This window comes from Arthrobacter sp. 7Tela_A1 (assembly GCF_049311065.1).
GTDB lineage: Bacteria > Actinomycetota > Actinomycetes > Actinomycetales > Micrococcaceae > Arthrobacter_B.
Genome location: NZ_JAXIOO010000023.1, coordinates 1 through 53,992, shown reverse-complemented (window position 1 = coordinate 53,992; position 53,992 = coordinate 1). Strand labels below are relative to the sequence as shown.

Here is a 53,992-nt window from a genome sequence, read left to right as displayed (position 1 = left end):
GCCCATGACCCCGCGGCGACCCGCACCGTGACCAGACTCAGTAGCACCAGCACCAGCACCAACAGGCCGGGAAGCATGCCGCGGCGCCGCTCAGCCGCCGCCTGCAGAGCCGGCCGGGCCTGCTGCAAACCCGCAAGCAGCACGGCACAAACCGCACCCGCCCCAAACGTCGCAGCCGCCAGGACCTGTCCCCGAACACTGGTCTCCAGGTCCATCACAAACCCGAACGGCAGATACAGCAGGGACGTGCCCGCCCACACCTGCAGCAGGCGCCGGACCAGCCGTCCCGCCACCATCGGCCGCCGCTCCAGCGGCAGCCCCAGCCACCAGTACCCTTCGGGTCCGCTGACCGCCGCGGGGCCCAGCTTCCGGGCGATCACCATCACCGCAGCCAGGGCCGCGAACACCAGCACAGCCGCTGCCGCGCCGTCGGGCAGGGAGAACGACGGCGGCGCCACCAGGGTGCGCCCGGAACCGACGTTCCATGCCTGGGCGACCTGCTCGCGCAGGGCCAGGACGAGCCCCACAGCCAGGGCTGCGATAGTTCCGAGCGCCAGCACGGCGGTGTAGACGTCGACGAAAGCATCCCGGAACCGGGTCCGGCCGCGGGAAAACGCCCGCGAGGCCTGCCGGGTGTAGCGGATCGGGTCGAACGGGGGAGGTGCCTGGACGGTGTCGGTGGTCATGGGTCAGCGTCCGGCGATTTCCGCGGCGGCGCGTTCGGGCGCGATCTCCCGGACGTCGTCGTCAATCAGCAGGCACCGCTGCGCGGTGGCCAGCAGCAGCGCCGGATCGTGCGTGACCAGCAGGACCGTCCCGCCGTCGTCGGCATAGGACTGGATGCGTTCTCCCACAAGTTCGCTCATGGCGGGGTCCAGGCGCTGCTCCGGTTCGTCGAGGATCAGCAGCGACGACGGGCGGATCAGGGCCGAGGCGAGCAGCAGCCGGCGGCGCTGGCCGGAGGAGACGGAGGCGGGAACGGCGTCGGCCCTCTCCTGCAGGGCGAAGAAGTCCAGTTCGGCGTCGACGGCGGCGTCCGGGTCCGGGACCGAATGGCCGCGGGCGACCAGCTGCAGGTGCTCGCGCAGGGAGAGGGAGGGGAAGAATGCGTCCTCGTCGAACAGCGCGGCGACCTGCCGGCGGAACGGAATCGCGTCCTCGTTGACCGGCAGCCCGTGGACCCGGACCTCGCCGTCGAGCATCTGCTGCTTCCCGGCGATGGTGCGCGCGGCCGTGGACTTCCCGGCGCCGTTGAAGCCAACGACGCCGAGGATCTCGCCTGAGTCGGCGCGTGCCGTGATCGGACCGCAGACCGGCATGCCGCCGTAGCCTACGGACAGGTTGGAAATATCGAGCACGGCCCCCGGGAAAGTCATGGGTTCAATTTAGCGGAGCTGTTGACTGCCTCCAGCAAGCTGGATGAGTACGCCTACGGTTCGAGACGCGGTCAGAGACCCTGCGGCAGATGGGCGGCATCAACCGGAAATGGCCACCGCCCGGTGGCCCGTTGGTAATCGATGGCCCGCAGCGTAGGGGCGGAGGTGTTCCGAGCTGCCAAGACCCTGCGGACGGCACCTCATTACTGGCGCGGTGCCGCACAGGCGTTCCGGTAAATCAGGAGGCGCAATCTCCCCTGCTGGGTTACCTGCGAACCCCCACCATCAACGGCAAGCAGAGCCGCGTCAGCCACTCATCGTCGCTCGGCAGTTCGAATGCCCGCCCATAGGCCGGTTCGACCGCGAAATCATCCTCCCGCAAGCGGTCGCCGAAAGACACATAGGACTTCTCTACGTCGCGCTGGCTGCTCATCCAGGCAATACTTCGAAGCCCGAAGTGTGGGCGGCTTTGGCCCACATGTTTGTCTTGCCATAGCTGCTGGCCGGAGTCCGGGCATGTCCTCGCCGGAAACTTCGATCGTCCTGAATCCTGTCCCCATGAACGATGCCCCGCGCAGTAGCTGCTGCGCCGTCAACCGGCCCGCCACCTTGTTCTGGTAGTCACTGCGCAGCAGTGTCCGCCACCAGCAGGAATGTCATGCAGCCGGGTCTCCGAAGAACGCACAGCGGGTTGGTGACCCGAAGCGTCCCCCAGTAGGTCTGCTGGGGCTGTTGGTGAACAGGTGCTGCACGTGCGCACCTTCGTCCAGTTTGTGTGTGGCTGGAGGACTGGTGTCCGGCGCGCGTGGGATGGAGGGACAGGGGGCTCGCTTGCGCAGTTGCCGAGATTTCCTATGTTACGGTGTGACGTCGGAAATGTTTGAGGGGCGGGCTGCTCGCTGACCAATCCGAGGTATTGCTCCTAGAACTCCCGTGGTGAGCCGACAATGTCATTCATTCGTGCCACAGTCCTCCGAATGGCTTACTTTTTGACGGTCCAGGCACCAGACTAAGTCGCGCCGGTTGCTAGGCTCAGCACCTATATAAACGCAAATAGGGAACGGAAGCCGCGTGGCTGACAACGAAGTGCAGTACGAGTTCAAGACGGTGCGGGCAATCCGAGGCGCTGAAGCCAGGACAACGGCGAAATGGGAGAAGGAAGGCTGGGAACCCGTCTCTCAAGACAAGGGGACATTGCGGTCCGAGATCACATTCCGGCGCCCAGTGCGAAAGCTGCCGCTGAGCTTTAAGGCTATGGCAGATGGTGCCGTTGTCCTCCTGCGAAAGCTGCCACTGCGCGTTCAAGTTGTGGCAGGTGGTTTCGTTGTCCTCCTAATCGCCCTCGCTATCACAGTCGGTGTGATCCAAGAGGGAGACGGCGATGCTGTCGCGAGTCCGGCCCAGTCACCAAGCAGTTCAAGCGAACCGGCGCCCGAGCCTTCCATGCCGGCGCAAGTGGCGCCAAGCGAGCAAGCATCCGAAAAACCTGAGGCCGTTGAACCAGAGGATGAAATACTCACCGTTGAAAACAGCAGTGAGCTAGCGGCTCTGCTAGCTGAAGGCGACTACTGCAGCGATTCAATTGCTGGCTTTGCCGCCCAATATCAGGGGAAGACCATCGCGTTCGACGGAAGTATCGGCGCGATGAACCCTCATGGCGGCTACAAGACGCGGTATGACATCTTGATTGGTGCCGGAGACTTTAGCGAGACAAGCGCATCTGGGCCGAACTTCCAGTTCAGGGATGTCAACACCACCTCCGACCTGCACTTCCCGGACAGCGACCTTCCCGACACCATCGGCGTGCGCGACAACCTCCGGATTACGGCGCAAGTTGGAAAATACGAAGACAATTCCTGCCTGTTTCTTCTGGAGCCCGTCGAGACCGAGTTCCGGTAGAGGAAGGCAGATCATGCGCGGTTGACTGCTCAGAACTCCTTATGGGAGGACCCGTGCGCAGGTGGAACTCGCCATCTTCGATCTGACTCGCGACCGTCCGGCAGACTAATCCCTCCGCTGGTGACCGTTTTCGAGGTTCAGTCCACGGGCGGAAGATGGATGGCATCAATTGGCATGGGCCAGCGGCCCGTAGCCCGGTGGAAATCAATGGCCTGCATCATGGGCGCCACATTGAAGGCATTAACGTTCAGGCTGTATTTGACGCCATTGGCGAATCTGACCCACAGAAACGGCTGTCCTTTCATCCGCTGCATCCGGTAGTCGACAATGTCGCTGTAGGGGAGCACCTGCTCCGGCCCAAAGATCTTCCGGAAAGCCAGCTCATATTGGCGCGGTGCCACATAGACCTTCCGGTAGATCCAGAGGAACATCAACCCGCCAGCAAAGATGGCCACGGAACTGATGACCATCCCAATCTCCGGGTCTTCAATGGAAAGGGCCGCCAGACCCATCAGGAGCCCGACGGCGATGAAGAGCCATCCGACTCCCGGCACCACCTTGGGCGGGCGGATCCGTTCCGGATGGTCCTTGGAGCGGTTGGGGTGTTTACGCGCCCACCACGAAATAAGGGCGATAAACACGGTCACGCCGGTCGTGATCGCGATCTGCAAGATCGTCGCCGTTGACATGCTTCCCCCATGACCTTTGCCCACAGCGTGTTCCCCGCTGATCCTGCTTGGAAATCTACCTCAGCGGGACGCTCCCGGTCCGCGCGACTGCGCCCGGCGAAGTTTGTGCTGGGACGGTTTGACTTTCCCGAACGGGAATACGCTGGATAAACGGCATTGGAACCGGATCAAGCGAGGCAGCCATGGCAGGGAAATTCGAGGTCTATCAGGACAAAGCCGGCGGATTCAGGTTCCGCCTGAAGGCAGGCAACGGAGAGGTCATCGCGTCCTCCGAAAGCTACAAATCGAAGGCGTCGGCGCTCAAGGGAGTAGAGTCCGTCCGCTCCAACGCCAATGCGAAAATCACCGATCTGACCTGACGGCCCGACGCCGCAGCCCAGCGAAGTGATGGATGGTTCCCGCTGCCTGGCCCTCGTCGTCGCGCACCCCGACGACGACGCGTACGGGCTCGCCGGAACCGTGGCCCTGCACGAGCACGATCCCGGCTTCCGGTTCGTCCTGGTCCACGCGACCGACGGCGGCGCCGGACTGATCGATCCCGCCTACCCGCCGGTCAGCCAAGACCTCGGCAGTATCCGCCGCCGGGAGATGGACGCTGCGTGGATCGCGCACGGCCGGCCGCCGGACCGGCACGAATGGCTGGACTACGACGACGGCGGCGTGAACCAAGTGCCGTTTGCCGAGCTGGTGGAACGCATCGGCGGAATCCTGGCGCAGGAACGGCCCGACGTCGTCGCCACCTTTGGTCCGGAAGGACTCACCGCGCATCCCGACCACATTGCGGTGGGAGCCGCCACCGACGCCGCATTTACCCGGCTGCGTGCCGACGGCGGTCCGGGCCTGCAGCGGCTGCTGCACGGCTGTGTCCGCCACTCCACCTGGGAGCGCTGGAACAGCGGCCGGATCCGCCGCGGCCTGAAGCCGTGGGAAGCGGGCCGGATGTATGACGTGAACCCCGTTCCGGACGAAGAGATTGGCATCGAGGTGGATGTCAGGAGCGTCGCGGACCGGATAGTGGCGGGGCTGCTGCAGCACCGGACGCAGCGCCACGTGATCTCGCCGGGCGTGCCGCCGGACGCGGAGGAGGACGCCCGCTGGAACCGCATGGTGGGCGTCGAACCACTGGTGCAGGCCTGGCCGCCCAGGCAGCCGGGAGCTCCCGTGCTGGGCGACGTGTTCGAAGGGCTGGGCTGACTGCGCGGGGCGCTGAAGAACGGCTGCGGGACCGCCTAGTCCTGGGCTGCCCTTTCCCGAAGCAGGGCAATGAGGCTGCTGTCCTCGACGTCATACGGATCTTTCGGCAGGTCCAGATCATGCTGAAGGTTGGCCAGATACTGAAAGAACCTCTGGTCGTTTCCTGACCGCTTCCAATCGGCCGCAACCAGTTCCAGCAATTCATTGATCCGGTCGGCAGGACGGGGAGTCAGAGTCGAGTAATCGTTAAGGCTGTCCTCATGCATCCCCGAAGCCTAAAGGATTCGGGCTGCTACTGGTCTACCGCCCGTGCACCGGCCTCGCGTTAGCCGGCGGTTCGCCGACCTCCTCAATGGAGTGCCCGGTGCACTCCATCGCAGTGACGCTCGCCCGCTCGATGCTGGAGACGGTGAACCACCGGATCCCGTTCCGCAGCCTGCACCATCCCACCAGGAACCACCGGCCGCTGGTGGAGGCAAAGAGGATGGGTTCGACGTCGCGCGTTGTCACCGCGCCGTCCTTTGCGGTGTAGCGGATGCGGACCACCCGCTGGTCCGCCATCGCTTCTTCCAGTGCGGACCGGACCGCGCGGGAGGACGCGGGCGGGGCGTTGACCCACACGCGGGATGCCAGCTCATCGGCCCGGGCACGGGTGCGCGGGTCCAGGACGTCCAGGATTTTGCGGACGCCGGCGGAGGCTAGATCAGCGTAGGGAGCGTCCGACGCCGCGGAGACAGCGGCCATCAGGGCCACCGCCTGCGCGGGGGAGAGGGTGACGGGAGGCAGGGAGCCGCCGCTCGCCAGGCCGTATCCGCCGCCGGGCCCGGGGCGGGACCAGATAGGTGCGCCGCTGTTCTCCAGAGCATCGAGGTCCCGTTTCACGGTCCGCACGGAGACGCTGAACTCCCTGGCTAGGTTCTCGGCCGAGCAGCCCCGGTTACCGCTGCGGCGCAGCATCTCGGACAGGGCCACGAGCCGCTCGGTCCGCCTCACGCGGGCACTCCAAAATTCATGACATAAATAGTGACATACACCTGCCCATGCGAGGGGAGAAGGTTGGAACATGAACACTACGAAGAGCCCCATCGTCCTGATCGCAGGCCACTGGCTGGGAGCCTGGGCCTGGGATGAAGTCCTGGAACACCTTGACCAGACCAACGCCGTCGCGCTCACTCTCCCCGGGCTGGATCCGGAGGATCCCGCCCGCACAACACGGACCCTCGAGGAACAGGCAGCGGCAATTGCCGACGTCGTTACCGGCCTGGACGGGCCGGTCACCCTCGTGGCGCACAGCGGCGCCAACTTCCCCGTCAGCCTGGTCCTGGACCAGCACCCCGAACTCATCCACCGAATGGTGTGGGTCGACTCCGGGCCTGTAGGGCCGGGAAGTGTCTTCCTGCCCGGTTTCCCGGAGGACGCGGCTGAGCTGCCGCTGCCGGCCTTCGATGAGTTGGGACAGCAGGCGAGCCTGGAGGGCCTGAGCGAAGAGATCCTTGAACGGTTCCGTACCCGGGCCGTCCCGGAGCCCGGTTCCGTGCTGCGTGAACCGATCGAACTGACCAACGATGGCCGCCGCAACGTCCCCACCACACTGGTGTGCTGCTCGATTCCGGGTGCGCAGATGCTGGAACTGGCCCAGTCGGGGCATCCGATGTTCGCCGAAACCGCGGAGCTCACGGACGTGGAAGTTCTCGACCTCCCCACCGGCCACTGGCCGATGTGGAGCCGGCCGGGTGACTTGGCGGACGTCATTGCGGCTGCTGCCAGCTGAGGCGGCCCGGGTCAGCTCCCCGGCGCCGCAGGACCGGTGGGCCAGCGGAGCAGGGCAGCAACATCGATGCCGTGGGGGAGGACGCCGTCGGGCACCAGCAGCAGGCTGGCGTCGGTCAGGGCAGCCGCTCGGATCAAACCTGCCGGCGCGGGAACGGCACCCAGGACCTCAGCACCGAGGGACTGCTCAGGGGCGCTGGCCACCCAGGGTTCGGCTCCGAGGGCCAGCACATGGTGGTCCGCCAGCGCTGTGTCATTGAGGATCAGGAGTTCCACCTGGGCCTGCTGCAGGGCAGTCAGCACCCCTCCTAAACCGGTGACGGACTCCGGGTTGGCCTGTCCCTGCTGCTGAGCCAGCCGATCCATGATCTGTTCCTGCTCTGCAGCCCACAGCAGGGCAATGCGCTCCTGGACTTTGTCCTCGAAAGCCCTGCGGCCGGCCCCGGCCACCGGCATATGGGAATCGATCATGCTGACCAGCGGCTTGTGGGCTTCGGTGAGCTGGTCCCGTACCAGTCCACGCGCCCGGACGTCGCCGGCAAGCACGATCAGCCTGGCTCCGCTGCTGTCCACGACCCGGTCGATCTGCTCCGCGACCTGGTCCGCGTTGCGCTTCCAGACCTGCTCGGTCTGCCGCTGGAACTTGTCCTGTGACCAGCCGCCGGCAGGCAACTTGGTGATGTCTTCCTTCTCGCCCTCCACATCCTCGACGGAGGACTCTTCACGGCCGACGAAGAGCAGGCGGATCTCCGCGTCCTCCCGCGAGACTTCCGCAACAATGTAGGGCAGTTCCTCGGGGCGGTGCTTGAGCAGCGGCAGCAGATCGGGAATCGGATCCACCGAGACCCGCTCCGGCAGTACCAGCTCTCCGGGCAGGAGTTCGTTTAACGCCACAGTGCCCTGCTGGACGAGGAGGTAGCGGGAGACGGGGGAAGGAAGCCCCTCAGCAGGAAGCACCGCGGTTTCAGCGGCTTCCTGGTCCTCCGGTGGTGCACCCTGTTGAGCCAGCGCCCTCCTGACGTCGACCGGACGGACCTCTGCGGCTTCCAGGCTGTCCACATTCCCTGCGGAAGCGTCGATGTAGGCGACGCACCAGGGGCCGCTGCGCCGGTACAGGTCAGCAAATTCGTGGAGTTTACGGGTCATGACGATCTCCTTCCGCAAGGCCTGCGGCCTCACAGCGAATCAATCCCTGCTTCACGCTAGCACCGGCGTCGGCGGCATTTATAGGTGTCGCGGAGCTGCAGCCCACCTTGCCGCGGACTCTCTCCGGGCGTGCTTGGCTGCCCCGGATCTGCCTAGGCCCTGATGCTGCCGGAAACGCGGGCCGGCACCCGGGGTCGATCCCCGAACGCCGGCCCGCCGCCGTCGTCGTTCCAGTGAATCTAGACCTTTACCTTTGCCGCGAACTGCCGGCCCGGCGCGGTCCGGGCATGCGTTCCGTAGATCATCAGGCCCACGAAGGTCAGGCCGCCCACCAGGTTGCCGAGCACTGTGGGGATCTCATTCCAGATCAGGTAGTCCATCAGAGTGAATTCGCCGCCGAGCATCAGGCCCACCGGGAACAGGAACATGTTCACCACAGAGTGCTCAAAGCCCATGTAGAAGAAGAGCATGATCGGCATCCACATGGCGATCACCTTGCCGGGCAGGCTGTCGGACATCATTGCGCCGACGACGCCGGTGGACACCATCCAGTTGCACAGCACCCCGCGCACAAACAGGGTGAGCATCCCGGCCGCGCCGTGCTCCGCGTAGCCCACGGTCCGGCCCTCGCCGAGGTGCCCGATTGCCTGGCCCACCTCGCTCACCCCGGAGGAGAAGCCGTAGGTCCACACAATCGCCATCAGCACGGCGGTGGTCAGTGCGCCGGCGAAGTTGCCGAGGAACACCAGCCCCCAGTTCCGCAGCATCGAATTCCAGGTAACGCCCGGCCGCTTGTCCAGCCACGCCAGCGGCACCAGCGTGAACACCCCGGTCAGCAGGTCAAAGCCCATCAGGTAGAGCATGCAGAAACCCACAGGGAACAGAATCGCACCCAGCAACGGCGACCCGGTCTGCGTGCTGACCGTGACGGCGAAAGCCGCGGCCAGGGCCAGGATGGCGCCGGCCATATAGCTGCGGATCAGGGTGTCCCGGGTGGAGAGCATCACCTTGGAGTGTCCGGCGTCGATCATCCGGACCGCGAAATCCTTGGGAATCACATAGCTCATCGCGGGCCCCCTACCACTGGTACTTCAGGAACTTGCCGTCGATGATCACGCGCACGCGGTCACCGTCCGGATCCTCGCGGCGGGTCAGCTCCACGTTGCAGTTGATCGCGCTCATGATGCCGTCGCCGAACTCCTCGTGGATGGCTTCCTTCAGCGCCGGCCCGTAGACCGCGAGCAGCTCGTAGAACCGGTAGATGGTGGGATCGTCCTTCAGCGAGTCCCCGGCAATCCGGTACGGCTGTTCCTGCAGCGCCAGCACCGTCTCCTCATCCAGGTCCAGCAGCTCGCCCGCCTTCTCCGCCAGTTCCGCGGGCACCGGATGCGAGCCCAGGAGCGCTGCGATGGTCCACAGCAGCGGCCGGTCCAACTGCTCTGCAAGCTGCGCCCAGGATGAATCCGAACGGGCGACGGCGGTGCGCACCTTGAGTGTTGCCTGGTCTCGGGTGGTGTTCCAGTTCGTCATTTCTGCCTCCTCGTAAATGGCCTGCAGGCACTTGCCCTGAACTCAAAGTAGGAGTGCCCGGAAGAGGCGCGTCAGGCTTTTTGCGCAGCACATCCAGCAAAAAACGCAGCCAGCACGGCCTTTTACCTGCCTGAAACAACCAGGCAACGGAACTGCCTTTCAGGGTTCCTAGGGTGTTGAACTGGGGGCCGTGTGAGAGCCGAGGGAAAGGGCAGGAAATGGATCTGCTGGCGCAGGTGGTCCGCGAAGCACCCGTACCGCTGTGGGTCATTGATTCACACGGTCTCGTGGCGCTCGCCAACCGTGAAGCGATCCGGTTCCTCGGCTACCGGGGAGACGACGACGTCGTTGGCGGTCCCAGCCATGACCTCCTGCACTGCCGCCGCCCGGACGGAACCCCGTATCCCGAACACGAGTGTCCGATTGTCGGATCCGCAGGATCGGAACCGGCCACCGAATGCTTCATCACCCGGGCAGGGGATACGCGCCCGGTCCGCTGGTCCACGCGCAGCATCTCAGACGGCCACGCCACCCTGCTGAGTTTCAGCCCCGAACCGCGCGCCGAGGCACAAATAGTGCGGGAGCTGCGCCGCCGGGGCTCCGGGGCGCGCACCTCGCCGGCACAGGCCCGCGCAGAACTGCGCGAGTCGCTGTGCCGCACCATCAGCACCCGCTTTACTGACCCGCAGTTCACGACGGCGGAGCTTGCCGCCGCGGCGCATCTCTCGGTGCGCTCCGTCCAGGCGCTGTTCGCTGAAACCGGAACGTCCCCGGCAGCAGAAATCCGGCGGGTCCGGCTCGAGCACGCCCGTGAGCTCCTGGCGCGGGGCCATGCCGTGCAGACAGCGTGCCTTGCTTCCGGGTTCCTGGACCCCGGCACGTTCGCCCGGGCGTTCCGGCAGCGGTTCGGCTGCGCACCGAGCCAGGTGCCGGCGTCGTTGTCCGCATGAACGGCCGGACGCTATTCGAGGCGTTCCCCCGCCATGTGTGATTGGGTAGCCCGATGGATAACTACGTCAGCTCCGGCACCTTCTGGTTCACCCTCGCCCTGATTAACGCAGGCCTGGCGGAACAGAAGAACCGCTCACGCTGGAACTGGTTCCTCATCTCAATCCTGCTGGGCCCGATCGCGACCCTGCTCATCGTCGTCTGGCGGGCACCGGAACCGGTGCCGCCGTCCATGACGCACCGCGGAGGCTGGCAGGAGCCGGCACCTGAACAGCCCCGGTAACACAATCGGTTGACCGTGCCGACTGTCACCGACCGAAGGCAGCGCCAGTGTCAGCGTCGGCGGTGTCTTCAACCGGGCAGGAAATCGTTCCCAGAAGCCTCAGGGCAGTGTCACTTGGAGAGAATGGTTCCGCGCGGTAGACGATCAGCTGCTGGCCCGGGGCGCTCCGGACATCGAAAGAGGTGAATTCGAGCGTGAGTGATCCGACCTCCGGATGCAGGAATGTCTTGGCCTCATGCGTTTTTCCGCGTACGTTGTGGCTGGCCCAGAGTGCGTCAAAATGCACGCTGCCGGCGCTGAGTTCCTCGACGAGCGCGAGGGCGGCATGATCGTTGGCGTCGTAGCCCAGGGCCAGCCGAAGGTTCGCGACGCACGCCTCCGCAGCACGATGCCAATCGGCGAAGAACGACGGCCCGGCTGGATCCAGAAAGGTCATCCGGGCGAGGTTGTCCGCGTTGGTGAACCCGCGGTAGAGAGCGGCAGCCAGCGGGTTCCGCGCCAGAATATCCAAGCGGTGGTTGAACAGGAACGCCGGGGTCTCGGACCATGAGTCCATGAGGGCGAGCAGGGACGGATCGACGTGCTCCCTGACCGCGACGGGAACGGTGCCAGGGGCGACGCCGGCCAGTCGGAACAAATGCTCGCGGGCATCGTGGTTCAGGTTAAGCGCCCGGCAAAGGGCATCAAGAACCGACGCCGAGGGGTGGAGTTCCCGTCCTTGTTCGAGCCGGGCATAGTAATCCACGCTCACTCCGGCCAGCATTGCAACCTCTTCGCGCCGGAGGCCTGGTACCCGGCGAACTCCGCTCCAGCGAATGTTCGCAGCCTCCGGAGAGATGGCAGCCCGGCGGGCAGACAAAAACGGCCCGCGGCCTGTGGAAGTCATGCCCATATTCTGCCCGACACTCCTTGGGCCAGGCAGGCCGTAATGCACCCTGGCTGACGAGCGGCGCCTCTGCAGGCGGTTCGTGACTGGGCGCTTCAGCCGGACGGCCGGTTGAAACAGGTTGAGTTTAGCCGGGGTGCGGCAGGGCCTGTTTGTACCTCAAACCGTCATGAATGATGTTGAAGCGGTTTTATCCATAATCGCCGCCAGATTCCAGACGATATCCCAGGAGATACCCATGACCGAACGATCAATGCACCCCTACGTGGGAATGTGGAAAACAGCGGATTCCCACGTGCGCCATGAGCTGCTGGCCAACGGGCGCTATGTCGAGGCCCGCGGGACACGGGAGGCAGCGTACACCGGAAGCTACACCGTCACCGGAAACCACATCGACTATCTCGATGACACCGGTTTCACCGCTGATGGAGAATTCGTGGACGGCATTTTTTACCACGCCGGCATGACCCTGTACCGGTCCTCGTAGACGATCCGTACAGGTGAACCATGCTCAACTGCCCGTGCTGCTCTGACTGAATGGAAAAAGAAACCTTGCATATTGGAACCGCCTCAGCCACGGACGGGAAGGCCCTCGCCCGGCTGGACGCCTCAGCGTGGGCGCCGGAAGTCCAAGTCTTTCCGCCCAACGATGCTGATGCTCCGTTCTTCGACAACCGCCGCGGTCCCGAGGATGTCATCGTTGCAGTCGACGGTGATTCCATTGCCGGTTACGCGCATCTGGCCCGCCACATTCCCATTCCCAAGAACGATCATGTGCTGCACCTGAACGCCCTGGTGGTTGGCCCCGGCCAACGGGGCCGGGGTATCAGCCACCAACTCCTTGATGCCGCCGTTGATGAAGCGCGACGGCGCGGAGCACGTAAGCTCGGGCTCCGCGCACTGTCAACCAACACGGTTGCCGTTGAGCTTTACCGCCAACACGGCTTCGCTGTGGAAGGGCAGCTCCGGCAGGAGTTCCTTCAGCCGGACGGCAGCTGGGCCGACGACGTTTGGATGGCCCTCTTCCTTGACTAAGCGATGGTCTGCGAACCGCAAGCTTAAGAGCCTGGCCGGCTCCCGCCGTCGTACCGTGCCCGCATTTCCGGACCCGCCGCTGGCCCGGCCGTAAACACAAACCGGGTATCCTCCACACCCAGTCCGCTCCCGGGATCGATGACGGCAGGTTCCACTTCCTGGCCCGTCTCCGAGTCGACCAGGATCATTGCCCGCTGTTCCGGGAGGAGCTGCGCGTTGCGCCATGCTGCCATGGCCACGAGTACGGGGCGCAGCGACCGTCCGAAGTCCGTCAGCACATACTCGTGGCGGATGGGCTTGTCCTGGTACGGGCGTTTGTTGAGGACGCCGTTGTCCACCAGCGTCTTGAGGCGTGCGGTCAGCATGCTTGAGGAGAGCCCGATGTTGGCCTGGAACTCGTCGAACCGGGTGTACCCGTCGAAGCAGTCGTGCAGGATCAGGATGGTCCACCACTCGCCCACGTAGGACATGGCCGTGGACAGTGGGCATTCCCGGTCTTCCATGCGCACGCGTGCCGGCATCGGTTCTCCTTTTCCAGGCGGGCCGCTCGACGTTCGGTCCACTTACTGCTAACTTAGCACCCACTACTTACTTCTAAAGTAGAAGCTACCGAAGATGGACGGAAAAGAGCAGAACCATGAGTCAAACGCCTACGGAGTACGACGCCGCTGCCCTCCCCTCCGCGGTCACCGCATACCTTGATGCGCGTGACGCCAAGCGGCACGCTGATGCCTCCGCACTGTTTACTCCGGATGCGGTGGTGGTCGACGACGGATCCACCTACCAAGGCGCCGACGCGATCAGCAGCTGGATAGCAAACACCTCCACGGAGTTCGAGTACACCGTCACGCGCATTGGTCAGGTCGTGGAAGGTTCACGCGCGGAGGTGCTGGTTCGCCTGGACGGCAACTTCCCCGGAGGCACCGTAGTGCTGTGGAACCGCTTCGACCTCGCCGACGGTGCAATCCGTGCCCTGACCATCGAGCCCTGAGGGCGGGAACAGGCTGGCCTGCGTGGGTCCCGACGGACCGCCCGTGTCTGGCGGCCCCCGCGGCCCGCCTAGGCAACGCCGTCGAAGGCCGGTCCCGTAAGGACCTGCGCCCATTTCGCCGGACCGGAGTTCACTCCTTCCACACAGAACCACAGCGTGCAGCTGCGCTCCTCGTCGGAGAGCACCATGAGGTCCCCGCCGCGGCCGTCCTTGGGCAGCTGGACGACACCTTCCCGCCCGGAGGGGAGGGCAGTGGGTGCCACCGATACCGGGGGCGGATACGTGCCCCGAAAGAACCCGGGGATTAGTTGGATTTGTGCAGCGTCATCGGACTGGAAGGTTCCGCCGCGGTCTCCTGAGGACGTACCTTCCACCCCTGCCCCGGCAAGCCCCCGGCCGTGAACGCCAACCGGTCCGTGGCCCACCACGCCGAATCCCAGGGTCTGGTTGCTGGACGGGATGGGGACGCCGCCGGCGAGCCCGATGACGCCGGAAGCGTTCCGTACCCGGGGATCCGTCGATTCGCTGCCCCTGCCAAGCACGCCGGCGCCTGCTGAACGGGGGCCGCTCGCAACATTCGGTCCGGGAATCGTCCCGGTTTCATCCTGCTGCGGAACCATGGTCAGGGTGAGTTCTGCCCCCTGGCCATAGACGCCGACGCCGCCGGTGTCGGAGAGCGGGTGGGCAGGCAAGAGATCCTTATTCGGACCTGTTCCTCCGCCAAGGCCAATGACGCCTGCCGCGTGGGGAAGCCGCAGCCGGTTGTCGAACTCTGACTGCCGGCCGCCCTGTCCCACCAGGCCGGCGCCGGGCGGGGTGGTGTAATCCGCGAAGAAGTCGGCCTGCGGGCCGCCCAAACCGTGCACCCCGATTCCGCCCGCACCGCCGTTGCCGGGTTCCGGCGTCCCGCCGCCCAGGCCGAACACTCCGGTTCCCTGGTTGCGGCCTCCCCGGCCCACCACTCCAGTTCCTCCGGGCGTTCCGCCGAAGTTACTGGCGCTGCCGCCGCTCCAGCCCTTGCCGACGATCCCGTCGAAAGAGTTGGACGGAATGAACGAGTCGCCGTCCTCATAGTCGTCCGGGTCATCGGCGTCCTTGGCCACCTCGGCGATGAAGATTGCCGGCCCGTTGAAATTGGGTTGCCCGGGCGGCACCTGAGCCCAGAGGATTGTTCGCCCCTCTGCGCGGTTTGTCCGCCCCGTTTCCACTCCTTCGCCGCTTCCGCTTGCGCCTGACATGGGTCGCTCCTTGTAATGTTGTCCCGCGCCATCCCCATGCCCTGCTTCAAGAAGACGCGCCGTGCCGTTTTAGTGTCAAGGACATTCGGAAGGGAGCGTGGGCAGCTGACCTCCGATCATTTCGGACTGTAACCGGAGGCGGGAAACTCGTACGTACCGTCACAATGGAAGGAGCCGGCGCCGGGGAAACCTCCGCCCCGGGGCAAACTTCCAGCACCAACCCCACGGCAGGACCACATGACTTATCACCGGATCAACGGCGTCGACCTGTATTCCGAGGTGGCCGGCGAGGGCCGGCCGATCCTGTTCCTGCACGGCGGGTTCTGCTCGCTGGAGGCGCTGCAGGAACAAGCCGACGCCCTGGCCGCTGAACGGAAGGTGTACGCGTTCGAGCGTCCCGGCCACGGACGGTCGGCGGACATCGACGGCGGCTACAGCTACGAGCGCGGGCTCTCGGACACCCTGGCCTACCTCGATGCCGAAGGCCTGGAATCGGTTGACGTGCTCGGCTTCAGCGACGGTGCTGTCCTCGGGGTGATGCTGGCCCTGCACCACCCTGGTCGGGTCCGCTCCCTGATCGCCATCAGCGGGAACCTTGACCCCTCGGCGTTTCAGAACGACGCCGGTGCGCTGCCGGTGCTCGGCCCGCCCGTCCACGCGGCACCCAAGGACACCAACAAGCCGGACCGGGAACGGCTGGCCTACGAGCGGCTGTCGCCGGACGGCCCGGACCACGCGGACGCCGTCATGGCAAAACTCTTCCGGCTCTGGACCACCGAACCGCACATCAATCCGGCAGACCTGAGCCAGATCACGGCGCCGACGCTGATCATGTCGGGGGACCGGGACAGCATCCGCCCAGACCACAGCCTGCTCATGGCCGCCTCTATCCCGGGAGCGCAGCTGTGCATCGTCCCCGGCGCCGGCCACGGCCTGATCGCCGAGCGCCCGGCGCTGGTCAGCGCCGTCGTCCGCGGGTTTCTGGACCAGCTTCCATAAGGCTAACCACCGCTACCCCCGCGACCGCCGCAGCAGCCAGACAAAATACGGCGCACCAATCAGGGCAATCATCAGGCCGGCCGGGATCTGCGCCGGCGCAATCAGCGTGCGGCCCAGCGTGTCCGCCACGGAGACGAGCAGCGCACCGAGCAGCATGGACAGCAGAATCAACCGCGAATGCCGTGCACCGGCAATAAACCGCGCCAGATGCGGAGCCACCAGGCCCACAAATCCGACGGCGCCAATCGCCACCACGCTCAGCGATGCCAGTACCGCGGCAGCACCGAGCAGCAGCAGGCGGGACCGCTCCAGCCGGACGCCCAGGATGCGGGGAGTGTCGTCGTCGACCGCCAGCAGATCCAGCTGGCGCCGTAGCCCGAACACCAGCGGCACCGCTAGGGCCAGGCCAACCGCCACCGGCACGACGTCGGGCACCGTCCGGCCGTAGGTGGTGCCGGAAAGCCACGTGAGGATGCGCGGCGTGTTCCACGGGTCGGCCCGCAGCAGCAGGAACGTGGTCAGTGAACTCAGCCCGTAGCCGCAGCCAATGCCGACCAGCACAAACCGGTCCGGAAGCAGGCCGCCGCGCCAGGCCAGCAGGGCGATCAGCGCGAACGTGGCCAGGCCCATCAGCACCGCCATGGTGATCAGTACCGGGCGTCCGCCACCAATATTCGAAGTCACCACGGTGACCGCGCCGAGTCCGGCGCCGGCAGTGATGCCGAGGATTCCGGGTTCGGCCAGCGGGTTGCGGACGGTTCCCTGCACCACGCAGCCGGCCAGGCCCAGGGCCGCACCGGCCAGCACCGCGGCGGCAACCCGGGGGAACCGGTCATCCAGTGCCCGGCCAATCAGGTCCGGTGCCGAACCGTTCAGCCACAGGGCCAGGTCCCCGGTGCGCAGCCACAGGCTCCCGGCCAGCAGGCCCAGCAGCACGGCGCCCGCCAGCAGTGCGGCGGAAACGGCGACGGCGGCCAGGAACCGGCGCCGGGTCCGGACACTGAGCCGGCCCTGCGGCGGCATCGAGATGGGGCCGGAATCCCGCATCCGCATCGCCAGGACCACAATCAGGACGGCACCGAGCAGTGCCGTGGGAACACCGGTGGGAATGGAACTGGCGCCTTCTGCGCCGAGGAGTCCGCGCAGACCGGCGTCGGCCAGCAGGATCAGCAGCGCTCCGAGCAGGCCGGAGACGGGCAGCAGGAAAAGGTGCCGGCCGAGCACCGGTGCGCGGCCGGCCAAGAGGCGGGCCAGCACCGGGGCGCCGAGTCCCACGAACGCAATCGGCCCGGCGAGAGTCACGGAAATGCTGGTCAGCAGCACCGCGCAGAGTACGGCCAGGACGCGGGTCGAGGCGACGGGAACGCCCAGGGATGAGGCGGTATCGTCGCCGAGTTTGAGGACATCGAGCCGGCGGCAGAGCAGCAGCGCCACGCACAGCATCGCAATGATCACCGGCGCTGCCCGGACGGAGGCGTCCAGGTTCAGCTGGGCGAGCGATCCGCTGCCCCACGCGAACAGGCCGGTGGTGTTTTCCTTGAAGAGGATGAGCAGCATGGCGGTGCCGGCGTCGAGCGCCATGGCGATCGCGGAACCGGCCAGGATCAGGCGCGTGGTGCCGGAGCCGACGGAGCGGCCGGCCAGGCCCAGCACGACGGCGGCGGCCAGCACCCCGCCGGCGAATGCGACGGTGCCGGAGGCCCAGAGCGGCACGGACAGGCCGAAGGCCGCAACTGCGGTCAGCGCAAAGTAGGAACCCGCAGTGACGGCGAGCGTGTCCGGGGAAGCCAGCGCGTTCCGGGTCACCGACTGCAGCAGCGCGCCGGCCACGCCGAGGGCAAAACCGACGGCAACTCCGGCGAACAGGCGCGGCAGCCGCGACCCCACCAGCACATCGGCAATGGGAACGCCGCCCACGGTTTCCTCGGCTCCGCCCAAGAGCCGCCACAGGTCCGCAAGCCCCGCGCCGGAAGTTCCCTGGGTCAGGTGCCAGGCACCGGTGAAGACGACGGCCAGCAGCAGCACCGCCAGGACGGCCAGGCCGCCGGCAGTGTGCTGGAGGAAGTTATGCAGGGGCAGCCGCAGGCCCGGGCGGGCCGGCGGCTGCGTTACGTCCCGCGTGTGGAGCGGTGCGCTCACTCCGCCAGCATGGCGTCAACGTAGGCGTCGATGGCCTGCTGGTTGGACAGCGGGCCGCCTGCCCCCCATACGCCTGCGGGGAAGGCGAAGGCGCGGCCTTCCTTCACTGCGGGCAGTGAGGTCCAGATGGGGTTCTTCTCGAGTTCGGAGACGTAGCCGCCCACTTCCTCGTCATTGGAGTAGAAGAGGTTTGCGCTGCCAACAGCGGTGAGCCCTTCAATGTCCGTCTGGCCCAGGCCGTAGGCCGGATCCACGCCGCCGTTGCCGTACTTCGAGTCAATGTCGTCGGTCCACGCGGAGGTCAGGCCCAGCTCTTCGCCGAGGGCGGTGAAGAGTGCACCCTGGCCGTAGGGGCGGATGGTGACGTTTCCGCCCTCCACCCAGCCGTCGAAGAAGAGGAAGTCAGTGGTGGCCAGATCAGCATCCGCGACCTTTTCCTTGGCATCGGCCAGGTGCTTGTCGAAGGATTCCAGGACCTGCTCGGCCCGTTCAGTCCGTCCGGTGGCTTCAGCGATCATCGAGAAGACGCTCTTCATGTTCCCGATCGGGTCCGCGCCGTTCGCGCCGAGGGTTGCCAGCACCGGCACGCCGCGCTCTTCGAGCTGGGCGATGATCTCGTCGTCAGCGCTGAACGCCTCCACGATGATCAGGTCCGGATCGGCCGCGTACAGGGTGTCCAGGTCCGGCTCGCCGCGGGTGCCAATGTCTGCGACGCCTTCTTCGGGGAGGGTTTCGGCACTGACGTAGGTGCCGTAGCCTTCGGCGTCGGAGACGGCCACGGGGGTGACGCACAGGGTGAGGGCGTCCTCGATCTGCTGCCATTCCAGCACGGCGATGCGCTCGGCCGGCTTGTCCAGCTCTACCGTGCGCCCGACGCCGTCGGTCAGCGAGACCGGGCCGGTTGACGTGGCGGTGGTGTCTGAGGCGCATGCCTCGGATGTGGCGGCCGTGGCAGCGTTGGCCGGTTCCTCGACGTCGGTGGTGCCGCAGGCGGACAGGGTGAGCGCGGCTGCGGCAAGCATGGAAGCTGCTGCGGCGAGCGGGCGGACTCGGTTCATTCTTGGGGTGCCTCTCGGGTGGGTGTTCAGGGTGAAACGGGAGCTGTGGTCCGGTGCCGGGCGGTGTGCCGGCCGAGCGGGTCGATGCGGATGCGCCGGGTGTCCGGCTCCACGGTGACCTGGACCCGGAGGCCGTAGACCTCCGAGATGTTCTGTTCAGTCAGCACCTGGTGCGGTTCGCCGGCGGCGTGAATCCGTCCGGCGGACATCAGCAGCAGCGAATCGGCTACGCGGGCGGCGTGATCGAGGTCGTGCAGCACAATGCCGACTGCGACTCCGCTGTCCGCGAGGTCCCGCACCAGGTCCAGGATCTCGATCTGGTATCTCAGGTCCAGGTGGTTGGTGGGTTCGTCCAGGAGCACGACGCCGGTGTCCTGGGCCAGGCAGGCAGCAAGCCAGACGCGCTGGACTTCCCCTCCGGAGAGTTCGCTGACGGATCGGGCCGCCATGCCGTCGACGCCGGTGGAGACCATTGCACGGTTGATCACCGCGTGGTCCCGGGCGTCGAGTCCGGCGAAGCGGTGCCGGTAGGGATGCCGGCCGAACGCCACGACCTCCCGGACGCTCAGTCCCTGCGGGGCGGGACGTGACTGGGAAAAGAGCGTCACTTCGCGGGCGAATTCGCGGGAGGTGAGCGCGCCGGCGGCACGTTCGCCTCCGGTGCCGCGGAGCATGATTTCGCCCGAGTCGGGACGATGCAGCCGTGCCATGGAGCGCAGGAGTGTTGATTTGCCGCTGCCGTTGGGGCCCACCAGGGCCGTGACCTGGCCGGGCTGGAAGGTTAGGGAAACCCCGTCCACCACGGTGTCCTTGCCGTAGCGCAGGAGCATCTGCTCTCCGGTGAGCGATGTCGACGGCGTGACCTCCGGCTGCGCTGCCGGTTCCCGGGTACCGGTCCGCTCAGGGCGCGGGGTGTTGCTCCGGGACATGGCAAACCTCAGGGCTGAAGGAAAGAAGGACGGGCGTTGCAGGCGGGCGCGGCCGGGCCGCTGGAACCACTGCGGTGTTGGTTAGGCATGCCTTGCCTAAGCAACAATAGAAGCTGGGCCGGGCGGACGCAATCTGCGTCTGCCGGGACGTCACACAGCGTCCACAATGAGGCCCTGACCTGCCCGTACGGACCAAATCAACAGAGCGAGAACACACCATGAGCACCACCCCGGCACCGGCCGACCGCCCCGAAGCTACTCCCGTCCCAAACCCGGACCGCACAGTCTCCGTCTGGGAGGACGGCGTGCAGATGGACTTCACCTTCACCGACTGCATGCGCTACCACGGCCCGGGCTTCCCCGGAGGTGTGGCCCATGCGTTCGCTGCGCTGGGCCGGGCGCTGCCGGAACTGGCAGCCCGCACCGGCGGCCGGGTCGAACGCCGGCAGATCCGTGTACGCACTGCCTTCCCCGGACCCGGCGGCCGGGATGCCTTCGAGCTGGTCACCCGGGCCGTGACGGGGGAACGGTTCGAAGTGGTGCCGGAGCTGGCCCGGCCAGAACGCGGGAATACCCTGGCCCGCTACGTTTTCGAGATCAGTGCCGGCGACGCAACGGTCACCTGCGTGCTGCGTGACGTCGGCATAGTTGCCGACGAGTTCATTGAGCTGGGCGCAAAGCCGGACAAGACCGAAGCCGAGCTGGCTCATCTGGAGGTACTGAAGGCCGAGATGCGGGACCGGATCCTCGAACGCGATCCCGCCATGGTCTACGACCTGGAGAGCTAGGGCGCTTCCCCGGCCGGGGATTACTGCACCGGAGGCGGCGGCTGGACCGGAGGCGGCGGCTGCACCGGGGGCGGCGGGGGCTGGCCGCCGTCGTACCGGGGACCGCTCTCCGGACCAGCGCCCGGGCCGTAGCCACCCTGCGTCTGTGCGTTTATCCGGTGCCAGGGGCGGCGGTCGTAGATCGACAGGAGCTGGGCGCCGACCCCGAAGAACACCATGGCTAGCCAGACGATGACGTTCAGCCAGGGAATGTGCAGGGCCACAATGAGGATGGCTCCACCGACGAGCGCCTTAACGACCGGGTGCTGGCGGCCGCGGAAGAGCAGTCTTCCAATGTAATAGGCGCTGAACACGAAGCTTGCGAGTGTCAGCGTAATCCAGAGCAGCAGGATCGCCAGGGCGAGGGGCGCGCCGACGAACGTGAACAGCAGAAGCAGGACTGCAAACGGGACGACGATCGATGCCACGAAGCCTACAAGCAGCGCCTTCCAGGGGCGCGGCACAAGGCGGTCAGTGACGTGGTGCAGCAAGCGGGGGAAGAGCCATCCTGCGACCACGGTGATGAGGCTCAACGCGACCAGCGCGTAGAGCAGGCCAAGCAGCCAGCCAACAAACCGTTCGCCGGGGGACGGCTCGTCGGCGGGTTCCGGAATGATCTGCTCAATAGTTCCGCTGACCGCGCCGTCGGCAATGCTGGCCTCGTTAGCGGAGTTGTAGGTGAGGTTGCCGCCAACCGCCCCGTCGATGGTGAGGTCACCAACCCCAACCTGCACATCACGCCCGACTACACCGGCTATGTCGATGTCACCGGCGGCGCCCACCAGATCGTCTCCGAGGACGCCGCTGTCGGTAATGTTCACCGTTGACGCGAAGATGGTGCCGCTGCGCGAGACCTCTCCGCTGATGGTCACATCCTGACCGGCGAGCCGCACGTTACCGTCAACATTTCCGGTGATGTTGATCGTCTGGCCGGCGGCGATGATGTCGCCCGTGACGTCTCCGGAGATGGTGATCCTCTGGCCGGACACGTACACGTCCCCGGACACGTCATCGCGGACATCGACGTTTACTCCGCTGTAGAACTGCGGGCCGGTGCCGTCGTTCTCCCCAGAGGGTGCTGCCGGCAGCGAATGAGGGGCCGTGGCGGGCGAGGAGGCGAATGCGCCCGTCCCCGCGGCCAGGACCAGGAGCATGGCGGCCAGGACTATGGAGAACGCCCTTCGCGGAGCTGGAGGAAGTCTCATTGCGTTGCCTTTCAGGTACCTGCAAATGAACGCATCTACGACGCTTCTGATCCTGACTACGGCGAGGTCCGTTTCTTTATGTCAGGGTTCACGGCCACGGAGTCCCTGCGCCAATGATCGCCCCGGGGAAAGCAGCTGTAAAGGCACCTCCGCCAGCGCGGGTTTTTGGAGCTGCCCGTCTGCAGGCAGGTCCGTGCATTTGCCCAGGGGAATGAGCGCAGCCGGGGACGCGTTGTCCCAGGCATGAGCAGCACGCCGCCCAGCGCCCTCCATGTTTCCGCCTCCGCCGCCGACGCGCTACACGTTGCCGTGATCGGCGCAGGCAAGGCAGGTACCGCCGTCGCCCGTTCACTGCTCGACGCCGGCTGCCGGGTTTCCATCTCCGCTTCCGGCGATCCCGCCCGGCTGGAGCTGATGATCGACTTCGTGACCCCGGGCGCCGTACCGAAATGGACGCACGACGCCGTCGCGGAAGCGGACCTGGTGGTCCTGACCCTGCCGCTGCACCGCCTGCACAGCATTGATCCTGCTCTGCTGGCCGGCCGCGTGGTGGTGGACACCATGAACTACTGGCCGCCGGTCGACGGCGAAATCCAGGCCTTCGCCGCGGGGGACCGGACGTCCTCCGAGGTGGTGCAGGAGATGTTCCCCGGTGCCGCCGTCGTTAAGACCTTCAGCCACACCGGCTACCACCACCTGGAACCGGACCGCCGACCGGGCGGGCACCCGGAACGGCGGGGCCTGGCCGTAGCCGGGAACCAACCTGCCGCCGTTGCTCTGGTCTCCGCGGTGGTGGACCGCATAGGCTACGACCCTGTCCGGGTGGACTCCCTGGCCGGCACCGGGTTCCTGCAGCCGGGCGGACCCGCGTTCGGTGCCCGGCTGACTGCCGCGCAACTGAGCGAACTTGCCGGTGCCGCGGTTACTGCTGCCTAAGACCACACCGCCTAACCACCACCGAAGGGACGCAGACATGGCGACACTGGGAATCATCGGAAGCGGATACATCGGATCTGCCGTAGCACGGCTTGCGGTTGCGGCGGACATGAACGTGGTCATCGCCAACTCGCGCGGACCCGGGACACTCACGGACCTGGTGGCAGAGCTCGGCCCGCTGGCCCGGGCCGGAACGGTGGAGGAGGCAGCCAACGCGGGCGCCGCCGTCGTGCTCGCCATTCCGCTCAAGGCGGTGAAGGACCTTCCGGAGGGACTCCTGAAAGACAAGATTGTCCTGGACAGCAGCAACTACTACCCCTTCCGTGACGGCAGCATCGACGGACTCCTTGACAACTCCATCACCACCAGCGAGCTGATGCAGCGACTCACCGGTGCACGCACAGTGAAGGTTTTCAACAACATCCTGGCCGCGCAGATCCCCGCCCTGGCTCGCCCCAGCGGCGCTGCGGACCGCTCCGCCCTGCCGATCGCCGGTGACGATGAGCAGGCCAAGGCTGAGGCAGCCCGGATCATCGACCAGCTGGGGTTCGATACCTTCGACGCCGGGAGCCTGGCGGACAGCTGGCGGTTCGAGCCCGAGACCCCTGCCTACGGCCGTCTGTATTTCGAGGACCCAAACGTTCCGGACGAAAAGAAGGCGGATGCCGCGCCAGGTGCCACACCGGTGGAACAGCTTAAGGCAGCGCTCGACGCCGCCACCCGGGTCAACGTGGCACAGCGCCGGTTCTAGGCGCGCATCTGCATCAGAGGACGCGGATCAGGCGAAGGGTGAACAGCCCCACGGAGATCACGACGGCAGCGACGGACACCCACAGGGCCGCCCGCTGCAGGGTCCGGTTTCCGGCATACTGGCGCAGCCTCAGGATCGCCCAGGTGAGCATGGCGATGGAGAGCAGCGGGAACACGTAGAACACCAGGCCTGCGACCGAGCCGGCAAGCAGCCAGATGTCCGCCCAGGAACGGGGCGGAGCTGATGTGGGAGCAGCGGGCGCGGATGTGGCCGCGGCGGCGACCTCCTCCACCGGCCCGAAATCGGCGATGACGCGTTCAGCGGTCAGCTCCGAATTTCCATGCACACTGAGCATTTCAGCTGCATGTTCGCGCATCGCCTGAACCGTTTCCGCGTGTTCGCGCGGGTCAGCACCGATCAGTGCCCGGTCAAGGTCGGCGAAGTACGCCTCCAGCAGTTCCGGCATTCTTTCGGTGGTGCTCATGAAGTCTCCTTAATAGCGGCTGTTACATCCGCGGCGAACAGGTTCCAGGTCTGGGTAAAGACCTTCAGTGCGGCCTCGCCCTCGCCGGTGAGGTGGTAATAACGCCGGGGCGGTCCGACAGGCGACGGCTCCAGTGTGGTGGTGACCCATCCCTGCTGCCGCAGCCGTGAGAGCAGCGGATACAGAGTGCCCCCGCTGGCGAACAGGATCTTTCCCTCCCCGAGGCGCTCGGCAATCTCCAGACCATAGGCGGGTCCGGAGCGCAGACAGGCAAGAACGCAGTAGTCCACGGTGCCTTTGCGGAGCTGCGTCAAAACCGACTCACGAGATGGTGTCATGCACTGCACGCTACCGGTAGGTTGCAGTACATGCAACCCCTTCCTCCGCAGCGAAATTTCGCAGGCCATTCCGCTGGCCTGATGCGAGCGGGACCATGGCAGGGGAAGAACGATCCGCCCATCCGGAGGAGTCGGACCATGATCCTGGACGAAACTTTCACCCTGGCCAACGGACACCCGATCCCCAAGCTGGGCTTCGGTACCTGGTTCATCGAGGACAGCGCCGCCGCCCAGGCCGTGGGGGAAGCCATCAGCATCGGCTACCGCAACATCGACACCGCCCAGGCCTACGGCAACGAACGCGGCGTCGGTGAGGGCGTGCGGTCCAGCGGGGTTCCGCGCGGGGGACTGTTCATCTCCAGCAAGCTGGCTGCGGAAATCAAGGACTACGACGGCGCGGTGTCCGCGATCGACGGATCGCTCGCCGCCATGGGCCTGGAGTACCTGGATCTGATGATGATCCACAGCCCGCAGCCCTGGAACGACTGGCGCGGCGGCTCCTACGCGGAAGGCAACCGGGAAGCCTGGCGGGCCTTGGAGGAAGCGCACGACGCCGGCAAGCTCCGGTCCATCGGTGTCTCCAACTTTGAACAGGCGGACCTGGAGAACATCCTGGACGCCTGCACCGTGGCGCCGTCGGTCAACCAGATCCTGCTCCACGTCGGCAATACCCCGACGGACCTGCTGGATTTCTGTACGGAAAACAACATGCTGGTGGAGGCATATTCACCGATCGCCCACGGGGAGATCCTGCAGAATGCGGAAGTGGCTGCCATGGCTGCGCGGTATTCGGTCTCCGTTGCGCAACTGTGCATCCGATACGCCCTGCAACTGGGTACCGTGCCGCTGCCAAAAACCACGAACCCCGAGCACATGCGCACCAACGCGGACGTTGACTTCGTCATCTCCGACGCGGACATGGACACCCTGCACGGGATGACGGTGACGGACTACGGCAAGTCCGGCAAGTTCCCGGTGTTCAGCGGGAAGTAGCTGCCTTTGGCGCCTAGGAAGCTGCCGCTTCTTCGCCGGGCGCGTCTTCCCAGCGGCGCGAGTACTGGCCGATCGGCTGCAGGGCGCGCAGCAGATCAACGCCGCGGCCGGTGAGGTGGTAGCGGATGCTGACCGGCACGGTGGGTTCCACGATGCGCTCCACGAGTCCGTAGCCCTCAAGTTCACGGAGCCGGAGGGTGAGCATCCGTGCGGACAATCCCTGGACCCGGTTCTGGATCTCCGTAAACCGCTCGGCGCCCGTGCCCAGGGCCAGCAGGATGCCGCCCACCCAGCGCCGCCCAACAATCTCCATGACGCTGCTGAGCCGCATGCATTCCTCATCAGCGATGCGGAACGGCGGGGCTGGTCTATTGTTTGAAGTCACTTACGAAAAGTAAGTCGCTTATCCCATGGTTGTCAACGGTTCGGGGCGAGCAGATGCTGAAGGCATGCCTGATTACCTGCATCCGCTGCGTTTTGGCAGCTTCATCACCCCGCTGGCTTCCGCGCCGCAGGTTCCGGTCGAGCTGGCCCTGCTCAGCGAGGAGCTGGGTCTGGATCTGGTGACCTTCCAAGATCACCCGTACCAGCCGAAGTTCCTGGACACCTGGACCCTGCTCTCCTGGGTAGCTGCCAGGACCTCGCGCATCCATGTCTCGGGGAACGTGCTCAACCTGCCGCTGCGGCAGCCCGCGGTACTGGCCCGCTCCCTGGGAAGCCTTGACCGGCTCAGTGGCGGACGGGTGGAACTCGGCATCGGTGCCGGGGGCTACCTCGACGCTATAGCGGCAATGGGAGCACCGAAGCTGACCGTGGGAAATGCAGTCAGCGGATTGGAAGAGGCGCTGGAGATCATCCGCGGAATCTGGGACTCCGAGAACCAGGAGCCCTTACGCGTGGACGGCCAGTTCCACCGGGTGGACGGTGCCGAGCGGGGGCCGGCACCGGCTCATGACATCCCCATCTGGCTGGGGGCGTACAAACCCAGGATGCAGCGAATCATCGGCCGGAAGGGCGACGGCTGGCTGCCCAGCCTGCCGTGGATGAAACCCGGCGACGTCGACCGCGGCAACCAGGTCATCGACGAATCCGCCCGCAAGGCAGGTCGGGACCCGCGGCAGATTACCCGTTTGCTGAACGTGACACCGCAGTCCTCTGTTGAAGACCTGGCAGAACTGGCCACCGGGCACGGCATGAGTGTGTTCATCCTCGCCTCAGATGACCCGGCGGAGCTGCGGCGATTCGCCGAAGTCACCGCGCCCCGGGTCCGTGACCGGGTCGCGCAGGCGCGAACAGCCCGAGCCCGTGTCGGCAGCGCAGTTCCGGCGTCAATCTCGAATCCGTTGCCGGATTCCACCCCTGCTGAACCGGCACCGGCCCGGACGTTCCACGGTGACCCGATCCCGGAAGCACTGGCTGCCCGGACACTGTTCCCGGGCGATCCGGGGTACGCCCGCTACACCTCCAGCTACTTCCGCGGCGCCAGTCCCGGCGTCGTCGTCCGCCCCGAAAATCCAGCCGAAGTGCAGGAAGCGGTGCGATTCGCCGCCCGCCACCGGGATGTTCCGTTCGGAATCTTCAGTGCCGGGCACGGGCTCTCAGGCAGGTCGCTGAACACCGGCGGAATCGTGCTGGCGCTCGATGCGTTGGACTCCATCACGGTCGGCGACGGCAACCGGATTCGGGTGGGGCCGGGCGCTCGCTGGGGCGAAGTGGCGCAGGCACTGGCCCCCCTGGGCCTGGCGGTCACCTCCGGGGACTACGGCGGAGTCGGCGTCGGAGGCCTGGCCACAACGGCCGGGTTCGGCTGGTTCGCCCGCGAACGCGGCCTGACCATCGACTACCTGCGATCCGTGGACGTTGTCACCGCAGACGGGGCCCTGGTGCACGCCAGCGCGGACGAAAACAGTGACCTGTTCTGGGCTGTGCGCGGTGCGGGCGCGAACTTCGGTGCCGTCGTCTCCTTCGAATTCGAAGCGCACCCGGTAGCCGCCCAGGTGGGTTTCGCGATGCTCGTGTTCACTCCCGATGACGTCGCCGCGTTCCTGCAGGCGTGGGGAACCACCGTTGAGGCAGCAGATCCCATGGTCACCGGATCGCTCATGGTGGGGCTCGCCGGGGCCGGCAGGCCGTCCGCGGTCCAGGCGGTGATCGTGGTGGACTCCAGCGATCCGGACGCCGTACTTGAGCAGCTGCAGCCCTTCGCCGGGCTGGCGCCGCTGGCCGATCAGCTGGTTCAGATGATGCCGTACGCGGCCTTGATGGAGGTGCCGCTGACAGGCGAAGGGCAGTCCGGCAGGGGCGAGCCGCACGGCCATTCCGGCTTGGTCCGCCATCTGGACGCCGATGTTGCGCGCGGCCTGGCGGGAATCATGGCCACTGACCGGCACCTCTTCCTCAGTGTCCGTTCGGCTGGGGGAGCCGTGGGCAGTTATCCGGCCGACTCGACGGCGTTCGGCTGGCGGGATGCGAACTTCCTGATCTCCCTTTTGGGCGGCCGGTCCGACGACGTGCAGCAGCGCTGGCGCGACCTGCTTCCGCTGATGGAAGGCATGTACCTCAGCTTCGAAACGGACACCGGGCCCGACGTCGTCGCCCGCGCCTTCCCGCCCGGCCACCTGCTGCGGCTGCAGGCGCTGAAGGCAACCTGGGATCCGTCCGGGTTGTTCCGCGACAATTTCTTTATCGCCACTGAACAGCAGCCTGCGGGCCCAAGTACCGTGACCGGATCGATCACGGCTGGGTGAGCCGCGAGCGTACACCACGCGTTTTTTGCTTTTTGCCCGTTTGCTCCGCTTTGTGCCGAATACGTACCGGCAAAACCGGGGCATTTGGCACAAAGCGGAGCGGAATTCGATACCGGGCAGGACGTGGGGCGCTAGTCCTGCGATGTATCCCAGCCGTAGTCGGGGTAGGCGAAGAAGTCGTCACCGTTGAGGGTGTCCACTTCGCCGGTGGCCATAGAGTCGATCAGGGACTCCAGTCCGGTCTGAACAGACTGGACCAGCATGCCCTTCATCTTCTGGCCGAAGTCATCCGACTGTCCCCGGACCTCGAACAGCACGGTGGCCGAACCGTTGAGGGCGAAAGCAGACCTGCCCTGGCCTGCATATTCGCGGTCCTCCGGATGGAAATAACGTCCGACTGCGGCGAGCGGGGACTGTGATCCGTAGCTGTCCCGGATGCCGTCGGCAACGGCTAGGGCATAACGGCGGGACTTGTCCTGGTCCAGGAGCGGCCACTGCTGCTGGTAGGCGGCGCCGTCGTTGACGCCCAACGGCGGATAGTCCAGCGCCACGGAGATCTGCTTGCCGTCCTGCTCTCCGCCGGTCAGCGCGTTGCACGGACCCATGTGGTGCAGGTCCACCACGGCATCGACTTCGCCGAACTCTTCCCGAAGGTCAACGTAGACGTCCCGGATGCTCTGGGACTCAGGGGAGAGGAAGAAACCCGCGTCCCGGGGGTCCCCCGGAAGGTCCTCCGGCTGGGGGACGTAATCAAGATCGGCGTTGAAGTCCCGGTTCAGGTCGAACCCGGGGAGCTCGATGCCGTCGCCGCGCAGGCTGTGATACCAGGCCCGGGGAGCGCCTTCCAGCTGCGGATGGCGTTCCTCAATGTCATCCCAGGAAATGACGTTTGCGCGGCGGTTCAATTCACCGCCGTCGGGGTTGACCATTGGCATTGCCACCAACGTGACATTCTCCAGTGCCCTGCGGGTTGCGGGATCATTACTGGAACCAAGTTTCTTCAGGATTCCCAGCAGGGCTTCCGTGCCGGTCCGTTCGTTGCCGTGGACTGCGCTTTGGACCAGCAGGACACGGTCTCCCGTGCCGACCCGGGCCGTGTAGATGTCGCGTCCCTGCTGGGTCTGGCCAACGACGTCGACCGCGACTTTTCCTTTGCTGGTTCGCTCGATGCGCTCCAGCGCCGAGCCCAGTTCCGCATAGCTGGTCCAGCCGCTGAAGGAGGGGTTGTCAAACAGCTTGCAGGTACCTTCGCCTGACGCTTTGGCCACCTGAGGGGCGGCCAAAGCCGGGCCGGCGACCAGAAGAGTGCAGAGCAATGCTCCGGCACCAACGGCGCCGAATAATCTGCGAGAAGTGCGAGGATGAAATTTCAAGGTGAGACTCCTGCCTTAAGTGAGTGGGGCAGGCTAATCGTTTCCGGTCTTACGTTCCCCGGATAGTAGGAAATGGATAACTCAAACCATTATTTAATTCAGCTCTGGCTCACTGCCTTTTTGAACAATAGAATTACCCCCTGCGGTTCCCGCTTCCAGTCCTTGGGCCGGTCTTCCCGCGTTCAGTGACGCGTGTTGACTGATGTGACCTCATCCGTCCCGTCTGCCACAGAGTGTGGGAAGCGTGGGCGCGTCCGTGGGGATCTCGGCAGCCGGGCACCGGGTTGCGGCATAACCGGCGCCGGGGGCCCCGCTAAACGGAGCCGGGGACCGGCGCTGAAGCCACTGCAGGGTTTTTCGCCGCCCGCCGGAACAGGGTTTTGCCGTGCAGCGCCCGCAGGGCGTTCAGGATGGTGGCCAGGTCCACCAGTTCCTGGGTCAGGGCGCCGGCAACTGCCGGGATGAACCCGAAAGCAGCCACCAGCATCAGGACCAGGCTCAGGGCAATGCCGAGCCAGATGCTGCCCAGCGCCACCCGCAGGGTCCGCTTGCTGATGTCCATGGCGGTGGCGACCTTGGCGATGTCATCGGCCACGATCACTGCGTCCGCAGACTCACTCGCCGCCGTGGAACCACGCGCACCCATGGCGATTCCGACGTCGGCCGCCGCCAGTACGGGGGCATCGTTGACGCCGTCGCCCACCATGATGACCGGCCGCAGCCCCAGGGCGGCTACAGCGTTGACCTTGTCCTCCGGCAGCAGGTCCGCGTGCACATCGGAGATGCCGACGGCGGCCGCAATGCTGTTGGCAGTCGCCTGTCCGTCTCCGGTCAGCATCACGGTGTCACGGATGCCCAGGCTGCGCAGCCGGTCCAGGGTGGCGGCAGCGTTCGGGCGGGAGGTATCGCTGAGGATCAGGCTGCCGGCAAACCGGCCGTCCACGCTGAGGTAGACCACCATCTGGCCGGGGGAGAGGTCCACGCTTCCGGCAGACGGGTCCACTTCCTCAATAAACCGGCGTTTGCCCACCCGGACGGTTTGGCCGTGAATGAGGGCCTCGACGCCGTTGGTTGCCACTTCCTGCGCGGTGTCTGCCGGGGAAACGGGCAGGCCGCGCTCCTCCGCTGCGGCCAGCACGGAGGCGGCCAGGACGTGGGAGGAATACTGTTCCGCAGACGCAGCGAGCCCCAGAAGCTCATTCTCGTTGAAACCCGGCTGCGGATTCACGGACACCAGTTCCGGGCGGCCGTACGTCAGGGTGCCGGTCTTGTCGAAGGCCGCGGTCCTGGCGGTGGCCAGCTGCTCCAGTGTGGCGCCGCCCTTGACGATGATGCCGTGCCGGGCCGAACGGCTCATGCCGCCCATGAAGGCGACGGGTGCGGCGATCAGCAGCGGACAGGGCGTGGCCAGGACCAGCACTTCAGCGAACCGCACCGGGTTCCCGGAAACCGCCCAGGCAATCCCCGCGATCAGCAGGGAGACAAGGGTGAAGGGAATCGCGAACCGGTCCGCGAGCCGAACCACGGGAGCCTTGGACGCCGCCGCGTCCCGGACCAGGGCGACGATGCGCTGGTACTGGCTGTCCGCCGTCGTCGCGGTGGCCCGGATTCGGACCGCCTGCGTGCCGTTGACCGAACCGCTCATCACCGCCTCTCCCGCGGTGCGGGCAACCGGAATGGACTCACCGGTCAGGGATGATTCGTCGAAGGACGCGGAGGCTGAGAGCAGCACACCGTCAACGGGGACCACTTCGGAGGGCTTGACGAGCAGGATGTCGCCCACCGCCACCTCTGTGGCGGGAAGGTCCTCAGCCAGCTCGGTGCGCCCCGGCTTCGGTGTTCCGCCGGTGTCGGCGTCGTCGGGCAGCCGGTGTGCGATCTGCGGCGCGCGGTCCAGCAGGGCATCGAGTTCTCCCTTGGCCCGCCCGGCAGCGTAGTCCTCCAGCGCCTCTCCGCCGGAGAGCATCAGGACGATGATCAGCGACGCGATGTACTCGCCCACGGCCACGGTGGCGAGCATGGCGATGACGGCCAGGATATCCAGGCCGTAGTGGCCGCGCCTGATGTCGCGGACCATCCCGGCGCCGGTCACCGTCACCATTCCGAGGGTGTAGAGGCTGGCGATCCACCGGGCGGGACCTGCGGCGCCGGTCCCCCACAGCAGCAGGACGACGGCGAGCACCACTACGGTCGCAGCCACCACCGGATAGGTCCGGACTGCCTTCTGAAAGGACACGCGGTTAAGGGCCATATCTTCGTTTTAGGCTCCTTCGGCGCCGGTTGCCAGCAAGAGAAACCTTGCCTAACCGCGCCGGCTCCGGACGTGCCGCCGGAACGCGGGCCCTAGTGCAGCTGCGCTTCGATCTGGCGAACGCTTTCAATGAGCCGCGCGCCGATGCCGGCCTCATCCTTGCCGGGACCGAAATACACCACGGACAGCGACGCCGGCAGCTGGCCGGGCACCTGGACCGGAACCGCGACGGAGCCGACCCCCTCGATGACTTCGCCGTGGCTGGTCGCGTAGCCGCGCTGGCGGGCAAGCCGGGCTTCGTCTCGGTACGGCTGCCCGGGGGCGAGCCGGTTCCAGTGCTCCTCGGACACAGCGGACTGGATGGCAATCCCCGGCGCACCGGCCGTGAACGAATGCCGGGTGCCCGGACGCTGGATCAGGGCGGTGCGGCTGTGCCGGGGTTCAACGGTGACCAGGGTGACGCAGTCGTGCTGGTCCCACACCGCGATGAATGCGGTCATGGACAGTTCGTTCGCCAGGAGGGTCAGCTCAGGCAGCGCGGCGGACTGCAGGTCGCGGGACACACCCCGGGCCAGCGCGGCGAGTCCGGGCGCAGCCGAAACCCGGCCGGCGTCGTCGCGCATCACGAGCGAATGCGCTTCCAGCGTCCGCAGGATCCGGTAGGCGATGGAGCGGTGCACGCCCAGGCCCACCGACAACTCGGCAATGCTCAGCGGAGTTTCGGCTTCAGCCAGCAGTTCCAGCGCCTGGATGCCGCGTGAGAGGGTCTGGGACTGGGATCCGGAACCCGGCGACGCAGCAGAAGTCATGCGCCAATCATAGGCGTTTGCCGTGCGGCGCGGACCTGGCGGCGTGCGGCAAGTCCGCGTCCAAGAACGCCCTGACGTGGGCTGAAAAGGTAGGCCAGGGTAAAGACGGTGCCCTGGGCGAGCACCACCATGGGCCCGGTGGCAGTGTCCAGGTAGTAGCTCGCGTAGACGCCCGAGACAGCACAGCCCGCCGCAAGCGCGGGGGCGATCCAGAGCATGGCGGAAAACCTGTCGGTCAGCAGGTACGCCGCGGCGCCGGGGATGATCAGCATGGCCACCACCAGGATCACACCCACTGCCTGAAGCGCGACGACGGCGGTCAGAGCCAGCAGCCCCAGCAGTGCCGCTCCGAGCAGCCGGGGATTGAGTCCGACGGCGTGGGCATGGGTCCGGTCGAAGGCGTAGAGGGTGAAATCGCGCCGCTTGAAGAGCAGGACGCCCAGGGTCAGCGCGGCGAGGACAGCGACCTGCAGCAGGTCCGCGGAGCTGACGCCGAGCAGGTTGCCGAAGATGATGTGGTTCAGGTCCGTGTGGCTGGGGGTCACGGAGATCAGCACGAGGCCGGCGGCGAACAGAGTGGTGAACACGATTCCGATCGCCGCGTCCTCCTTCACCCGGCTGGTGTCCCGGACCAGACCGATCAGCCCAACAGCCAGGAACCCGAAAACCACCGCCCCCAGGGCGAAGGGCGCTCCCACCAGATACGCGAGGACGACGCCGGGCAGTACGGCATGGGAGACGGCGTCGCCCATCAGCGACCAGCCGATCAGGACGAGCCAGCAGGACAGGACGCCGCAGGCCACCGAGGCAATGACGGCGGTGGCCAGAGCGCGGACCATGAAGTCGTAGGCGAGGGGTTCGGTGAGCAGTTCGATCATGGCCGGGCGCCTTCCGGGAGGCCGGCAGCGTCGGGCACGTCCAGCCCAAAGGCGCGCGCCAGCTGTTCGGGGCGCAGCACTTCCTGCGGGCTGCCGTGCGCCAGGACGCGCCGCATCAGCAGGGCTGCCTCGTCAGCGAGCTGGGGGAGGGCCTGGAGGTCGTGGGTGGAAATGAGGATGGTCCGCCCGTCGGCGGCTTGCTGCCGGAGCAGGGCGGTAATGGTTCCCTCGGAATGCTTGTCGACGCCGGCGAACGGCTCATCGAGCAGCATCACCGACGCGCCCTGGGCGATGCCGCGGGCTACGAAGGCGCGTTTCTTCTGCCCGCCGGAGAGCCTGCCGATCTGCCGGTCCGCCACGTCAGTAAGCTCCACGCGTTCCAGTGCCTGGGAAACTGCGTCACGGTCCGCCGGACGCGGACGGCGGGTGGGGCCCATATGGCCGTAGCGGCCGGTCATCACCACGTCCCGCACGCTGAGCGGAAAGGACCAGTCGACGTCCTCGCTCTGCGGAACGTAGGCCACCAGCCCGGATTTGCGGGCCTGGGCGGGAGACATCCCGCTGATCCGGACCGTTCCGGACACCGGCTTCACAAGGCCCATCAGGGACTTGAAGAGGGTCGACTTGCCGGAACCGTTCATGCCGATCAGACCGCAGACCCGCCCCGGCGCAACCGCGAGGCTGACCTCGTCGAGGGCCGTGACGTCGTCGTACCTGACCGTCACCGAGTCCAGTTCCAGGGCCCAGGTGCTCATTGTGCGTCTGCCCCCGTCAGGCCCGCGAGAATGGTCTCGGCGTCGTGGCGGATCAGGTCGAGGTACGTGGGCACGGGGCCGCCTTGTTCGGAGAGGGAATCGACATAGAGCACGCCGCCGAACTCCGTGTCCGTGGCTTCGACGACCTGCTGCAGGGGAGCGTCGGAGACCGTGGACTCGCAGAAGACTGCCGGGACATTGTTTTCCTTGACGAATTCGATCGTCGCTGTGATCTGCTGCGGGGTGGCCTGCTGTTCGGCATTGACGGCCCAGATGTAGCGCTCGGTGAGTCCGGCGTCGCGCGCCAGATAGGAGAACGCACCCTCGCAGGTGACCAGCGCACGCTGGTTTTCCGGCAGCGCCCCGAGCCCGGCCACCAGCTGGTCGTGGACGTCCTGGAGTTCTTCCTTGTAGGCCGCGGCATTGGCCCGGAAAGCGCCGGCGTTCTCCGGGTCGAGCTCAGCGAAGGCATCGGCCATGTTGTCCACGTAGGCCTGCGCGTTGAGCGGGGACATCCAGGCATGCGGATTCGGCAGCCCTTCGTAGGCGTCCTCGGCGATGTTGATTGGCTCCACGCCCTCGCTGACCATGACGCGGGGAACGTCCAGGTCAGCGGTGAACTGCTCGAACCAGGCTTCCAGGAACATGCCGTTGTCCAGGATGAGGTCGGCGTTGGAGGCACGGCGGATGTCGCCCGGGGTCGGCTCGTAGCCGTGGATTTCTGCGCCCGCCTTCGTGATCGACTCGACGCTCAGGTGTTCCCCTGCCACGTTCGATGCCAGGTCTGCGAGCACGGTGAAAGTGGTCAGGACCACCGGTTTGTCTTCCGTGCCGGCAGCACTGCTGTCGCCGCTGCCATCAGCGTCGGCGGAACCGGAACAGGCTGAGAGGACGATCAGGAGGGCAGCGGCGGTGGCCAGGCGTCGCAGCCGGGGCGGAAACGTCGTCGTCTTCATGCCTGAAAACATAACTTCGGCAGGGCGTGTAAAACAAGTTCGGGACGCCGAACTTTCTGGTTGTGCTGGGTTTAGGGGTACCTGCGCCGGCTCAGCAGCCCGGATCCGAGGAGGAACAGGCCGCCAGCCAGCGGCCACCAGAGATACATGGAGATGGTCCCGCCCAGAAAAGCAGTGACCAGGACGGCGAGCATTACGCCGGAAACCAGCAGCATCCCCGCCACGATCCGGGCCCGGCCCCGATGCGGAGGAGGGATGGGCGGAAGCCAGGCGGGACGTTCATCGATCCACTCCATTCGGCCAGTGTAGGACCGGGGCCATCGCCTGTAACCGGGCACCGGCCTTTTCTTTCGGGCTGCCGCACAGAAGCCGTCGCACCCTTCCCCTTTCGGCAGGCTGCGCCGGGTGGCACGATGGCGGGCAGACCCACCTGCGGCGGCGACGCCGTCGTGATCCGTCAATCACCTGGGAGACCTTATGGAAGCCAGCGACCTGCTAGTTGACGCCTTTGGGCGGCTGCCCCAGACCGTGAGCCGGGTGCTCACCGGGCTGGACGCGGAGCAGCTGAACCACCGGCCGTACCCCGACGGCAACTCGATTGCCTGGCTCATCTGGCACCTGGCCAGGGTTGAGGATGCCCAGGTCGCCGACGTCGCGGGGCACCAGCAGGTGTGGACCGCTGACGGCTGGGCGGATCGTGTGGGCCTTCCGCTCGCGGTCGAGGACACCGGATACGGGCACACCTCCGAGGAAGTTGCCAAGGTCCGGGTGCAGTCCGGCGAGGTGCTCCAGGGATATTACGACGCCGTCAGCGCCCGGACCATCGCGTTTGTCTCGGGGCTTGGCCCGTCCGACCTGGACCGCGTGGTGGATACGTCCTGGGATCCGCCCGTCACCCTGGGTGTCCGGCTGGTCAGCTCGCTGGCGGACTGCCTGGAGCACGCCGGACAAGCTGCGTACATCCGCGGGATGCTGGCTTCGGGCGGCGGTAACTCATGAATGTGGTCGAGAAACTGGCCGAATCCTTCCGTTCGATGTCCGTCCAGCGGGCCTACGGCGAGCCGGTGCAGGTGGGAGGGGAGACGCTGGTGCCGGTGGCGCTGGTACAGGCCGGGTTCGGCGGCGGGGGAGATGCCGACGGCGACGGCGGCGGAGGCGGCGGGGGCCTGGTGCTGCCGCTCGGGGTGTATGCCGGGCGTGACGGCGGTCCAGCGGTGTTCCGGCCAAACCCGATCGCCCTGCTGGCCGTGGCCACGCCGATTGTCTGGATTATCGGGCGGGTGCTGCGCTCGCGGGGTTAGGCGTAGGGTGCGGGTGCGGGTGCGGGTGCGGGTTGGGGTGCGGGTGCGGGTCCCGCTGCGCCGCAGCCCGGGGCGTTCTTGCCTTGCCGGATCCACTCTGCCACCGCCGGGCGGGCCCGTCGGTGGCACCCGGCGCCCGCCGGTCCGGGACCCGGCGCCCGCCGGCGCCCGGGACCTCAACCGGAGGCGTTGTGCCCCCGGACCCCTTGGCATCCCGCTGGTTTTGCTGCGTTCCGGGACTTTTCGGCCGTGTAGGGAAAATGCTGCGTGGCGCAGTACGCGGAAACTCCCTCCGCGACGAGTTTTTCCCAAACTGCAGTAAATCTTGTCCCAGGTCGGTGGTTTTTTCCCACAGTGCAGCGAACCCAGTCCCAAGATGCAGCATTTCCGACAAAATGCAGCGAATCCCGGGTCGGCGCTGCGTGGTTTCCCACACCTCGTTACGGGAGTGGCCAATGGGGTCACACAGGGTTACAGGGGTAACGAGGGCTGGGGAAGCTCACGGAAGAGCTGTTTTGGCATAGGGAGGTCCTCAGGGCAGTACACCTTTCAGGCAAAGAATGAACTCTCGGCCGGTTGGTCCCAGGCCAAGGCCGCCCGCCGTCCTGGCCCCAGCCGCCGTGCCATCCGCCGGAAGGAGCTTCCTGGCGGACCAGCCGGCACCACACCAAACGCCAGCTAGGAGCCAATCGTCAGGAGCAGGGCATCGCAGGCGGCGGCGCAGCGGTGGCAGGCCTCGGCACAGATGCGGCAGTGGTCATGGGCGGACGCATGCTGCTCGCACTCCTCCGCGCAGCGGCGGCAGGCAGCGGCGCAGGCCCGGACGAGGTCCGCAGCCGAGGCATAGCCCATGCCGGCACGGGCCAGGACCCGGCCGGTGGCCGAACAGATTTCTGCACAGTCCAGGTCGGCCCGGATGCAGCTGACCATGTCGCCGAGCATGTCCTCGCTCAGGCAGGCATCGGCACAGGCTGTGCAGGTCTGGACGCAGTCAAAACAGGCTTCGACGCAGGCAGCCAGTGCATCCATGTCTACGTTCGAGTTCCCGGCCGGGTGGGAAGTCAGCATGTCTTTGATCAGGCTCATCTTCTGCTCCTTGGGTGTTCGAGAAAAAGGCAGCCGGGAACGCGGCGGAACCCGGCCGTGCGTTGTGCGAGCCTAGCCACGTGACCGGCGGGACCTCAACCGGACGCCGGCATTTTGCCCGCGGACTGTTCGCGTGCCTAGAATCGGCGTAGCCTGACAAGGCCGGTTATCCGGCACGATGCAGGTCCCGGGGCTTTAGCTCAGTTGGTAGAGCGTTTCGTTCGCAATGAAAAGGTCAGGGGTTCGATTCCCCTAAGCTCCACACACCACAAAAGGTCCGCCCCACAGGCCGGACTAAGCCGACTCCCGCCCCTGCCGGTAACCGCGGCGGACTTCGGCGATCGCCCGGGCAATGTTGGGGTCGCGGCCCGAAGCCGTCATGACGGTATCGAAATCTGCCAGGCCTACATCCCCGTAGCGGCAGGTCACTTCGATCTCGGTGCGCCTGGCGCTGTGCGGCCGCATCGGCTGGCCGGCCATGGCAGCGTGCCCGGCAAGGGCGGCACGGCCGGTCCGGACCATGCGAAGTTCGCCGCCGACGTCGTCCCGGAAGCGGAACGCCTTGCCCTTCCGGGCGGTCATCAGGGCCCGCCACTGCTCGCGCTGCACCTTCGGCGCGTCAGGGAAATACTGTGCGACGGCGTCGTTCAGTGCCGCTGTTTCGGTTTCTTCCCGGCGGGGGCGAAGTATCAGCCGCTCCCGCACGATGAGCAGCGGGTAGACAATCAGCAAGGCGGCGAGCAGGACGGCGATCACGTTGAAGCCGCCAAAAATGACGAAGGCCGCAGCCACAAAAACCATGCGGCTGACGGCCTTTTCGGAATACGAGCGGGGCGGGGTGAATGGAACACCTACACGAACGCTGGACTCTGAACTCATGCCCATCCGCCTTTCAGTTCTGCCAGGGCTTCTGCTTCCCGCGCCAGCCGGGTGGCTTCACGGAGTTCGTCATCGAATGATGTGGAGGGTCCGCGGAGCGCCGCGGGAGGTCCGCCCAATCCGTCCAGCCTTGCCCTGCTCTGTTCAACAGTGACGGCGAGCCGGAGCTGGGCCTGTGCCTTGACCAGATCCGAAATCAGCTCATGGACCCGTTCCCTGCGGGAACGCACGTCGTCCAGATGTGATGCAGCGAGTTCCCGCCTGTCGTGCGCGAGGCTGTGCATCCGGCGGGCCGTTCCGGCGAGGGTGAGGGCGGAGGCAGATGGCTCCGGGGTTCCGGTCATGACTGACTCCACTGCTTCGTGGCGCAGCCGGTAGGCCTCGGCCACGGAGGCGAAGTGCGCTGCTGCCTCGGTGGCTACGCGTTCCTGCTCGTCCAGCATCCGGCCCGTGGCCTGGGCGGAACTCATGGCAGTACTGAGCCGTGCGTGGATTTCTTCATGGTTGCCGCGCGTTGGCGGCGGTGTCCTGAGCCGCCCGCCCGCGGACTTCCGCAGGCGGCGCAGATCGTGGAGTAATCGAGCCATGATTCTCCTCGGCCGGGGTGTTCCGGGCATCCAGTGTGCAGGAGTCTAGCAGTGGCAGACCGCCGCGGGGATGGGGTGCTGAAGATTAGTTCCTAGCAGGGTCCAATGCCTGAAAAAGGGCACTGGAAAACATGAGACCCGTCACGCCTGCCGGTGCCGAATTATCCTCCACAAGCGCTCAAGCGCAACGTTACCGTCCAGTACCCGGGCCGCAATCAGCGAGGTATTCCTAGGATGCTGGGTTATGCTCCCATATCATGGCTGCACGTAAACCTCCCGTGTTCACCACGGCAACCACCTTCGGACGTCTGCTCACCTTTTTGGGAGTCAGCGTGCTCTGCGGTGTGCTGACCGCAGGGCTGTTCGTTCCCATGGCGGCAGGTGCCGGATCCGCTGCTTCGGCCTCGATCACGTTCTTCGACGGACTGCCCGCGGACCTGGAGCGTGCCACGTTGGCCCAGCCCACCCGGATCCTCGCGTCTGACGATTCGCTGATCGCCACCCTGTATGAGGAGAACCGCCAGCCGGTGACCCTCGACCAGATCTCTCCGCACATGGTTGATGCGCTGCTCTCCGTTGAGGACTACCGCTACTACGAGCACGGCGGCGTAGACGTGCAGGGTATTTTTGGCGCCATTGCCAGCAACGTGTCCTCCGGAACGAAACGCGGAGCCTCGACCATCACGCAGCAGTTTGTCACTAACGTGCTGGCCAACGGGGCCAGGGAACGCGGGGAAGAAGCGGTCCTCAACGGCAGCAAGAACGTATCGGACAAGGTCCGCGAAGTGCGCCTGGCCATCGCCGTGGAAAACGAGATGAGCAAGGAAGAGATCCTTGAGGGATATTTGAACATTGTCTCCTTCACCGGTGACACCTACGGCGTTCAAGCCGCAGCCAAGTATCTGTTCAACGTCGATGCCAAGGACCTGAACATCGAGCAGAGCGCCCTGCTCGCAGGCTTGGTCAAGGGTCCGAGCGCCTATGATCCCCTGGTATACCCTGAGGCGGCGCTGGAACGCCGGAATCTCGTGTTGGGCACCATGCTGGAACACGGCAAGATCGACCAGGCACAGTACGATGCCGCGGTCGCCACCGGGATGGACCTCAACATCACCCCGACGCTGAACGGTTGCGTAGCCGCCGAACAGGCGCCGTACTTCTGCTCTTACGTGGAACACCTGGTCCTGAACAGCGAAGAGTTCGGGGACACCCCGGAGGAACGCAGTTCCGTGCTGTACCGTTCCGGCCTGACGATCAAGACCACGCTGGACCCCGCTGTCCAGCAGGCCGCCCAGGATGCCGTCAACGAAACCGCCAACCCGGACACCACGGCCGGCCAGGTGGGGCACTCGATGATCAGCCTGCAGCCCGGTACCGGCAACATCCTCTCCATGGCCCAGAACACCCGCTTCATCCCGGGTGAGAACGCGGGCGACTCGATGCTGAACTTCAACGTCGACCAGTACCAGGACGGCGACCCCTCCAAGAGCCTGGGCGGCATCGGAGGATTCCAGCCCGGGTCAACGTTCAAACCGTTTACCGTGGCCGCCTGGGTGGATGCGGGCAAGTCACTCGGGACGCAGCTGGACGGCCGCAAGAAGACCTACCCGATGGGCGACCGCTGGACGGCCAGCTGCCTCGACGGCGGCGCCTACGTGGAAGGCGCAGCCAACGGCTGGACTCCGCAGAACTACGGCGACACCAACTACGGGGACGCCACCGTGCTCCACGGGCTGGCGCAGTCCCTGAACACCATCACCTTCTCCACCGCCAAGCAGCTGGACCTGTGCCGCATCATGGAGATAGCCGAATCGATGGGCGTCCACAACGGCAAGAGCGCCTCCGGTCAGGAAGAGCCGCTTTCAGTGAAGCCCTCCGCCCTCATCGGCGGTGTCGAGGACGTGTCCCCAATGGCGATGGCCCAGGCCTTCGCCGGCTTCGCGGCAGAGGGCAACGTGTGCGAACCCCGCGCGCTGGTGGAAGTCACCGATGCGCGCGGCAAGACCTATGAAGTCCCCGAACCCGAGTGCGAGCAGGTCATCAGCAAGGAAACCGCACGCGGCGTGAACTATGCGACGCAGGAAGTCATGAAGTCCGGTTCCGGCTCCCTCCTGAACTACGGCTTTCAGCCGATGGCCGGCAAGACCGGAACCAACGACTCCCGCTCCCAGACCTGGTTCATCGGCTACAACTCCGGCATGGCCACGGCCAGCTGGATCGGCAACTGGAAGGCCGGCAACGAATCCCTGTCCGGCCTGGAGATCGGCGGACGCCTCTACCCGGAAATTGACGGCTCGCTGATCGCGGCACCGTCCTGGGCAAGGTTCATGCAGCAGGCTGGCAGCCTGTACCCCGGCGAACCGTTCGCCGACCCGCCAGGCAACCTGCTGATGAACCCCAACCCCAGCCCGACCCCCTCCGAGTCGGATGAGGCGGAAGAGTCGGAAGAGGAAGAGACTGCCCCGAAGCCGTCTGCTACTGCCGTGCCGCGTCCAACGAAGGAGACACCCACGCCCCCGGCAGCACCGTCGCAGCCGGCTGTCGAACCGACAGCTCCCGAATCCCCGGAGGCTGAAGCAGGGGGAGCCGTGACGCCCAGCCCCGGTGCTGCCCCGTAGCCCAGCCCGCTGGATTCAAAAGCTCCACATCAGGACGCAGGGCCCCCTGGTCGGATAGTGTTTCCGACCAGGGGGCTTTCTGCTGCTCCCGGCCGCCGGGATTGCGGCGGCCCACTTTCAAAAGGAGCACGTTGACGGCGAACCAGCCTGCCATCTCGGTACGGGGCCTGACGAAAAAGTACGGACCGAAGACCGCCGTCGACGACATCAGTTTCGAGGTGGAAGCCGGCAGCGTCTTCGCGTTCCTGGGCACCAACGGGGCGGGAAAGTCCACCACCATCGGATGCCTGACCACGGTCAACCCCTTTGATACCGGATCGGCGGAGGTCTCCGGGCACAACGTGCGCACGGCCGGGGACCGCGTGCGGCGGGACATAGGTGTCGTTTTCCAGGACTCTGTCCTGGACCCGCTGCTCACCGGACGCGAGAACCTTCGCGTCCGCGCGCGCTTCTATTCCCCGGACACAGCAAAGAACGAGGCTCGGATCAACGAACTGGCGGAACTCGTTCAGCTGGGGGAGTTCATTGACCGCCGGTACGGGACCTATTCGGGCGGACAGCGCCGCCGGGTGGACATTGCCCGGGCCTTGCTGCACGCGCCGCCGATCATCTTCCTGGACGAGCCCACGGCGGGCCTGGACCCGGCCAGCCGGGCGATCGTCTGGAAAACCATCCACGATCTGCGCGACGCGCACGGGCTGACGGTCTTCCTCACCACGCACTACATGGAGGAAACCGAGGAAGCGGACCGGGTCTGCATCATCGACGCCGGCAGGATCATCGCAGACGGCACCCCGGCCCAGCTGCGGTCGAAGTACTCCAGCAGCATTCTCACGGTAACCACCCGCAACCGTCCCAGGCTCGACGCCCTGGTCCTGGAACTGGGCGGGCAGCTCAAGGACGGGGACAGCGGGGCGGTGCGCATCGGCGTCGAGACCGCAGACACGGCCCGGCGCATCCTGGAACGGCACGGCGAAGACGTCCTGGATTTCGAGTTCCGCCACGGCACCATGGACGACGTGTTCCTGGCCCTGACCGGCAGGGAAGTCCCGGCAGACACCGCAGTACCGGAAGGAACCCAACGATGAACGTCGTCCTGGACATCACCACCCGGAACCTGCGGCTCTTCTTCCGCGACCGGCTGGGCGTGTTCTTCTCCCTGGTCTCCGCGCTGGTCGTCTTCCTGCTCTACACACTGTTCCTCGGCAACCTGCAGACCGAAGGACTGGGCGAGTCCTTTCCGCAGGCCACCGAGGACGAGATCCGCGGGTTCGTGGACAGCTGGATGTTCGCCGGGATCCTTGGCATCACCACCATTACGACGGCGCTGGGCGCCATGGTGGTGTTCGTGGAGGACTCAGGCTCCGGCCGCTTCCAGGACTTCCTCGTCTCGCCGATCCGTCGGGAGAGGCTGATCCTGGGCTACCTGCTCTCCGCGGTGATGATTTCGATGATCATGACTGCGCTGGTGCTGGTGGTGAGCCTGGCCTACCTGTTCGTGGTCAGCGGCGTCACCATCGCCTTTGTGCCCCTGCTGAAGATCTGCGGCTACCTGGCGCTGGCCTGCTTCGCGTTCTCCGCCCTGAGCGCCTTTGCGGTCTCCTTCATTCGAACCGCCGGTGCCTATTCGGCCCTGTCCACGATCGTGGGAACCGTGCTGGGTTTCATCGCCGGCTCCTACATCCCGGTGGGCAACTTTCCGGAGGGAGTGCGCGAATTCGTGAGCGCACTGCCGTTCCTGCAGTCCTCCATGCTGGTCCGCCAGGAGATGACCGCGGAGACGCTTCCTGCCATGACCGGCGACCAGCCCGCGGCCATTGAGGAGCTGCAGAGCGTCTTTGGCATTACGGCACAGGTGGGGGACTGGCAGGTGGGCACCGGCTACGTGATCTTTGTGCTGGTTGCCATGACCGTGGTGTTCACGCTGGTGGCGGCAATTCGGATCCGGGGCCGGGTCCGGGCCTAGCGGAGCGGCTTTTCGGTGCCTGAAGCCCCCCGCCACTGGCCGCAACTGAAAGCTAACCGGCTCCGGTGAACGTCAGGAACAGCAGCGCAACGTTCAGGGTGATGAGCAGGCCAACGACGACGGCGCCCAGGACGGTGGTCCACCACCGGTTGCGGTGTTCGCCCATCAGGTCCGCGCGGGACGTGAGCCAGAGCAGGGGCACCAGGGCAAACGGAATGCCGAAGGAGAGCACCACCTGGCTCAGTACCAGCGCCCATGTTGGATCGATACCGGCCGCGAGGATGGCCAGGGCCGGCAGGAGCGTGATGAGGCGACGCAGCAGCATCGGAATGCGGATGCGCAGCAGGCCCTGCATGATCTCGGCACCGGCGTAGGCGCCGACGGAGGTCGACGCCAGGCCGGAGGCCAGCAGGCCGATCGCGAAGAGGAACGCGATGCCCCCGCCAAGTGCGGTCTCGATGGCCGCATGGGCACCATCGAGTGTGTCAGTCCCGTCCACGCCCTGCAGCGAGGTGGCGGCCAGAAGCAGGATGGCAAGGTTCACTGTTCCGGCTACGGCCAGGGCGATCGTGACGTCCCAGCGGGTGGCACGGATCAGCGTCGTCGTGGTCATGCCCTGGGTCCGATCCGGAAAACGGTCCCGCGTCAGGGCGGAGTGGGCGTAAATGGCATGCGGCATGACAGTGGCGCCGAGGATTGATGCCGCGAGGAGCACAGACTCTGAACCCTCAAACCGGGGCAGCAGGCCCGCTGCGACGGCGCCCGGGTCCGGCGGGGCGATGAAGACTCCGGCGGTGAACCCGATGGCAATGATCGCCATCATGGAAACGATCACGTACTCAAAGCTGCGGTGCCTGCCGCTGCCCTGCAGCGCCAGGACAGTCATCGATACGGCGCCCGTGATCAGCCCGCCCAGCAGCAGCGGCAGGTCGAAGAGGAGCCACAGCGCGACGGCGCCGCCGATCACCTCCGCGACGTCGGTTGCCATGGCCACGAGTTCGGCCTGCAGCCAGTACAGCCGCCGGCCGGTGGTGGACTTCAGGCGGATCCCCACCAGCTCGGGCAGGCTGCGTCCGGTAGCCAGGCCCAGCTTGGCCGAGAGGTACTGCACGAGCCAGGCCATGATGTTTCCGGCGATCACCACCCAGACGAGCAGATAGCCAAAACGGGCTCCGGCAGTCATGTTGCTGGCTACATTGCCGGGATCCAGATAGGCGACGCCGGCTACCAGTGCGGGGCCGAGCAGCCAGGGGAGGCGGGGGCCTTTCCTTGCGGCGACGGGGGTGGCCGCAGCATCGGCGGTCGCTGCCTTATCGAGCATATTGCCAACGTAGCACCGCGAGTTCGGGTCGCCTAAGACTATTCCTCAGGAGTGGGTAACACCTCAGTGATTCGTTGCCCAGCTCACCGGAACTTCGGCTCCCTAGCCGCTTTCCGCGGGCTCCTGTGAGCCGGCGGGCTCGGGGAGACCGCCCTTGCTGCTGCGGTGGAGTACGGCAAGCCAGGCCAGCGCTCCTGCAACCGGGACCAGCAGGATCCCGGCGCCCCAGAAGGCTCTCCTGGCCCCCGCGATCCCGTCGGTGTGCCACAGGCTGATCAGCGCGCCGGTCGTCAGGGTCAGGATGAGCAGGAGCAGCAGCGCGGCTGCTGGAATCCACATGAGGACCTCGACGGACATGGTGGTACCGGACGCTTTCAGTTGGTGTCGAATGACGGCGGCATCGAATGACGGCGATCTCCCGGACCGGGCCCGTACGCACTTCATCCTAGGGAGCCGCACCAGGGGCCACATCATCCCTGAAGATGACTTCCTTGCTGCCGTGCTCATCCCGTCCGCCGAGGCCGTGACCGCGAGCCTAAAGTTGAAGCATGCAACCCCTGTCTTCCCCCGCCCGCATTCTCTGCGCCGTCATGGCCGCCGTAAGTATTCCCATGGCCCTGGTGATTCCGCTGTGGATTACCGCGGGGCGCATGGCCTTCGGGGTAAGCGGGCACCTGGTTCCCATTTTCGCCGTGACGGCCGGCCCGGTCCTGGCGATTCTGATGTTGACTGCGGCGATACGAATCACGGTCAACGCGGCTGCCCGCCGGCCGTTCGGTGCGCCGCTGAAAACCTCGCTCCTGCTGCTGGGCAACTACGTCCTGGCGGGAGCTTTCGGGTTTTTCGTCCCGGATTTCGGCGAGGACGGCAGCGGATCGGTGTTTTCGGCCGTTGCCGGAAACGACGTCTTGGGATACTCCGCAGCATTGGCGAACCCGTTCGGCATTGCCACCCTGCTGGTCACGGTCATTGTGTTGGTGAAAGCTTTTCGGGTACCGGTTGCGGTCCCCGGCTGCGCTGAAGTGCCCGCATAGTAGAAGCCGAAGTCATCGTAGGGATCACGCCAGGCGGACTCGTCCCGGAGGATGCGCACGACGGCGGCGGCCGGCACCCAGCGGTTGTGCGCCTGGCCGTCGTCGTCAATCCAGTGCACGAGCACATGGGTCCGGGTCCAGGCGACGGCTTTGCCGTCTGCGGACAGTGCTTCGGCACGGCAGCGGACGTACGGCTCGCGCCGGTAAGGGGCGTGGGAGACGCGCGGGCGCTGGAGGGTCGGGGAAGGCATCGGCCCGGCAGTGAGACTCATGCACTCCACTGTGGAGGACGGCACTGACATTGCTGCCTGGACCGCCTGCCGGGCCTGCGGAAACTCCCGGAACGGCCTTAGCCGAAGGGGCCGGATGGGCGGCTGGCTAGGAAGCCAGGTCCCGCCACTTGGCGGCGGCGCGGCTGCCAAGGGCAGAGCCGCTGTCCTTGACCCGGCGGGGAATCATTTTGATGACCGGTGCCAGGTCGGAGCGGACGGAGCGGTGGGGTTCGTGGGTCCGCGGACCCGGAGCCGGCTGCGCAGGCCGGCCCGAACGCTCAGGTGCGGCAGACCGCTTAGGTCCAGCCGAACGTGCTGCTGCTCCGGAGCGCAGCAGCCCCGCCAGCAGCGCCAGTCGTGCGGGCCACGATGGCCGCGCAGCGGAGGACGCGGGCTTGGGCGGGCGGTTCATCAGCAGGTAGGACAGCGCCACCGGAGCGACGAGGAGCGAAATCAGTGTCAGGGCGCCCAGCGCGTACAGGGCCATCATGGCGTAAAAGGGCCGGTCGAAGAGTGACGCGACGGCGGAGGCGCTGAAGAACAGCATCCAGAGCCAGAACACACCGACGGCCACCAGGACGGTTCGTGCACGGCGAAAGAGCATAACGGAGCGGCGGCGCGCAGAAGGCACGCTCGCCTGAGACTCACTGCCCATTTGGATCTCCCCCAGCTAAGCGGGTCCGGTGGTGGATGGACCCTATGGCTGATATTAGTCCCTTTTGCACGTAACTCTGGCTAACACAAGCAACAATGGTTTGTGTCGTTTCAGGAAGGGAATATTTTGCGCTCCACGTCAGGTCCGGGTTTGTTGTTTGTGCTGGTCTGCGCCATGGGCGCCGGGCCGGTGATGAACTACGGACTGTCTGCCACCAGCACGCTCATCATGGCGGACCTCGGCATCAGCGAGACCCAGTTCGGACTGCTTGCCTCCACCTGTTTTGCCAGCGCTGCCCTGTCCTCGATGTCCCTTGGCAGGCTGAGTGACCGCATCACGGCCCGGTCCCAGCTGGCCATCATTTTTGGCGGCACCGCCCTCGCCCTGATTCTCATGGCGGTCTCGGGAAACTATCTCTGGCTGCTTGCGGCCGTGCTGCTGTCGGGCCCGGCCCAGGCGATTTCCAACCCCACGACAAACCGGGTCATCAGCCACGCCGTCGAACCTGCCAAGAGGCCCGGGTGGATGGGCATCAAACAGTCCGGCGTGCAGGCCAGCCAGCTCTTCTCCAGCCTTTTCTTCCCCGCCGCCGCCCTGGTGGCCGGCTGGCGCGGTGCCGCAGCCGGTGCCGCCGTCGTGCTGGCTCTGCTGCTCGCCTATTCCTGGACCCGGCTTCCGCCCGAACCCCGGACGCCGGCCACACCCAAGGCCGAGCGCGGACCGGTGGACCGAAAGTTCCCGGCCACTGTGTGGCTGCTGGCCGCCTTCGCCCTGTTTTCGGGTGCGGGGATGCAAGCCACCAACGTCTACCTTCCGCTGTTCGCACAGCGTGAGCTGGGCTTTTCCCTGGTGATGGGCGGAGTGGCCGCAGCAGCGGCCGGCGTCGTGGGCGTGGCATCCCGCGTGTTGTGGGGACGGCGGATGGCCGAGGGAACCCGGGCCTCCACGCTTCTGCTCATCCTCGCCGGCGGAGCGATAGGAGGTGCAGGACTGCTGCTAGCTGCGGGGCAGACCGGGAATCCGCTGCTGCTGTGGGCCGGAGTGCTCTTCCACGGTGCGTCTGTCCTGGGCGTGAACGTGGTGGTGATGGCCGGGGTGCTCCGTGAAGTACCCAAACAGAGGGTCGGAGCAGCCTCCGGCGCCGTATCCCTGGGCATGTACGCCGGGTTTGCGGCCGGTCCGCTGGCCATGGGACTCCTGCTGGAGTTCTCCGGCGGTTTCCTGGGTGGTTGGCTGGCGATCGGCGGCTTCTATCTTGCCTGCGTCGGGATTGGCCTCGCCTACCGCCGGGTGGGATCGTCCGGCCGGGCACGGAAGCCGCTGCCGGCACCCTAGCCGGCGGTGTCGGGATCAGGGGCCGGCGGGGCGGGGCTGGGATCCCGTGGGGAGTGACGCGGGCTGTCCGGGTTCAGCAGTGAATGCTTCCGGCCGTAGAACCAGTAGATGATCAGCCCGATCACCAGCCAGATGCCGAACCGCAGCCAGGTTTCCCAGTGCAGCTGCAGCATCAGGAACCCGGAGGCAAGCACACCAAACGCCGGTATCCAGGGCATCAGGGGGAGGCGGAACTCCCGCGGAGCGTCCGGCTGGGTGCGCCGCAGCACGATCACCGCCACGCAGACCACCACGAACGCGGCCAGGATGCCGATGTTCGTCAGGTCCGCGACCGCCCGGATCGGGAAGAACCCGGCCAGCACTGCGGAAACTCCGCCGGCAATCCAGGTGACCCGCTGCGGGGTGCCGCGGGAGTCCGTCCCGGAGAACCACCGCGGCAGCAGCCCGTCGCGGCTCATGGAGAACCAGACACGGGTGACGCCGAGCAGGAAGGTCAGCATCACGGTCAGGATGGAGAGCACCGCAAAAGCGGAAATCACCGTGGCGATCACGGGCAGGCCCACGTTCTGGAACGCGGAGGCGAATCCCGCCGTCGGGCTTATCTCGGTGTAGTTCTGCATTCCCGTGAGGACCAGGGTGGCGAGGATGTAGAGGACCATCGCCACGCCGAGGGAGAGCAGGATGGCCTTGGGCATATGCTTCTTGCCGTCTTTCGCCTCTTCCGCGGCGGTGCTCATGGCGTCATAGCCGAAGACGGCGAAAAACACCGTTGCCGCACCGGTGAACACCACGCCGAAACCGTTGGGAAGGAACGGCGTGTAGTTGTCGGTGTTCACGAAGAAGATACCCAGCCCGATGATGAAGAGGATCAGCAGGACCTTCAATCCCACCGCCACCAGTTCAAACCGGCCGAACGTCTTGGTGCCGCGGCTCAGGATAAAGGTGATGAACAGGCACACCACCAGTGCCGGCAGGTTCACCAGGCCGCCTTCTATGACGTCGCCCGTTCCCTGCATCCAGACCGGGACATCCAAACCGATCCCGGCCATGAACTCCGTGAAGTACCCGGAAATGCCAATGGCGACGACGGCGACGATCGCCGTGTACTCCAGCAGCAGGTCCCAGCCGATGAACCAGCCGATGACCTCGCCCAAGGCAACGTAGCCGTAGGTGTAGGCCGACCCTGCGCGCGGGACCATGCCGGCGAACTCTGCGTAGGAGAGCGCTGCGGCCGCGCTCGCCAGGCCTGCGACCAGGAAGGAGATCAGGACCGCGGGACCCACGCCTTCGGCGTCGGGCCCTCCGTTGGCGACCAGCCCTGCCAGCGTGAAGATGCCGATGCCGATGATGCCGCCGACGCCGATCGCTGTCAGCTGCCACAGCCCCAGGCTCTTGAAAAGCTTGGAACCGGAAACTTCGTCTTCGGTGTCGTCGATGGGCTTGCGCCGGAAAATAGAGGTTCCTCTGTCGTCCACTGACATATCGGCTCCTGGGGGTGCGTGCAGTGCCTGGAACGCAATGATGTGCAGAAGTATCGTCTCCTGCAGGCGTACCCGGAAGTCCCTGCGCCAACTTCAGCGGCCGGAAGGGATCCGCTGGCGGGCGCGGTGCCCGCCAGCGGGAGTGCTACTCGCTGGGCCGGGTGGTCTGCTCGGCGAGGGTGTCCCAAATGGAGGTGTCGGTGCTTTCGATCGAACGGTCCGCTATGGCCCGGGCCGTCGCGTCCAGGGTGGCGACCGTCTGCTTGATCAGGTAGCCGTTGCTCTTCTGGCCCAGCACGGCGGAGGGATTGGTGTTATCCGACATGCCGCGCATCTCGAACAGCAGGGTGGAGATACCGTATTCCACGGCGATGCCGTTGCGGCTGATGGTTTCGGCGGACCCGCCAACGTAGCGGCCCAGGTGCCCCCAGCCGGTCGGGTCAATCGCGTTGAAGACCACGGCGCCGAGCTGCTTGGAGCCTTCCACCACCTCGGGGGAGGCATTCGGCGTCGTCGGGTAGAGGATCGAGCCGGAGACCAGCTTGCCGTCGCGCTCGCTCTGCGTGCCCTGGTGGTGCAGGTCGATCATGTAGTCAATGTCGTAGGCGCGCATCACGTTGTTGTGAAGGGCCTGGGTCTCCGGCTGGATCTTTGCCACATGGTCCCGGTTCAGGTCCGTTCCGGTGGCGTTCGCGCGGGTCAGGGTGCGGCCGCTGGCGATGTAACCCTCCAGCGGGAAGTCGACGTCGCCCATGGCGCCGTCCGGGTTGAGCATCGGCACGATCAGGATGTTGACGCCGTCGAGCACTCCCTTGGTCTTGCCGGTGCCCAGGTGTTTGACGAATTCGAGGGCGCCCTCGGTGGTGAGCTGCTCGTTGCCGTGCTGCTGCGTCAGGTAGAGGATGGTCGGGTTGTTCGGGTTGCTGATGTACTTCGCCAGGTACAGGTCCCTGCCCTTGACCGACTGGCCGATGACTTCCAGTTCCATTGCCGTCTGCTTGGCGTCCTGCTTTTTCAGCTCCGCCACCATCTCGTCATACGTGCGCAGGATGGAGGTGTTGATGGTTTCGTTTCCGCCGTAATTGGGACCCTCGCCGACGGCGTGCGCCGGGACTGCCGCCGCGCCGGACGCCAGCAGCGCTGCCAGTGAAACGGAGGCAACGGTTTTGGAAATCTTCATGGATGGACTCCTCAGTGGTGGGTGGTTCCAGCAGTGAAGTTCGCCCATGTGGATGTGTCAATCGGAGTGGCCGGTGTATGGCTTTTCCAGCATCTGTCGCTTATAAGCGCAGCTCAGAGCCGCATTCGCGCTTTCGGGCCGGAGGCGGAGTGTGAGGTTCGGCTCACCTGCGGTTAGGGTTGATGGATTCGTTCTGTGAAAGGCCATTTATGCGCGACCGTATTTCCCACCCGGGACTCTCCAAACTTGTGATGACTGCCGAGCAGGCAGCCGCGATGATCAAACCGGGGATGACGGTGGCGATGAGCGGCTTCACCGGGGCCGGCTATCCCAAGGCTGTGCCGGGTGCCCTGGCCGCCCAGATGGAACAAGCGCACGCCCGCGGCGAGGACTTCCAGATCAAGGTGCTCACCGGTGCCTCCACCGCCCCGGAGCTCGACGGCGTGCTCGCCCAGGCCGGCGGCATGGAACTGCGCCTGCCGTACCAGTCGGATCCCACCCTGCGGAAACGGATCAACGACGGTGAACTCGAGTACATCGACATCCACCTCGGGCACGTAGCCCAGTACACCTGGTTTGGGTTCTACGGACACATCGACCTGGCCGTCATCGAGGTCGTCGGAATCAACGAGGACGGCAGCCTCATTCCCTCCTCCTCGGTGGGCAACAACAAGACCTGGATCGAGCAGGCGGACAAGATCATCCTCGAGGTCAACGCGCAGCAGCCGGCCGCCATGGACGGGATGCACGACGTTTACTACGGCACGGCGCTTCCCCCGCACCGCAAGCCGATCATGCTGGTCAACCCGGACGACCGGATCGGTGAGCCCTACCTGCGCCTGGACCCGGACAAGGTGATCGCCGTCGTCGAAACCGACGCTCCGGACAGGATGACACCGTTCGCTGCGCCGGACGAGACCTCCCGGATGATTGCCGGGCACCTGCTGGACTTCTTCGAATCCGAGATCAAGGCCGGACGGCTCACCAACAAGCTGCTGCCGCTGCAGTCCGGCGTCGGCAACATCGCCAACGCCGTGCTGGCCGGGCTCTCCGGCGCCGGTTACACGGGACTCACCGCGTACACCGAGGTGATCCAGGACGGCATGCTGGAACTGATCCGCGACGGCGTGATCCGGGTGGCATCGGCCACCTCCTTCTCGCTGAGCCCGGCCGGCATCGAGGAGTTCAACTCGAACATCGACTTCTACCGCAAGCGGATCATCCTGCGGACCCAGGAAATCTCCAACCACCCCGAACTGATCCGCCGGCTGGGCTGCATCGCCATGAACGGCATGATCGAAGCGGACATCTACGGCAACGTGAACTCCACTCACGTGGGCGGCACCGCCATGATGAACGGCATCGGCGGTTCGGGAGACTTTGCCCGCAACGGCTTCCTCTCCGCGTTTATGTCCCCGAGCACGGCCAAGGGCGGGAAGATCTCCGGAATCGTGCCGATGGCCAGCCACGTGGACCACACCGAGCACGACACCATGCTCATCATTACCGAACGCGGCCTGGCCGACCTGCGCGGCCTTTCCCCGAAGCAGCGTGCCCGGACGATCATCGAGAAGTGCGCCCACCCGGATTTCCAGCCGCTGCTGCAGGACTATTTCGACCGCGCCAGCCGCGAGAGCGTCGGCAAGCACACCCCGCACCTGCTCGACGAGTCCCTCGCCTTCCACCAGCGCTTCATCGAGACCGGCAGCAGCCTCCCGGAGCCAGCACACCGCTAGGCCGCTCTCGCGTGCGGTACCGCCGCGCACTGCTTGCCCCGAAGACGCTGAGGGCGGGAATCGCCGTCGGCGCCGCTGGAATTCTGATTGCGCTCCTCACCAACCCGTTTATGGCCAACTTCGGTGCGCTCACCTACAACGGCGAGAACGGATTCTTCGTCACCCTGACGCAGATCGTGTGGCTGGCTCCGGAAGCCTGCCTGTCATTCTCGGCTGCCCTGGTGGCTGCGGCTCTGGTGATGCGCTGCCTGGATACCGCACGCAGCTCTTCAGTCCCGTGACCCGGCGGCGGGCTCCGGGAACTCCTGCCGCGGTTCGGGCTTGTCCACGAACTTCAGGCCGATCACGCAGCCGATGATTCCGGCCAGGAACAGGACCTTCAGCACGCCGGGTTCCTCCGTGCCGGTGAACATGGCCCAGGCGACCGTAAGCACGGCGCCCAGCCCGGTCCAGACGGCATAGGCGGTGCTGATCGGAATGTGCTTCATGGCGTAGCCCAGGCCGGCCATGGACAGGGCGGCCGCCACGGCAAAAATGATCGACGGTGCCAGGACGGTGAACCCGTCGGAAGCCTCCAGGGCAGTGGCCCAGACGGCTTCGAGGACAGCGCTGAGCAGAAGGATGATCCAGGCCATGGCTAGGCCACCAGCTTCAGGCCAACAACACAGCCGACGATTCCCATCAGCAGCACCACCTTGATGACGGTGGCTTTCTCGCCGCCGAAGGCTATGGCATAACCGGCCGTGAGCACGGCGCCGATTCCTACCCAGACGGCATACGCGGTGCCCACCGGGATGCTGAGCATCGCCCAGGCAAGGCCTGCCATGCTGGCGGTCAGCGCCAGCGCGAAGACGAGGGTGGGGAGGGGTTTCTTGAAGTTGTTCGACTTCCCCAGTGCTGTAGCCCAGACGGCTTCAAGCATTCCGGAGGCTATGAGGACAACCCATGACATGGCTAGCTCCTTTGGCCAGTCTTGTCGCGTGCCGGGTACTGAACCGTCGTCCGGGGGCCGGGGTGTGCGGGCCCTGGTTCCAAGGTAGCAATCCTCCCAGTCCCGTGCCGCCGTCCCGTACCCCCGCGAGATGGCCCAAACATCCCGTTAGACGGCTCTAACGGGCAGTTTCTGCC

60 protein-coding genes, 1 tRNA gene and 1 riboswitch (1 of these 62 cut by a window edge) are annotated in these 53,992 nt (G+C 66.0%); of the genes, 25 read left to right on the top strand and 36 right to left on the bottom strand.

What is annotated here, in order from left to right; all coding sequences use genetic code 11:
- The 3 genes from TVB01_RS11050 to TVB01_RS11040 form a co-directional block, all read right to left on the bottom strand.
- Positions 1–686: the 5' portion of a DUF6297 family protein gene (locus TVB01_RS11050; protein WP_422455952.1), read on the bottom strand. Its footprint begins 865 nt before the window's first position; the window shows 686 of its 1,551 coding nt (coding positions 1–686); its start codon is at positions 684–686; its stop codon lies off the left edge, out of view.
- Positions 687–689: 3 nt separating this feature from the next.
- Complete coding sequence (locus tag TVB01_RS11045) at positions 690–1,376, bottom strand: ABC transporter ATP-binding protein (RefSeq protein ID WP_422455951.1); 687 nt, start codon at positions 1,374–1,376, stop codon at positions 690–692.
- A gap of 265 nt (positions 1,377–1,641) precedes the next feature.
- A complete protein-coding gene (locus TVB01_RS11040; RefSeq protein ID WP_191745536.1) occupies positions 1,642–1,809 on the bottom strand; it encodes a hypothetical protein in 168 nt (55 codons plus the stop codon).
- 638 nt (positions 1,810–2,447) lie between these two features.
- On the opposite strand from TVB01_RS11040, the gene TVB01_RS11035 reads away from it, so the two are divergent.
- Positions 2,448–3,275 carry a DUF4839 domain-containing protein gene (locus TVB01_RS11035; protein WP_422455950.1) on the top strand — a complete coding sequence of 276 codons (828 nt, stop codon included), beginning with the start codon at positions 2,448–2,450 and terminating at the stop codon, positions 3,273–3,275.
- A 137-nt stretch (positions 3,276–3,412) separates the two neighbouring features.
- Here the strand turns inward: TVB01_RS11035 and TVB01_RS11030 are convergent, their stop codons facing one another.
- Positions 3,413–3,964: a hypothetical protein gene (locus TVB01_RS11030; protein WP_422455949.1), complete on the bottom strand. Its 552-nt coding sequence runs from the start codon at positions 3,962–3,964 to the stop codon at positions 3,413–3,415.
- A gap of 182 nt (positions 3,965–4,146) precedes the next feature.
- Between TVB01_RS11030 and TVB01_RS11025 the strand changes: the two genes are divergently transcribed.
- Positions 4,147–4,323: a YegP family protein gene (locus tag TVB01_RS11025; RefSeq protein WP_091601164.1), complete on the top strand. Its 177-nt coding sequence runs from the start codon at positions 4,147–4,149 to the stop codon at positions 4,321–4,323.
- Between the two features lie 28 nt (positions 4,324–4,351).
- Positions 4,352–5,158 (top strand): PIG-L deacetylase family protein, encoded by an 807-nt coding sequence (locus TVB01_RS11020; protein ID WP_422455959.1) that lies wholly within the window; start codon positions 4,352–4,354, stop codon positions 5,156–5,158.
- Positions 5,159–5,193: 35 nt separating this feature from the next.
- On the opposite strand, the gene TVB01_RS11015 is transcribed toward TVB01_RS11020, so the two are convergent.
- Positions 5,194–5,424 (bottom strand): DUF1040 family protein, encoded by a 231-nt coding sequence (locus TVB01_RS11015; protein ID WP_152225513.1) that lies wholly within the window; start codon positions 5,422–5,424, stop codon positions 5,194–5,196.
- Between the two features lie 34 nt (positions 5,425–5,458).
- A complete protein-coding gene (locus TVB01_RS11010; protein WP_422455948.1) occupies positions 5,459–6,151 on the bottom strand; it encodes a helix-turn-helix transcriptional regulator in 693 nt (230 codons plus the stop codon).
- A gap of 70 nt (positions 6,152–6,221) precedes the next feature.
- Between TVB01_RS11010 and TVB01_RS11005 the strand changes: the two genes are divergently transcribed.
- Positions 6,222–6,929, top strand: a complete 708-nt coding sequence (locus tag TVB01_RS11005) for an alpha/beta fold hydrolase (protein WP_422455947.1) — start codon at positions 6,222–6,224, stop codon at positions 6,927–6,929.
- 11 nt (positions 6,930–6,940) lie between these two features.
- Here TVB01_RS11005 and TVB01_RS11000 read toward each other — a convergent pair whose 3' ends face one another.
- From TVB01_RS11000 to cynS, 3 genes are all read right to left on the bottom strand, one after another.
- Positions 6,941–8,074 carry a Vms1/Ankzf1 family peptidyl-tRNA hydrolase gene (locus TVB01_RS11000; RefSeq protein ID WP_422455946.1) on the bottom strand — a complete coding sequence of 378 codons (1,134 nt, stop codon included), beginning with the start codon at positions 8,072–8,074 and terminating at the stop codon, positions 6,941–6,943.
- A 239-nt stretch (positions 8,075–8,313) separates the two neighbouring features.
- The gene (locus tag TVB01_RS10995) at positions 8,314–9,141 is read right to left on the bottom strand and encodes a formate/nitrite transporter family protein (RefSeq protein WP_422455945.1); all 828 of its coding nucleotides are present in this window, start codon (positions 9,139–9,141) and stop codon (positions 8,314–8,316) included.
- 10 nt (positions 9,142–9,151) lie between these two features.
- Positions 9,152–9,604: a cyanase gene (gene cynS, locus TVB01_RS10990; protein WP_387011997.1), complete on the bottom strand. Its 453-nt coding sequence runs from the start codon at positions 9,602–9,604 to the stop codon at positions 9,152–9,154.
- Between the two features lie 218 nt (positions 9,605–9,822).
- On the opposite strand from cynS, the gene TVB01_RS10985 reads away from it, so the two are divergent.
- Positions 9,823–10,554: a helix-turn-helix domain-containing protein gene (locus TVB01_RS10985; protein ID WP_422455944.1), complete on the top strand. Its 732-nt coding sequence runs from the start codon at positions 9,823–9,825 to the stop codon at positions 10,552–10,554.
- A gap of 53 nt (positions 10,555–10,607) precedes the next feature.
- Positions 10,608–10,835 carry a hypothetical protein gene (locus tag TVB01_RS10980; protein WP_152225526.1) on the top strand — a complete coding sequence of 76 codons (228 nt, stop codon included), beginning with the start codon at positions 10,608–10,610 and terminating at the stop codon, positions 10,833–10,835.
- A 25-nt stretch (positions 10,836–10,860) separates the two neighbouring features.
- On the opposite strand, the gene TVB01_RS10975 is transcribed toward TVB01_RS10980, so the two are convergent.
- On the bottom strand, positions 10,861–11,721 hold the full coding sequence (locus TVB01_RS10975; RefSeq protein WP_422455943.1) for a helix-turn-helix domain-containing protein: 861 nt from the start codon (positions 11,719–11,721) through the stop codon (positions 10,861–10,863).
- Positions 11,722–11,959: 238 nt separating this feature from the next.
- On the opposite strand from TVB01_RS10975, the gene TVB01_RS10970 reads away from it, so the two are divergent.
- Together TVB01_RS10970 and TVB01_RS10965 are read left to right on the top strand one after the other, a co-directional pair.
- Positions 11,960–12,208 carry an Atu4866 domain-containing protein gene (locus tag TVB01_RS10970; RefSeq protein ID WP_211372324.1) on the top strand — a complete coding sequence of 83 codons (249 nt, stop codon included), beginning with the start codon at positions 11,960–11,962 and terminating at the stop codon, positions 12,206–12,208.
- Between the two features lie 50 nt (positions 12,209–12,258).
- Positions 12,259–12,756, top strand: coding sequence for a GNAT family N-acetyltransferase (locus TVB01_RS10965; protein WP_422455942.1), 498 nt, complete (start codon positions 12,259–12,261; stop codon positions 12,754–12,756).
- A gap of 23 nt (positions 12,757–12,779) precedes the next feature.
- On the opposite strand, the gene TVB01_RS10960 is transcribed toward TVB01_RS10965, so the two are convergent.
- Positions 12,780–13,277, bottom strand: a complete 498-nt coding sequence (locus TVB01_RS10960; protein WP_422455940.1) for a winged helix-turn-helix transcriptional regulator — start codon at positions 13,275–13,277, stop codon at positions 12,780–12,782.
- A gap of 116 nt (positions 13,278–13,393) precedes the next feature.
- Here TVB01_RS10960 and TVB01_RS10955 point away from each other — a divergent pair, with 116 nt between their 5' ends.
- A complete protein-coding gene (locus tag TVB01_RS10955) occupies positions 13,394–13,747 on the top strand; it encodes a nuclear transport factor 2 family protein (RefSeq protein ID WP_422455939.1) in 354 nt (117 codons plus the stop codon).
- 68 nt (positions 13,748–13,815) lie between these two features.
- Here TVB01_RS10955 and TVB01_RS10950 read toward each other — a convergent pair whose 3' ends face one another.
- Entirely contained in the window at positions 13,816–14,985 is a 1,170-nt protein-coding gene (locus tag TVB01_RS10950; protein WP_422455938.1) for a hypothetical protein, read from the bottom strand.
- A gap of 237 nt (positions 14,986–15,222) precedes the next feature.
- Between TVB01_RS10950 and TVB01_RS10945 the strand changes: the two genes are divergently transcribed.
- The gene (locus tag TVB01_RS10945; protein WP_422455937.1) at positions 15,223–15,984 is read left to right on the top strand and encodes an alpha/beta fold hydrolase; all 762 of its coding nucleotides are present in this window, start codon (positions 15,223–15,225) and stop codon (positions 15,982–15,984) included.
- Positions 15,985–15,996: 12 nt separating this feature from the next.
- On the opposite strand, the gene TVB01_RS10940 is transcribed toward TVB01_RS10945, so the two are convergent.
- Genes TVB01_RS10940 through TVB01_RS10930 form a run of 3 tightly spaced genes read right to left on the bottom strand, consistent with a single transcriptional unit; the run spans position 15,997 to position 20,110 of the window.
- Positions 15,997–18,069 (bottom strand): iron ABC transporter permease, encoded by a 2,073-nt coding sequence (locus TVB01_RS10940; RefSeq protein WP_422455958.1) that lies wholly within the window; start codon positions 18,067–18,069, stop codon positions 15,997–15,999.
- Positions 18,070–18,119: 50 nt separating this feature from the next.
- Positions 18,120–19,181: an iron-siderophore ABC transporter substrate-binding protein gene (locus tag TVB01_RS10935; protein ID WP_422455936.1), complete on the bottom strand. Its 1,062-nt coding sequence runs from the start codon at positions 19,179–19,181 to the stop codon at positions 18,120–18,122.
- Between the two features lie 26 nt (positions 19,182–19,207).
- Entirely contained in the window at positions 19,208–20,110 is a 903-nt protein-coding gene (locus TVB01_RS10930) for an ABC transporter ATP-binding protein (RefSeq protein WP_422455935.1), read from the bottom strand.
- Between the two features lie 218 nt (positions 20,111–20,328).
- Between TVB01_RS10930 and TVB01_RS10925 the strand changes: the two genes are divergently transcribed.
- Positions 20,329–20,898: a hypothetical protein gene (locus TVB01_RS10925; RefSeq protein ID WP_422455934.1), complete on the top strand. Its 570-nt coding sequence runs from the start codon at positions 20,329–20,331 to the stop codon at positions 20,896–20,898.
- Between the two features lie 20 nt (positions 20,899–20,918).
- On the opposite strand, the gene TVB01_RS10920 is transcribed toward TVB01_RS10925, so the two are convergent.
- Entirely contained in the window at positions 20,919–22,142 is a 1,224-nt protein-coding gene (locus TVB01_RS10920; protein ID WP_422455933.1) for a hypothetical protein, read from the bottom strand.
- A gap of 243 nt (positions 22,143–22,385) precedes the next feature.
- On the opposite strand from TVB01_RS10920, the gene TVB01_RS10915 reads away from it, so the two are divergent.
- Both TVB01_RS10915 and TVB01_RS10910 read left to right on the top strand, forming a co-directional pair.
- On the top strand, positions 22,386–23,078 hold the full coding sequence (locus TVB01_RS10915; RefSeq protein WP_422455932.1) for an NADPH-dependent F420 reductase: 693 nt from the start codon (positions 22,386–22,388) through the stop codon (positions 23,076–23,078).
- On the top strand, positions 23,056–23,829 hold the full coding sequence (locus tag TVB01_RS10910; RefSeq protein WP_422455930.1) for an NADPH-dependent F420 reductase: 774 nt from the start codon (positions 23,056–23,058) through the stop codon (positions 23,827–23,829). The genes TVB01_RS10915 and TVB01_RS10910 overlap by 23 nt, the downstream gene beginning before the upstream one ends.
- A 13-nt stretch (positions 23,830–23,842) precedes the next feature.
- On the opposite strand, the gene TVB01_RS10905 is transcribed toward TVB01_RS10910, so the two are convergent.
- Both TVB01_RS10905 and TVB01_RS10900 read right to left on the bottom strand, forming a co-directional pair.
- Positions 23,843–24,313, bottom strand: a complete 471-nt coding sequence (locus tag TVB01_RS10905) for an HAAS signaling domain-containing protein (RefSeq protein ID WP_422455929.1) — start codon at positions 24,311–24,313, stop codon at positions 23,843–23,845.
- On the bottom strand, positions 24,310–24,651 hold the full coding sequence (locus tag TVB01_RS10900) for a PadR family transcriptional regulator (RefSeq protein ID WP_422455928.1): 342 nt from the start codon (positions 24,649–24,651) through the stop codon (positions 24,310–24,312). Before TVB01_RS10900 ends, TVB01_RS10905 begins: the two co-directional genes overlap by 4 nt.
- 138 nt (positions 24,652–24,789) lie before the next feature.
- On the opposite strand from TVB01_RS10900, the gene TVB01_RS10895 reads away from it, so the two are divergent.
- Positions 24,790–25,644, top strand: a complete 855-nt coding sequence (locus TVB01_RS10895; protein ID WP_422455926.1) for an aldo/keto reductase — start codon at positions 24,790–24,792, stop codon at positions 25,642–25,644.
- A 13-nt stretch (positions 25,645–25,657) separates the two neighbouring features.
- Here TVB01_RS10895 and TVB01_RS10890 read toward each other — a convergent pair whose 3' ends face one another.
- The gene (locus TVB01_RS10890; RefSeq protein ID WP_422455925.1) at positions 25,658–26,029 is read right to left on the bottom strand and encodes a winged helix-turn-helix transcriptional regulator; all 372 of its coding nucleotides are present in this window, start codon (positions 26,027–26,029) and stop codon (positions 25,658–25,660) included.
- A 64-nt stretch (positions 26,030–26,093) separates the two neighbouring features.
- Here TVB01_RS10890 and TVB01_RS10885 point away from each other — a divergent pair, with 64 nt between their 5' ends.
- Positions 26,094–28,391: an LLM class flavin-dependent oxidoreductase gene (locus tag TVB01_RS10885; RefSeq protein ID WP_422455924.1), complete on the top strand. Its 2,298-nt coding sequence runs from the start codon at positions 26,094–26,096 to the stop codon at positions 28,389–28,391.
- A gap of 131 nt (positions 28,392–28,522) precedes the next feature.
- On the opposite strand, the gene TVB01_RS10880 is transcribed toward TVB01_RS10885, so the two are convergent.
- The 7 genes from TVB01_RS10880 to TVB01_RS10850 form a co-directional block, all read right to left on the bottom strand.
- A complete protein-coding gene (locus TVB01_RS10880) occupies positions 28,523–29,764 on the bottom strand; it encodes a M14 family zinc carboxypeptidase (protein ID WP_422455923.1) in 1,242 nt (413 codons plus the stop codon).
- Positions 29,765–30,077: 313 nt separating this feature from the next.
- Positions 30,078–32,015, bottom strand: coding sequence for a heavy metal translocating P-type ATPase (locus TVB01_RS10875; protein ID WP_422455922.1), 1,938 nt, complete (start codon positions 32,013–32,015; stop codon positions 30,078–30,080).
- A 92-nt stretch (positions 32,016–32,107) separates the two neighbouring features.
- A complete protein-coding gene (locus TVB01_RS10870; protein ID WP_422455921.1) occupies positions 32,108–32,824 on the bottom strand; it encodes an IclR family transcriptional regulator in 717 nt (238 codons plus the stop codon).
- On the bottom strand, positions 32,821–33,702 hold the full coding sequence (locus TVB01_RS10865; RefSeq protein ID WP_422455920.1) for a metal ABC transporter permease: 882 nt from the start codon (positions 33,700–33,702) through the stop codon (positions 32,821–32,823). The genes TVB01_RS10870 and TVB01_RS10865 overlap by 4 nt, the downstream gene beginning before the upstream one ends.
- On the bottom strand, positions 33,699–34,457 hold the full coding sequence (locus TVB01_RS10860) for a metal ABC transporter ATP-binding protein (RefSeq protein WP_422455919.1): 759 nt from the start codon (positions 34,455–34,457) through the stop codon (positions 33,699–33,701). Before TVB01_RS10860 ends, TVB01_RS10865 begins: the two co-directional genes overlap by 4 nt.
- The gene (locus TVB01_RS10855) at positions 34,454–35,413 is read right to left on the bottom strand and encodes a metal ABC transporter substrate-binding protein (RefSeq protein ID WP_422455918.1); all 960 of its coding nucleotides are present in this window, start codon (positions 35,411–35,413) and stop codon (positions 34,454–34,456) included. The genes TVB01_RS10860 and TVB01_RS10855 overlap by 4 nt, the downstream gene beginning before the upstream one ends.
- 71 nt (positions 35,414–35,484) lie before the next feature.
- On the bottom strand, positions 35,485–35,709 hold the full coding sequence (locus tag TVB01_RS10850) for a hypothetical protein (RefSeq protein WP_422455917.1): 225 nt from the start codon (positions 35,707–35,709) through the stop codon (positions 35,485–35,487).
- Positions 35,710–35,890: 181 nt separating this feature from the next.
- On the opposite strand from TVB01_RS10850, the gene TVB01_RS10845 reads away from it, so the two are divergent.
- On the top strand, positions 35,891–36,412 hold the full coding sequence (locus TVB01_RS10845) for a mycothiol transferase (RefSeq protein ID WP_422455916.1): 522 nt from the start codon (positions 35,891–35,893) through the stop codon (positions 36,410–36,412).
- Positions 36,409–36,714 carry a hypothetical protein gene (locus TVB01_RS10840; RefSeq protein WP_422455915.1) on the top strand — a complete coding sequence of 102 codons (306 nt, stop codon included), beginning with the start codon at positions 36,409–36,411 and terminating at the stop codon, positions 36,712–36,714. The genes TVB01_RS10845 and TVB01_RS10840 overlap by 4 nt, the downstream gene beginning before the upstream one ends.
- A gap of 678 nt (positions 36,715–37,392) precedes the next feature.
- Here TVB01_RS10840 and TVB01_RS10835 read toward each other — a convergent pair.
- The gene (locus tag TVB01_RS10835) at positions 37,393–37,800 is read right to left on the bottom strand and encodes a four-helix bundle copper-binding protein (protein ID WP_422455913.1); all 408 of its coding nucleotides are present in this window, start codon (positions 37,798–37,800) and stop codon (positions 37,393–37,395) included.
- 189 nt (positions 37,801–37,989) lie between these two features.
- On the opposite strand from TVB01_RS10835, the gene TVB01_RS10830 reads away from it, so the two are divergent.
- Positions 37,990–38,062 (top strand) — tRNA-Ala (locus tag TVB01_RS10830).
- A gap of 32 nt (positions 38,063–38,094) precedes the next feature.
- Here TVB01_RS10830 and TVB01_RS10825 read toward each other — a convergent pair.
- Together TVB01_RS10825 and TVB01_RS10820 are read right to left on the bottom strand one after the other, a co-directional pair.
- Positions 38,095–38,679: a hypothetical protein gene (locus TVB01_RS10825; protein ID WP_422455912.1), complete on the bottom strand. Its 585-nt coding sequence runs from the start codon at positions 38,677–38,679 to the stop codon at positions 38,095–38,097.
- Positions 38,676–39,266 carry a hypothetical protein gene (locus tag TVB01_RS10820; protein ID WP_422455911.1) on the bottom strand — a complete coding sequence of 197 codons (591 nt, stop codon included), beginning with the start codon at positions 39,264–39,266 and terminating at the stop codon, positions 38,676–38,678. Before TVB01_RS10820 ends, TVB01_RS10825 begins: the two co-directional genes overlap by 4 nt.
- Before the next feature lie 257 nt (positions 39,267–39,523).
- On the opposite strand from TVB01_RS10820, the gene TVB01_RS10815 reads away from it, so the two are divergent.
- The 3 genes from TVB01_RS10815 (at position 39,524) to TVB01_RS10805 (ending at position 43,850) form a co-directional block, all read left to right on the top strand.
- Positions 39,524–41,884, top strand: coding sequence for a transglycosylase domain-containing protein (locus tag TVB01_RS10815; protein WP_422455910.1), 2,361 nt, complete (start codon positions 39,524–39,526; stop codon positions 41,882–41,884).
- A 131-nt stretch (positions 41,885–42,015) separates the two neighbouring features.
- Entirely contained in the window at positions 42,016–42,972 is a 957-nt protein-coding gene (locus TVB01_RS10810) for an ABC transporter ATP-binding protein (protein ID WP_422455909.1), read from the top strand.
- Positions 42,969–43,850, top strand: coding sequence for an ABC transporter permease (locus TVB01_RS10805; RefSeq protein ID WP_422455908.1), 882 nt, complete (start codon positions 42,969–42,971; stop codon positions 43,848–43,850). Before TVB01_RS10810 ends, TVB01_RS10805 begins: the two co-directional genes overlap by 4 nt.
- A gap of 52 nt (positions 43,851–43,902) precedes the next feature.
- Here TVB01_RS10805 and TVB01_RS10800 read toward each other — a convergent pair whose 3' ends face one another.
- Together TVB01_RS10800 and TVB01_RS10795 are read right to left on the bottom strand one after the other, a co-directional pair.
- Positions 43,903–45,171, bottom strand: coding sequence for an Nramp family divalent metal transporter (locus TVB01_RS10800; RefSeq protein ID WP_422455907.1), 1,269 nt, complete (start codon positions 45,169–45,171; stop codon positions 43,903–43,905).
- 102 nt (positions 45,172–45,273) lie between these two features.
- Positions 45,274–45,528 (bottom strand): hypothetical protein, encoded by a 255-nt coding sequence (locus TVB01_RS10795; RefSeq protein ID WP_422455906.1) that lies wholly within the window; start codon positions 45,526–45,528, stop codon positions 45,274–45,276.
- A gap of 191 nt (positions 45,529–45,719) precedes the next feature.
- Here TVB01_RS10795 and TVB01_RS10790 point away from each other — a divergent pair, with 191 nt between their 5' ends.
- A complete protein-coding gene (locus TVB01_RS10790; protein WP_422455905.1) occupies positions 45,720–46,205 on the top strand; it encodes a hypothetical protein in 486 nt (161 codons plus the stop codon).
- Between the two features lie 378 nt (positions 46,206–46,583).
- Here the strand turns inward: TVB01_RS10790 and TVB01_RS10785 are convergent, their stop codons facing one another.
- The gene (locus TVB01_RS10785; protein ID WP_422455904.1) at positions 46,584–47,132 is read right to left on the bottom strand and encodes a hypothetical protein; all 549 of its coding nucleotides are present in this window, start codon (positions 47,130–47,132) and stop codon (positions 46,584–46,586) included.
- 126 nt (positions 47,133–47,258) lie between these two features.
- On the opposite strand from TVB01_RS10785, the gene TVB01_RS10780 reads away from it, so the two are divergent.
- Entirely contained in the window at positions 47,259–48,467 is a 1,209-nt protein-coding gene (locus TVB01_RS10780) for an MFS transporter (protein ID WP_422455903.1), read from the top strand.
- Here TVB01_RS10780 and TVB01_RS10775 read toward each other — a convergent pair.
- A complete protein-coding gene (locus tag TVB01_RS10775; RefSeq protein ID WP_422455901.1) occupies positions 48,464–49,948 on the bottom strand; it encodes an amino acid permease in 1,485 nt (494 codons plus the stop codon). The two genes, TVB01_RS10780 and TVB01_RS10775, sit on opposite strands and share 4 nt — an antisense overlap.
- A 145-nt stretch (positions 49,949–50,093) precedes the next feature.
- The gene (locus TVB01_RS10770) at positions 50,094–51,128 is read right to left on the bottom strand and encodes a M14 family zinc carboxypeptidase (RefSeq protein ID WP_422455900.1); all 1,035 of its coding nucleotides are present in this window, start codon (positions 51,126–51,128) and stop codon (positions 50,094–50,096) included.
- Positions 51,129–51,337: 209 nt separating this feature from the next.
- Between TVB01_RS10770 and TVB01_RS10765 the strand changes: the two genes are divergently transcribed.
- Positions 51,338–52,864 (top strand): acetyl-CoA hydrolase/transferase family protein, encoded by a 1,527-nt coding sequence (locus TVB01_RS10765; protein WP_422455899.1) that lies wholly within the window; start codon positions 51,338–51,340, stop codon positions 52,862–52,864.
- A gap of 11 nt (positions 52,865–52,875) precedes the next feature.
- Positions 52,876–53,145 carry a hypothetical protein gene (locus TVB01_RS10760; protein WP_422455898.1) on the top strand — a complete coding sequence of 90 codons (270 nt, stop codon included), beginning with the start codon at positions 52,876–52,878 and terminating at the stop codon, positions 53,143–53,145.
- Here the strand turns inward: TVB01_RS10760 and TVB01_RS10755 are convergent.
- Together TVB01_RS10755 and TVB01_RS10750 are read right to left on the bottom strand one after the other, a co-directional pair.
- Positions 53,134–53,499 carry a DMT family transporter gene (locus TVB01_RS10755; RefSeq protein ID WP_422455897.1) on the bottom strand — a complete coding sequence of 122 codons (366 nt, stop codon included), beginning with the start codon at positions 53,497–53,499 and terminating at the stop codon, positions 53,134–53,136. The genes TVB01_RS10760 and TVB01_RS10755 overlap by 12 nt on opposite strands.
- Before the next feature lie 2 nt (positions 53,500–53,501).
- On the bottom strand, positions 53,502–53,816 hold the full coding sequence (locus TVB01_RS10750; protein ID WP_422455896.1) for a DMT family transporter: 315 nt from the start codon (positions 53,814–53,816) through the stop codon (positions 53,502–53,504).
- A gap of 10 nt (positions 53,817–53,826) precedes the next feature.
- Positions 53,827–53,893, bottom strand: a riboswitch (guanidine-III (ykkC-III) riboswitch).
- Positions 53,894–53,992: the final 99 nt, after the last annotated feature.

Coding starts and splice junctions, on each gene's coding strand:
- TVB01_RS10895 (WP_422455926.1), top strand. CDS start 24,790: ATGATCCTGGACGAAACTTTCACCCTGGCCAACGGACACCCGATCCCC.
- TVB01_RS10775 (WP_422455901.1), bottom strand. CDS start 49,948: ATGTCAGTGGACGACAGAGGAACCTCTATTTTCCGGCGCAAGCCCATC.
- TVB01_RS10865 (WP_422455920.1), bottom strand. CDS start 33,702: ATGATCGAACTGCTCACCGAACCCCTCGCCTACGACTTCATGGTCCGC.
- TVB01_RS10875 (WP_422455922.1), bottom strand. CDS start 32,015: ATGGCCCTTAACCGCGTGTCCTTTCAGAAGGCAGTCCGGACCTATCCG.
- TVB01_RS10835 (WP_422455913.1), bottom strand. CDS start 37,800: ATGAGCCTGATCAAAGACATGCTGACTTCCCACCCGGCCGGGAACTCG.
- TVB01_RS10755 (WP_422455897.1), bottom strand. CDS start 53,499: ATGGCCTGGATCATCCTTCTGCTCAGCGCTGTCCTCGAAGCCGTCTGG.
- TVB01_RS10925 (WP_422455934.1), top strand. CDS start 20,329: ATGAGCACCACCCCGGCACCGGCCGACCGCCCCGAAGCTACTCCCGTC.
- TVB01_RS11000 (WP_422455946.1), bottom strand. CDS start 8,074: ATGACCCGTAAACTCCACGAATTTGCTGACCTGTACCGGCGCAGCGGC.
- TVB01_RS10815 (WP_422455910.1), top strand. CDS start 39,524: ATGGCTGCACGTAAACCTCCCGTGTTCACCACGGCAACCACCTTCGGA.
- TVB01_RS10995 (WP_422455945.1), bottom strand. CDS start 9,141: ATGAGCTATGTGATTCCCAAGGATTTCGCGGTCCGGATGATCGACGCC.
- TVB01_RS10915 (WP_422455932.1), top strand. CDS start 22,386: ATGAGCAGCACGCCGCCCAGCGCCCTCCATGTTTCCGCCTCCGCCGCC.
- TVB01_RS10960 (WP_422455940.1), bottom strand. CDS start 13,277: ATGCCGGCACGCGTGCGCATGGAAGACCGGGAATGCCCACTGTCCACG.
- TVB01_RS10930 (WP_422455935.1), bottom strand. CDS start 20,110: ATGTCCCGGAGCAACACCCCGCGCCCTGAGCGGACCGGTACCCGGGAA.
- TVB01_RS10770 (WP_422455900.1), bottom strand. CDS start 51,128: ATGAAGATTTCCAAAACCGTTGCCTCCGTTTCACTGGCAGCGCTGCTG.
- TVB01_RS11020 (WP_422455959.1), top strand. CDS start 4,352: ATGGATGGTTCCCGCTGCCTGGCCCTCGTCGTCGCGCACCCCGACGAC.
- TVB01_RS10975 (WP_422455943.1), bottom strand. CDS start 11,721: ATGACTTCCACAGGCCGCGGGCCGTTTTTGTCTGCCCGCCGGGCTGCC.
- TVB01_RS10920 (WP_422455933.1), bottom strand. CDS start 22,142: ATGAGACTTCCTCCAGCTCCGCGAAGGGCGTTCTCCATAGTCCTGGCC.
- TVB01_RS11025 (WP_091601164.1), top strand. CDS start 4,147: ATGGCAGGGAAATTCGAGGTCTATCAGGACAAAGCCGGCGGATTCAGG.
- TVB01_RS11045 (WP_422455951.1), bottom strand. CDS start 1,376: ATGACTTTCCCGGGGGCCGTGCTCGATATTTCCAACCTGTCCGTAGGC.
- TVB01_RS10855 (WP_422455918.1), bottom strand. CDS start 35,413: ATGAAGACGACGACGTTTCCGCCCCGGCTGCGACGCCTGGCCACCGCC.
- TVB01_RS10980 (WP_152225526.1), top strand. CDS start 10,608: ATGGATAACTACGTCAGCTCCGGCACCTTCTGGTTCACCCTCGCCCTG.
- TVB01_RS10825 (WP_422455912.1), bottom strand. CDS start 38,679: ATGAGTTCAGAGTCCAGCGTTCGTGTAGGTGTTCCATTCACCCCGCCC.
- TVB01_RS10945 (WP_422455937.1), top strand. CDS start 15,223: ATGACTTATCACCGGATCAACGGCGTCGACCTGTATTCCGAGGTGGCC.
- TVB01_RS10885 (WP_422455924.1), top strand. CDS start 26,094: ATGCCTGATTACCTGCATCCGCTGCGTTTTGGCAGCTTCATCACCCCG.
- TVB01_RS10800 (WP_422455907.1), bottom strand. CDS start 45,171: ATGCTCGATAAGGCAGCGACCGCCGATGCTGCGGCCACCCCCGTCGCC.
- TVB01_RS10850 (WP_422455917.1), bottom strand. CDS start 35,709: ATGGAGTGGATCGATGAACGTCCCGCCTGGCTTCCGCCCATCCCTCCT.
- TVB01_RS10950 (WP_422455938.1), bottom strand. CDS start 14,985: ATGTCAGGCGCAAGCGGAAGCGGCGAAGGAGTGGAAACGGGGCGGACA.
- TVB01_RS10820 (WP_422455911.1), bottom strand. CDS start 39,266: ATGGCTCGATTACTCCACGATCTGCGCCGCCTGCGGAAGTCCGCGGGC.
- TVB01_RS10845 (WP_422455916.1), top strand. CDS start 35,891: ATGGAAGCCAGCGACCTGCTAGTTGACGCCTTTGGGCGGCTGCCCCAG.
- TVB01_RS11005 (WP_422455947.1), top strand. CDS start 6,222: ATGAACACTACGAAGAGCCCCATCGTCCTGATCGCAGGCCACTGGCTG.
- TVB01_RS11040 (WP_191745536.1), bottom strand. CDS start 1,809: ATGAGCAGCCAGCGCGACGTAGAGAAGTCCTATGTGTCTTTCGGCGAC.
- TVB01_RS10790 (WP_422455905.1), top strand. CDS start 45,720: ATGCAACCCCTGTCTTCCCCCGCCCGCATTCTCTGCGCCGTCATGGCC.
- TVB01_RS10860 (WP_422455919.1), bottom strand. CDS start 34,457: ATGAGCACCTGGGCCCTGGAACTGGACTCGGTGACGGTCAGGTACGAC.
- TVB01_RS10965 (WP_422455942.1), top strand. CDS start 12,259: ATGGAAAAAGAAACCTTGCATATTGGAACCGCCTCAGCCACGGACGGG.
- TVB01_RS10900 (WP_422455928.1), bottom strand. CDS start 24,651: ATGACACCATCTCGTGAGTCGGTTTTGACGCAGCTCCGCAAAGGCACC.
- TVB01_RS10905 (WP_422455929.1), bottom strand. CDS start 24,313: ATGAGCACCACCGAAAGAATGCCGGAACTGCTGGAGGCGTACTTCGCC.
- TVB01_RS10805 (WP_422455908.1), top strand. CDS start 42,969: ATGAACGTCGTCCTGGACATCACCACCCGGAACCTGCGGCTCTTCTTC.
- TVB01_RS10985 (WP_422455944.1), top strand. CDS start 9,823: ATGGATCTGCTGGCGCAGGTGGTCCGCGAAGCACCCGTACCGCTGTGG.
- TVB01_RS10795 (WP_422455906.1), bottom strand. CDS start 45,528: ATGTCCGTCGAGGTCCTCATGTGGATTCCAGCAGCCGCGCTGCTGCTC.
- TVB01_RS10955 (WP_422455939.1), top strand. CDS start 13,394: ATGAGTCAAACGCCTACGGAGTACGACGCCGCTGCCCTCCCCTCCGCG.
- TVB01_RS11030 (WP_422455949.1), bottom strand. CDS start 3,964: ATGTCAACGGCGACGATCTTGCAGATCGCGATCACGACCGGCGTGACC.
- TVB01_RS10765 (WP_422455899.1), top strand. CDS start 51,338: ATGCGCGACCGTATTTCCCACCCGGGACTCTCCAAACTTGTGATGACT.
- TVB01_RS10785 (WP_422455904.1), bottom strand. CDS start 47,132: ATGGGCAGTGAGTCTCAGGCGAGCGTGCCTTCTGCGCGCCGCCGCTCC.
- TVB01_RS10870 (WP_422455921.1), bottom strand. CDS start 32,824: ATGACTTCTGCTGCGTCGCCGGGTTCCGGATCCCAGTCCCAGACCCTC.
- TVB01_RS10840 (WP_422455915.1), top strand. CDS start 36,409: ATGAATGTGGTCGAGAAACTGGCCGAATCCTTCCGTTCGATGTCCGTC.
- TVB01_RS10750 (WP_422455896.1), bottom strand. CDS start 53,816: ATGTCATGGGTTGTCCTCATAGCCTCCGGAATGCTTGAAGCCGTCTGG.
- TVB01_RS11015 (WP_152225513.1), bottom strand. CDS start 5,424: ATGCATGAGGACAGCCTTAACGATTACTCGACTCTGACTCCCCGTCCT.
- cynS (WP_387011997.1), bottom strand. CDS start 9,604: ATGACGAACTGGAACACCACCCGAGACCAGGCAACACTCAAGGTGCGC.
- TVB01_RS10970 (WP_211372324.1), top strand. CDS start 11,960: ATGACCGAACGATCAATGCACCCCTACGTGGGAATGTGGAAAACAGCG.
- TVB01_RS10935 (WP_422455936.1), bottom strand. CDS start 19,181: ATGAACCGAGTCCGCCCGCTCGCCGCAGCAGCTTCCATGCTTGCCGCA.